This is a genomic window from Pseudovibrio sp. Ad37 (genome assembly GCF_001623075.1).
GTDB lineage: Bacteria > Pseudomonadota > Alphaproteobacteria > Rhizobiales > Stappiaceae > Pseudovibrio.
Genome location: NZ_LMCF01000215.1, coordinates 1 through 57,467 on the forward strand (window position 1 = coordinate 1; position 57,467 = coordinate 57,467).

At 50.5% G+C, this 57,467-nt stretch carries 58 protein-coding genes and 2 tRNA genes (1 of these 60 running past the window's edge); 26 read left to right on the top strand and 34 right to left on the bottom strand.

From position 1 onward, the window contains the following. Positions 1-73: 73 nt before the first annotated feature. Both PsAD37_RS22215 and PsAD37_RS22220 read right to left on the bottom strand, forming a co-directional pair. The gene (locus PsAD37_RS22215) at positions 74-268 is read right to left on the bottom strand and encodes an Arm DNA-binding domain-containing protein (RefSeq protein ID WP_063297960.1); all 195 of its coding nucleotides are present in this window, start codon (positions 266-268) and stop codon (positions 74-76) included. A 450-nt stretch (positions 269-718) separates the two neighbouring features. Beyond that, the gene (locus PsAD37_RS22220) at positions 719-1,366 is read right to left on the bottom strand and encodes a hypothetical protein (RefSeq protein ID WP_063297961.1); all 648 of its coding nucleotides are present in this window, start codon (positions 1,364-1,366) and stop codon (positions 719-721) included. A gap of 296 nt (positions 1,367-1,662) precedes the next feature. Between PsAD37_RS22220 and PsAD37_RS22225 the strand changes: the two genes are divergently transcribed. Beyond that, the gene (locus tag PsAD37_RS22225; protein ID WP_063297962.1) at positions 1,663-2,001 is read left to right on the top strand and encodes a hypothetical protein; all 339 of its coding nucleotides are present in this window, start codon (positions 1,663-1,665) and stop codon (positions 1,999-2,001) included. A 17-nt stretch (positions 2,002-2,018) separates the two neighbouring features. On the opposite strand, the gene PsAD37_RS22230 is transcribed toward PsAD37_RS22225, so the two are convergent. Continuing rightward, positions 2,019-2,288: a hypothetical protein gene (locus tag PsAD37_RS22230; RefSeq protein ID WP_153039847.1), complete on the bottom strand. Its 270-nt coding sequence runs from the start codon at positions 2,286-2,288 to the stop codon at positions 2,019-2,021. A gap of 147 nt (positions 2,289-2,435) precedes the next feature. Here PsAD37_RS22230 and PsAD37_RS27915 point away from each other — a divergent pair, with 147 nt between their 5' ends. Next, positions 2,436-2,714, top strand: coding sequence for a hypothetical protein (locus PsAD37_RS27915; protein ID WP_082827057.1), 279 nt, complete (start codon positions 2,436-2,438; stop codon positions 2,712-2,714). Between the two features lie 79 nt (positions 2,715-2,793). On the opposite strand, the gene PsAD37_RS22240 is transcribed toward PsAD37_RS27915, so the two are convergent. From PsAD37_RS22240 to PsAD37_RS22270, 6 genes are all read right to left on the bottom strand, one after another. After that, entirely contained in the window at positions 2,794-4,227 is a 1,434-nt protein-coding gene (locus tag PsAD37_RS22240) for a sodium-dependent transporter (RefSeq protein WP_208992020.1), read from the bottom strand. Between the two features lie 728 nt (positions 4,228-4,955). Then, positions 4,956-6,290, bottom strand: a complete 1,335-nt coding sequence (locus PsAD37_RS22250; protein ID WP_063297965.1) for a sodium-dependent transporter — start codon at positions 6,288-6,290, stop codon at positions 4,956-4,958. A 266-nt stretch (positions 6,291-6,556) separates the two neighbouring features. Further along, positions 6,557-6,934: a hypothetical protein gene (locus PsAD37_RS22255; protein ID WP_057462495.1), complete on the bottom strand. Its 378-nt coding sequence runs from the start codon at positions 6,932-6,934 to the stop codon at positions 6,557-6,559. A gap of 177 nt (positions 6,935-7,111) precedes the next feature. Then, entirely contained in the window at positions 7,112-8,101 is a 990-nt protein-coding gene (locus PsAD37_RS22260; protein ID WP_063297966.1) for a nitronate monooxygenase family protein, read from the bottom strand. 50 nt (positions 8,102-8,151) lie between these two features. Further along, positions 8,152-8,664, bottom strand: a complete 513-nt coding sequence (locus PsAD37_RS22265) for a helix-turn-helix domain-containing protein (protein WP_057462497.1) — start codon at positions 8,662-8,664, stop codon at positions 8,152-8,154. A gap of 435 nt (positions 8,665-9,099) precedes the next feature. Next, on the bottom strand, positions 9,100-9,777 hold the full coding sequence (locus tag PsAD37_RS22270; protein WP_063298048.1) for an OmpW family protein: 678 nt from the start codon (positions 9,775-9,777) through the stop codon (positions 9,100-9,102). Positions 9,778-10,241: 464 nt separating this feature from the next. On the opposite strand from PsAD37_RS22270, the gene PsAD37_RS22275 reads away from it, so the two are divergent. The 3 genes from PsAD37_RS22275 (at position 10,242) to PsAD37_RS22285 (ending at position 13,279) form a co-directional block, all read left to right on the top strand. Further along, entirely contained in the window at positions 10,242-11,384 is a 1,143-nt protein-coding gene (locus PsAD37_RS22275) for an anhydro-N-acetylmuramic acid kinase (RefSeq protein WP_063297967.1), read from the top strand. Between the two features lie 453 nt (positions 11,385-11,837). Further along, positions 11,838-12,614 carry an NAD kinase gene (locus PsAD37_RS22280; protein ID WP_063297968.1) on the top strand — a complete coding sequence of 259 codons (777 nt, stop codon included), beginning with the start codon at positions 11,838-11,840 and terminating at the stop codon, positions 12,612-12,614. A 149-nt stretch (positions 12,615-12,763) separates the two neighbouring features. Continuing rightward, complete coding sequence (locus PsAD37_RS22285; RefSeq protein WP_208992021.1) at positions 12,764-13,279, top strand: Hpt domain-containing protein; 516 nt, start codon at positions 12,764-12,766, stop codon at positions 13,277-13,279. Positions 13,280-13,300: 21 nt separating this feature from the next. On the opposite strand, the gene PsAD37_RS22290 is transcribed toward PsAD37_RS22285, so the two are convergent. Next, complete coding sequence (locus tag PsAD37_RS22290; RefSeq protein ID WP_063297970.1) at positions 13,301-14,440, bottom strand: DUF2336 domain-containing protein; 1,140 nt, start codon at positions 14,438-14,440, stop codon at positions 13,301-13,303. Between the two features lie 145 nt (positions 14,441-14,585). Further along, positions 14,586-15,548, bottom strand: coding sequence for a transglycosylase SLT domain-containing protein (locus PsAD37_RS22295; protein ID WP_063297971.1), 963 nt, complete (start codon positions 15,546-15,548; stop codon positions 14,586-14,588). A 184-nt stretch (positions 15,549-15,732) separates the two neighbouring features. Here PsAD37_RS22295 and PsAD37_RS22300 point away from each other — a divergent pair, with 184 nt between their 5' ends. Then, on the top strand, positions 15,733-16,419 hold the full coding sequence (locus PsAD37_RS22300) for a hypothetical protein (RefSeq protein WP_063297972.1): 687 nt from the start codon (positions 15,733-15,735) through the stop codon (positions 16,417-16,419). Between the two features lie 26 nt (positions 16,420-16,445). Here the strand turns inward: PsAD37_RS22300 and PsAD37_RS22305 are convergent, their stop codons facing one another. Together PsAD37_RS22305 and PsAD37_RS22310 are read right to left on the bottom strand one after the other, a co-directional pair. Continuing rightward, positions 16,446-17,057 carry a flavin reductase family protein gene (locus PsAD37_RS22305; protein WP_063297973.1) on the bottom strand — a complete coding sequence of 204 codons (612 nt, stop codon included), beginning with the start codon at positions 17,055-17,057 and terminating at the stop codon, positions 16,446-16,448. Between the two features lie 16 nt (positions 17,058-17,073). Then, complete coding sequence (locus tag PsAD37_RS22310) at positions 17,074-17,679, bottom strand: nitroreductase (RefSeq protein WP_063297974.1); 606 nt, start codon at positions 17,677-17,679, stop codon at positions 17,074-17,076. A 259-nt stretch (positions 17,680-17,938) separates the two neighbouring features. On the opposite strand from PsAD37_RS22310, the gene PsAD37_RS22315 reads away from it, so the two are divergent. After that, entirely contained in the window at positions 17,939-19,024 is a 1,086-nt protein-coding gene (locus PsAD37_RS22315; protein WP_063297975.1) for a hypothetical protein, read from the top strand. A gap of 116 nt (positions 19,025-19,140) precedes the next feature. Here PsAD37_RS22315 and PsAD37_RS29545 read toward each other — a convergent pair whose 3' ends face one another. The 3 genes from PsAD37_RS29545 to thrS form a co-directional block, all read right to left on the bottom strand. After that, entirely contained in the window at positions 19,141-19,635 is a 495-nt protein-coding gene (locus PsAD37_RS29545) for a 1-acyl-sn-glycerol-3-phosphate acyltransferase (protein ID WP_342633596.1), read from the bottom strand. A gap of 14 nt (positions 19,636-19,649) precedes the next feature. After that, on the bottom strand, positions 19,650-19,958 hold the full coding sequence (locus tag PsAD37_RS29550; RefSeq protein WP_342633597.1) for a GNAT family N-acetyltransferase: 309 nt from the start codon (positions 19,956-19,958) through the stop codon (positions 19,650-19,652). 154 nt (positions 19,959-20,112) lie between these two features. Continuing rightward, entirely contained in the window at positions 20,113-22,059 is a 1,947-nt protein-coding gene (gene thrS, locus PsAD37_RS22325; protein WP_063297976.1) for a threonine--tRNA ligase, read from the bottom strand. A 299-nt stretch (positions 22,060-22,358) separates the two neighbouring features. On the opposite strand from thrS, the gene PsAD37_RS22330 reads away from it, so the two are divergent. After that, entirely contained in the window at positions 22,359-23,699 is a 1,341-nt protein-coding gene (locus PsAD37_RS22330) for a glycosyltransferase family 1 protein (protein ID WP_208992022.1), read from the top strand. Here PsAD37_RS22330 and PsAD37_RS22335 read toward each other — a convergent pair. Together PsAD37_RS22335 and PsAD37_RS22340 are read right to left on the bottom strand one after the other, a co-directional pair. Continuing rightward, on the bottom strand, positions 23,696-24,118 hold the full coding sequence (locus PsAD37_RS22335; protein WP_063297978.1) for an ASCH domain-containing protein: 423 nt from the start codon (positions 24,116-24,118) through the stop codon (positions 23,696-23,698). The two genes, PsAD37_RS22330 and PsAD37_RS22335, sit on opposite strands and share 4 nt — an antisense overlap. Positions 24,119-24,157: 39 nt before the next feature. Further along, positions 24,158-24,242 (bottom strand) — tRNA-Tyr (locus PsAD37_RS22340). 350 nt (positions 24,243-24,592) lie between these two features. On the opposite strand from PsAD37_RS22340, the gene PsAD37_RS22345 reads away from it, so the two are divergent. Together PsAD37_RS22345 and PsAD37_RS22350 are read left to right on the top strand one after the other, a co-directional pair. After that, positions 24,593-24,892, top strand: a complete 300-nt coding sequence (locus tag PsAD37_RS22345) for a hypothetical protein (protein ID WP_063297979.1) — start codon at positions 24,593-24,595, stop codon at positions 24,890-24,892. A 48-nt stretch (positions 24,893-24,940) separates the two neighbouring features. After that, positions 24,941-25,495, top strand: coding sequence for a hypothetical protein (locus PsAD37_RS22350; protein ID WP_063292718.1), 555 nt, complete (start codon positions 24,941-24,943; stop codon positions 25,493-25,495). Between the two features lie 15 nt (positions 25,496-25,510). On the opposite strand, the gene yidD is transcribed toward PsAD37_RS22350, so the two are convergent. Together yidD and PsAD37_RS22355 are read right to left on the bottom strand one after the other, a co-directional pair. Next, positions 25,511-25,864 carry a membrane protein insertion efficiency factor YidD gene (gene yidD, locus PsAD37_RS27920; RefSeq protein ID WP_082827031.1) on the bottom strand — a complete coding sequence of 118 codons (354 nt, stop codon included), beginning with the start codon at positions 25,862-25,864 and terminating at the stop codon, positions 25,511-25,513. Positions 25,865-25,875: 11 nt separating this feature from the next. Beyond that, positions 25,876-26,310 (bottom strand): iron-sulfur cluster assembly scaffold protein, encoded by a 435-nt coding sequence (locus PsAD37_RS22355; RefSeq protein ID WP_063297980.1) that lies wholly within the window; start codon positions 26,308-26,310, stop codon positions 25,876-25,878. Positions 26,311-26,725: 415 nt separating this feature from the next. On the opposite strand from PsAD37_RS22355, the gene folE reads away from it, so the two are divergent. The 3 genes from folE to PsAD37_RS22370 all read left to right on the top strand — a co-directional run bounded on the left by folE (position 26,726) and on the right by PsAD37_RS22370 (position 28,975). Continuing rightward, positions 26,726-27,358 carry a GTP cyclohydrolase I FolE gene (gene folE, locus PsAD37_RS22360; protein ID WP_063297981.1) on the top strand — a complete coding sequence of 211 codons (633 nt, stop codon included), beginning with the start codon at positions 26,726-26,728 and terminating at the stop codon, positions 27,356-27,358. Between the two features lie 34 nt (positions 27,359-27,392). Then, complete coding sequence (hisI, locus tag PsAD37_RS22365) at positions 27,393-27,863, top strand: phosphoribosyl-AMP cyclohydrolase (RefSeq protein ID WP_063297982.1); 471 nt, start codon at positions 27,393-27,395, stop codon at positions 27,861-27,863. A gap of 98 nt (positions 27,864-27,961) precedes the next feature. Further along, positions 27,962-28,975: a patatin-like phospholipase family protein gene (locus PsAD37_RS22370; protein WP_063297983.1), complete on the top strand. Its 1,014-nt coding sequence runs from the start codon at positions 27,962-27,964 to the stop codon at positions 28,973-28,975. A 99-nt stretch (positions 28,976-29,074) separates the two neighbouring features. On the opposite strand, the gene PsAD37_RS22375 is transcribed toward PsAD37_RS22370, so the two are convergent. Next, positions 29,075-29,506, bottom strand: coding sequence for a CBS domain-containing protein (locus PsAD37_RS22375; protein WP_063297984.1), 432 nt, complete (start codon positions 29,504-29,506; stop codon positions 29,075-29,077). Positions 29,507-29,670: 164 nt separating this feature from the next. Next, positions 29,671-30,441 carry a rhomboid family intramembrane serine protease gene (locus PsAD37_RS22380; RefSeq protein WP_063297985.1) on the bottom strand — a complete coding sequence of 257 codons (771 nt, stop codon included), beginning with the start codon at positions 30,439-30,441 and terminating at the stop codon, positions 29,671-29,673. 427 nt (positions 30,442-30,868) lie between these two features. On the opposite strand from PsAD37_RS22380, the gene PsAD37_RS22385 reads away from it, so the two are divergent. The 3 genes from PsAD37_RS22385 (at position 30,869) to PsAD37_RS22395 (ending at position 33,327) form a co-directional block, all read left to right on the top strand. Next, positions 30,869-31,597 carry a PAS domain-containing protein gene (locus tag PsAD37_RS22385; RefSeq protein WP_208992023.1) on the top strand — a complete coding sequence of 243 codons (729 nt, stop codon included), beginning with the start codon at positions 30,869-30,871 and terminating at the stop codon, positions 31,595-31,597. Between the two features lie 105 nt (positions 31,598-31,702). Beyond that, a complete protein-coding gene (locus PsAD37_RS22390) occupies positions 31,703-32,338 on the top strand; it encodes a PilZ domain-containing protein (RefSeq protein ID WP_063297987.1) in 636 nt (211 codons plus the stop codon). A 368-nt stretch (positions 32,339-32,706) separates the two neighbouring features. Next, on the top strand, positions 32,707-33,327 hold the full coding sequence (locus PsAD37_RS22395) for a transglutaminase-like cysteine peptidase (RefSeq protein WP_063297988.1): 621 nt from the start codon (positions 32,707-32,709) through the stop codon (positions 33,325-33,327). A gap of 77 nt (positions 33,328-33,404) precedes the next feature. Here the strand turns inward: PsAD37_RS22395 and PsAD37_RS22400 are convergent, their stop codons facing one another. From PsAD37_RS22400 to PsAD37_RS22425, 6 genes are all read right to left on the bottom strand, one after another. After that, the gene (locus PsAD37_RS22400) at positions 33,405-33,932 is read right to left on the bottom strand and encodes a gamma carbonic anhydrase family protein (protein ID WP_063297989.1); all 528 of its coding nucleotides are present in this window, start codon (positions 33,930-33,932) and stop codon (positions 33,405-33,407) included. Between the two features lie 55 nt (positions 33,933-33,987). Continuing rightward, on the bottom strand, positions 33,988-34,302 hold the full coding sequence (locus PsAD37_RS22405) for a hypothetical protein (protein ID WP_063289534.1): 315 nt from the start codon (positions 34,300-34,302) through the stop codon (positions 33,988-33,990). A gap of 260 nt (positions 34,303-34,562) precedes the next feature. Next, the gene (locus PsAD37_RS22410; RefSeq protein WP_063289535.1) at positions 34,563-34,778 is read right to left on the bottom strand and encodes a DUF3126 family protein; all 216 of its coding nucleotides are present in this window, start codon (positions 34,776-34,778) and stop codon (positions 34,563-34,565) included. A gap of 82 nt (positions 34,779-34,860) precedes the next feature. After that, a complete protein-coding gene (cysE, locus tag PsAD37_RS22415) occupies positions 34,861-35,709 on the bottom strand; it encodes a serine O-acetyltransferase (RefSeq protein WP_063289536.1) in 849 nt (282 codons plus the stop codon). Between the two features lie 205 nt (positions 35,710-35,914). Beyond that, positions 35,915-36,787 (bottom strand): alpha/beta fold hydrolase, encoded by an 873-nt coding sequence (locus tag PsAD37_RS22420; protein ID WP_063297990.1) that lies wholly within the window; start codon positions 36,785-36,787, stop codon positions 35,915-35,917. After that, positions 36,784-37,536 (bottom strand): alpha/beta fold hydrolase, encoded by a 753-nt coding sequence (locus PsAD37_RS22425; RefSeq protein WP_063297991.1) that lies wholly within the window; start codon positions 37,534-37,536, stop codon positions 36,784-36,786. Before PsAD37_RS22425 ends, PsAD37_RS22420 begins: the two co-directional genes overlap by 4 nt. 290 nt (positions 37,537-37,826) lie before the next feature. Here PsAD37_RS22425 and PsAD37_RS22430 point away from each other — a divergent pair, with 290 nt between their 5' ends. The 4 genes from PsAD37_RS22430 to gpt all read left to right on the top strand — a co-directional run bounded on the left by PsAD37_RS22430 (position 37,827) and on the right by gpt (position 40,773). Then, a complete protein-coding gene (locus PsAD37_RS22430; RefSeq protein ID WP_063292823.1) occupies positions 37,827-38,072 on the top strand; it encodes a zinc-finger domain-containing protein in 246 nt (81 codons plus the stop codon). Positions 38,073-38,170: 98 nt separating this feature from the next. Then, the gene (locus PsAD37_RS22435; RefSeq protein ID WP_063297992.1) at positions 38,171-39,370 is read left to right on the top strand and encodes an FAD-dependent oxidoreductase; all 1,200 of its coding nucleotides are present in this window, start codon (positions 38,171-38,173) and stop codon (positions 39,368-39,370) included. Between the two features lie 148 nt (positions 39,371-39,518). Further along, on the top strand, positions 39,519-40,259 hold the full coding sequence (locus PsAD37_RS22440) for a competence/damage-inducible protein A (protein ID WP_063297993.1): 741 nt from the start codon (positions 39,519-39,521) through the stop codon (positions 40,257-40,259). Between the two features lie 10 nt (positions 40,260-40,269). Continuing rightward, positions 40,270-40,773 (top strand): xanthine phosphoribosyltransferase, encoded by a 504-nt coding sequence (gene gpt / locus PsAD37_RS22445; RefSeq protein ID WP_057462537.1) that lies wholly within the window; start codon positions 40,270-40,272, stop codon positions 40,771-40,773. A gap of 698 nt (positions 40,774-41,471) precedes the next feature. Here gpt and sfsA read toward each other — a convergent pair. The 3 genes from sfsA to PsAD37_RS22460 form a co-directional block, all read right to left on the bottom strand. Beyond that, on the bottom strand, positions 41,472-42,176 hold the full coding sequence (sfsA, locus tag PsAD37_RS22450) for a DNA/RNA nuclease SfsA (RefSeq protein WP_063297994.1): 705 nt from the start codon (positions 42,174-42,176) through the stop codon (positions 41,472-41,474). A gap of 23 nt (positions 42,177-42,199) precedes the next feature. After that, positions 42,200-43,651 carry a TrkH family potassium uptake protein gene (locus tag PsAD37_RS22455; protein WP_057462539.1) on the bottom strand — a complete coding sequence of 484 codons (1,452 nt, stop codon included), beginning with the start codon at positions 43,649-43,651 and terminating at the stop codon, positions 42,200-42,202. A 234-nt stretch (positions 43,652-43,885) separates the two neighbouring features. Continuing rightward, the gene (locus PsAD37_RS22460; protein WP_084403786.1) at positions 43,886-45,301 is read right to left on the bottom strand and encodes a TrkH family potassium uptake protein; all 1,416 of its coding nucleotides are present in this window, start codon (positions 45,299-45,301) and stop codon (positions 43,886-43,888) included. Between the two features lie 1,027 nt (positions 45,302-46,328). Between PsAD37_RS22460 and PsAD37_RS22465 the strand changes: the two genes are divergently transcribed. After that, positions 46,329-47,846: a DUF3360 family protein gene (locus PsAD37_RS22465; RefSeq protein WP_208992024.1), complete on the top strand. Its 1,518-nt coding sequence runs from the start codon at positions 46,329-46,331 to the stop codon at positions 47,844-47,846. A gap of 493 nt (positions 47,847-48,339) precedes the next feature. Continuing rightward, positions 48,340-50,118 carry an OFA family MFS transporter gene (locus tag PsAD37_RS22470; RefSeq protein WP_063297997.1) on the top strand — a complete coding sequence of 593 codons (1,779 nt, stop codon included), beginning with the start codon at positions 48,340-48,342 and terminating at the stop codon, positions 50,116-50,118. A 76-nt stretch (positions 50,119-50,194) separates the two neighbouring features. Here PsAD37_RS22470 and PsAD37_RS22475 read toward each other — a convergent pair whose 3' ends face one another. Beyond that, complete coding sequence (locus PsAD37_RS22475; protein ID WP_063297998.1) at positions 50,195-51,097, bottom strand: LysR family transcriptional regulator; 903 nt, start codon at positions 51,095-51,097, stop codon at positions 50,195-50,197. Between the two features lie 248 nt (positions 51,098-51,345). On the opposite strand from PsAD37_RS22475, the gene PsAD37_RS22480 reads away from it, so the two are divergent. After that, the gene (locus tag PsAD37_RS22480) at positions 51,346-52,089 is read left to right on the top strand and encodes a murein L,D-transpeptidase family protein (protein WP_084408058.1); all 744 of its coding nucleotides are present in this window, start codon (positions 51,346-51,348) and stop codon (positions 52,087-52,089) included. A gap of 19 nt (positions 52,090-52,108) precedes the next feature. On the opposite strand, the gene PsAD37_RS22485 is transcribed toward PsAD37_RS22480, so the two are convergent. After that, positions 52,109-52,193: transfer RNA gene (locus PsAD37_RS22485), tRNA-Leu, on the bottom strand. 377 nt (positions 52,194-52,570) lie between these two features. Here PsAD37_RS22485 and map point away from each other — a divergent pair. The 3 genes from map to PsAD37_RS22500 all read left to right on the top strand — a co-directional run bounded on the left by map (position 52,571) and on the right by PsAD37_RS22500 (position 56,748). After that, the gene (map, locus tag PsAD37_RS22490; RefSeq protein WP_063297999.1) at positions 52,571-53,416 is read left to right on the top strand and encodes a type I methionyl aminopeptidase; all 846 of its coding nucleotides are present in this window, start codon (positions 52,571-52,573) and stop codon (positions 53,414-53,416) included. Between the two features lie 22 nt (positions 53,417-53,438). Continuing rightward, a complete protein-coding gene (gene radC, locus PsAD37_RS22495; RefSeq protein WP_063298000.1) occupies positions 53,439-54,266 on the top strand; it encodes a DNA repair protein RadC in 828 nt (275 codons plus the stop codon). A gap of 193 nt (positions 54,267-54,459) precedes the next feature. Continuing rightward, positions 54,460-56,748: a bifunctional diguanylate cyclase/phosphodiesterase gene (locus PsAD37_RS22500; protein WP_208980701.1), complete on the top strand. Its 2,289-nt coding sequence runs from the start codon at positions 54,460-54,462 to the stop codon at positions 56,746-56,748. Positions 56,749-56,781: 33 nt separating this feature from the next. Here the strand turns inward: PsAD37_RS22500 and PsAD37_RS22505 are convergent, their stop codons facing one another. Next, a protein-coding gene (locus PsAD37_RS22505) for an ArgK protein (protein ID WP_063298050.1) crosses the window boundary here: on the bottom strand, positions 56,782-57,467 show its 3' portion. The gene runs 244 nt beyond the window's last position; the window shows 686 of its 930 coding nt (coding positions 245-930); its start codon lies off the right edge, out of view; it ends in the stop codon at positions 56,782-56,784.

A 57,467-nucleotide genomic window follows, 5' to 3' on the forward strand; every position in this document is an offset into this window, starting at 1 on the left:
CAACCCGTTCACGTAATTCTATCGGATATGGCTTGCCCATGTGCCCTCCAAAAACAAGGATGGCAACATTGAATCACAAAAAGTTAAAATGAGAAACCTGAATCAGATCTGGCGCAGCACGCTCTAGTGTGCGATATTGGACAATGAAGGTTTTATGCCCGGTTGGCGCCACCTGCAGCCCAAATCCTGAGAGCTTACCGTCCCAGACGAAGTACTTCTTCGCTGTTGGCTTGGCTGCATCGACCGTCCGTTTCGTGACATTGGGCATCAGACAAAACTCTCCCGCTGACGGCCCATGACAAGAGCCGCCCCACATGCGAAAATAGAAGTTAAAAGTATTCCCCGAATGCTGCTGTTTCTGACGGCCTGACAGCTTGTGACGACCTTTTGGGCTTCTCTAATGGCCCTGTGCAAAACACGGCCTCATCCCCTTACAGATCGCTTGCGCTATGCCTACCGTTTCTTGTCAGCATATTGTAAGCAAATGTACGAGTTTCGCAGCGAAATGCAAGGTAGGCAGGAGCAAATAATTTTCTACAACTCATTGAATCATAGTACTGAATCGTAGTAGAGTGTAAGTGGACGTGAGTTGAAAATTGCAACTTGCGATCAGGGGGGCGCCGGTTCGATCCCTGCTGCCGGCACCACTCTTCTTCTTGATTTATCAAGAGAATTTCAGAGCCTCACTCGAGAGGCTTTTTGCTTTTCTGAAATGAGCTCACCCCTCCTCATCCAGATCAATCGGATCGCTGTCAAACGATAGCCCAGGGACGAGCACGACAGAACCACCCTCTTCATTCCTTGCTGCCAGTGACAGATACAAGGTTCCCATGGATCCCACATCCATGATGGCGAAGAGGTAGGGGGTGTCGGGAGTTCCCATTCCGGTTGGGTGGTCCAGGCGACCTGTTGCGAGGCCAACCAGTGCGGCTCCCCATGCTTTTAGAGTTTCGCGATCGCCGGCAACTTTTTGGACCCAGTTCTCAATGGTCTCAGGCACATCACCGCCATTCGCGATCAGCGAGAGCCAGTCGATTGCAGGCACTTCACCCAGATCTCCAACATGGCCACCAAAACCGATAGCTGGAAAAAGAAGCGGATTCCATTTACTGAATTCCTCAGCAGCATTTTCAGCCTTATCACTGCTGCCTTTCTTCATGGCCTGCAATGCATCTTTTAGGCAACCGTTGAGATCTTTGCTGACGGTTTGTAGCTGCTTACGCAATTGAGCGATTGGGTCTTTCAACCAGTCTTTGTTGAGTTTGTATTCTACAGGGTCTTTCCCCTCGGGAAGAAGCAGCCCCACCAGAAGTCCAAACTCCAGAGTTGCAGCATCCAGCTCATCGGCTCCTATTATTTTTTTCATACCAAACTCCTCACGGTATTTGCGTTAAAACACTTGTGAGGAATGACGAGAGCCTGGCGACTGCGTGAATATCTGGACTTGTAGAACTCAGTAGATGGTTAAGGAATGAGAAACCCATCAGCAAGTTGGCCCCTGATGAAGCCGTTAAAATTCTCATAGAACTTTCGGGCAGGGTTTAGGCATCGACTTACCTCAACTCCAACGGACAACGCTCAATACCTCATTTTATGGCTATATGCTAATTACATATCGCCATAGGCACGACCGCATGCTCCCCCAGAACGAGGAGACCTGTAATGAGCTTAGAGAACCCAAACACTAGTGAAGATGTAAATGCGCTTGAAGGGATTATGAGCACCTATCATTCAGAAATCGCAGACAACACGATTTTGCTGGCAGAGCTGGCCAAACTGAAAGGTTTTCTGGAACACAGTGGCCAACATTCTCTCAAAGAGCGCGTACAGGTCTTTGACCATATTCTGGAAGAACTTCAGGAAAACTCCGGCGATCACCTTCGTATGACGGAAGAGAGCCCTCAACTGGATCACCACGAAGTAGAAGCCAACCGGCATCTGGATGAACAGGAAACCTTAAGAGACGCACTGAACAGGTTCGGCTCCCGCTACCTAAACTGACTTCCAACGCAAAGCACTCAAAAGCATCGCCAATTAAGGAGTGCTGCGTACGCCCCAGCACGTAGCACGGCAGTCTTGACGGCAAAGTCGGCAGCCTCTGTGCTTATGGCGATGTAAATATTCTCACTCCAGACCTTGGCACATCCAAGCTGGCACAGGGCAACTGCGGTCACACAGTCATCGCAGACTTTGAGAAGTTCGAAGGCGAATTGCCAGAAGTCAAAGTCTTCACCGCTCCAAAGAACGGATAAATCAGGAACCAAATCAACATCGAAAAGGGTTGCCACGCGCAGCCCTTTTTTTTGCACAATCCCAGCATTTTAGTCGATATTTAGGGCCGTCTATCAACTTTCAATAACTGCCATCACATAGCATTCAGGCTAGAAAACAAGAGTATGCTAGAACCATCTATGAAATAGTCTTGCGGGGAAATGATGACAGAAAAACAGCAGAATACATCGGCCCATACCAAGGAAAAAATGGCGCGGCGCTATGACGACGATCATGAGCACAAGCATGATAAAGATCGACAAGAGTATGAGCGCGGCCAGAAAAGCCATCCGGAAACCCAACATGGTGGAGATCCGGAGGGCCACAAACACCCACACAAGCATCGCCCTGGGAAAAGTCATTCGGACGACGGCCACCACCATGCAAAAATGCATGACCATAAAGAGCACACCAGAGAGCATCATAAGAAAGACGAGCATTGATCTCTGGCTATAGATTCTCACAAAAACACCCCGACCATTTCTGATCGGGGTGTTTTTTATTCTCAGATTGTCAGCTGTATCAGCTACCCAGCAGACCGTTCAGTATCTCCCAGGCACCGGCCAACGGAGCCATAAACCGCGTGGCCAAGGTCAAAAAATTCAACCAAACTAATACAACAAAGTAGTTCAGCCATCCACCAAGCATCACCCAGACAACCGCCAGCGGAGCGACGATCCGCATGATCCATGTGAAGGCGCCCATCCACTTGAAGGTCAAAGATCCGTCGTTGCTCAACTCTTTGCCCATCTTCTCAAGCACAACCCAACCAGCAAACAGCGAGGTCAGAATACCACCGATTGGCAGGGTGTAGTTGTCAACCGCATAGACCATCAGGTCGAAGAAGTTCATGTCGAACAGCTTGTACTCGCCCCAGACACCCAGAGCCAGTGAACATGGCACGCCGATCAGGAAGATCACAATGCCCACCACAATAGCAGACCACTTGCGCTCAATGCCGTATTCCTCTGCAAAGTAAGCCACCGGAATAGCCAACAAAGAGATGGAAGAGGTCAGGGCTGCAATCAGCAACATAGCGAAGAAGATGATCTGAAACAGATAACCACCAATCATCTCGCCAAACACAGCTGGCAGAGTGATGAAGGTGAGGCCCGGACCTGCACCTGGATCCATGCCGAAGGCAAATACAGCTGGCAGAACCAGCAGGCCACCCAGCACACCAACCAGCGCTGCTAGGAACACGACCCAGCAAGACGCATTCGGAATGTCTGCATCCTTATCCAGATAGGAACCGTAGGTGATCATCGCGCCCATACCCAGCGACAGACTGAAGAACGCCTGACCAAGAGCTGCACGTAGCATCTCGCCATTCACCTGAGACCAGTCAGGCACGAGGAAGAACTCAATACCTTCCCAGGCACCCGGCAGGGTCACACTGCGCACCACCAGAACCATCAGGAGGATGAACAGCAATGGCATCAGGACTTTAACGGAACGCTCAATACCCTGGGCCACACCTGCGATCACAATCCCCATGGTCAACACCATGAATGCACCATGATAGAAGATTGGCTCCCATACAGCAGAGACCAGACCACCAAACTGGGCTTCCAAAAGCTCAGGCTGTGCAGATTCAATGGTGCCAGCGATACTCTTCACCAGATACGCGATCGTCCAGCCGCCAACAACGGAGTAGAAGGATAGGATCAGGAACCCCGTGATCACCCCAATTACACCCGTAACTGACCACAAGCGGCCACCCAGCGCGCGGAACGCACCAACAGGGTTCATCTTCGCTGAACGACCAATGGCAATCTCTGCCATGATCAGCGCTGCGCCGATGGTTGCCATGATGACAAGATAGACCACCAGAAAGGCGCCACCGCCCTGTGTGCCTGCCAGGTATGGGAATTTCCAGATGTTACCAAGACCGACCGCAGACCCTGCGGCAGCCATAATGAAGCCGAAGCGGCTTCCCCATTGCTCACGTTTCATTTTTTGTTATTGCCAATCAACATGTGATGGTTTGTTTCAATCAAGCGCAAAAGCTTGAAATGAATTCGTTGTTCCAGCTCTTTTGATGAAATCTTTAGCCTTGTTGACCTGACAGATTGTCGCAGGTAATTTCCCTTACCTCAAAAAATATGCGTTTTTGACAGCTGCACTTAATGGGCGAATTCAAAATATAGTCACATACACCCATAATTCACCATCAAACAATGAAACTAACTATAAAATACATATATATTGGCTGATCCTACCACTTATTACGTTAACCACGCGACAGCAACGCAACTTCCTGCCACCACATCCAGCCCACAAGTTTTTTCGTCGCAGGCTCTGCTCACGCACCGCACCAACACAGTTCAGACACAAAAAAGCACCGCTCAAACGGTGCTTCTTTCTCTCGTTGGGACGGTGACAAGGCCTTATTCCTGAGGCCAACGTCCCCTTACACTGCGATACCTGGCCTGCTTTTCCTCGTCCAGACATACCATCTCACGCGGCAATCTGGCATTCATGGAATGCACCCAATAGCGCTTCAGCTGCCTCAACATAACCCTGTTCCTTATCAAGACCATCTCGGGTGAAGGGACTATGCCCAACAGGTACATTCTCCTCCCTCTTCCGGCCCAGATTAAGTCAAACTACGGATGACCATAAAACAGCATTAAAAAAGGCCACCAAAACTGGCGGCCTTTTCATTGTTTTTGAGTGAAGCTTTATGCTCCGAAGATGGAATGGACCATCACCCAGATGATCGCAAGCGGTGCAACCACACGGCACATCCACTTCCATGCTGTCAGATAGGCAAACGGACGTTCACCGTTATTGGTCACTTCCGCAGCAAACTTGTCATAGCTCACCCAACCAGCAACCAGACAGGTCGCAATCGCGCCAAGTGGCAGGAAGTAGTTGTCAGTGAGGTAGCCAAGGAATTCGAAGAAATTCAGCTCGAAGAATGTGATATCACCCCACACGCCCAGCGCCAGAGAACTTGGAACACCAAACAGGAAGATCACAATGCCAACCCAGATGGTGGCCGCCTTACGACCAACATTGAACTCTTCGCAAATGAACGCAACCACGACCTGCAGCAAGGAGATTGCTGAGGTGATCGCAGCCACAAACAGCAGCACGAAGAAACAAAGCTGAATAAACATGCCAAATGGCAGTTCAGCAAAGATCGCTGGCAGTGTGATGAAGGTCAATCCCGGGCCTGCAGCCGGATCCATGTTGAACGCGAACACAGCTGGCAAAATAAGGAAACCAGCCAGAACCGCGACCAGAAGATCAAGACCAACGACCCATAGCGATGCGTTTGGAATGCTCTCTTTGTTACCCAGATAAGAACCATAGGTGATCAAAGCACCCATACCCAGAGACAGCGTGAAGAACGCCTGCCCCAGAGCTGCGGCAACCATGTCCGCATTCAGATGAGACCAGTCAGGAACGAGGAAGTACTCAACACCTGCCATTGCCCCATCAAGGGTCAGAGACCGGATAACCAGCAAAGCCAGCAGAACAAACAAAAGAGGCATCATGATCTTCGATGCCTTTTCAATGCCGCCGGTAATACCGTTGATCACGATCAGCACGCCAATCGCCATAAAGGCTGCGTGATAAATGATCGGCTCAACCGCGTTTGACACAAGAGCATCAAAGTGTCCCTTAAACTCCGCATCGGAGTAACCGGAAAATGCACCAGTGATTGTCTTAACCACGTAGGCAATGGTCCAGCCACCAACAACGGAATAAAACGAGAGAATAAGAAACGCGGTCAAAACCGCCATGAGACCAAAAATTGACCAGCCTGCACCGCCAACACGTCTGAACGCGCTGAACGGATTGGCCTGAGCATGACGTCCCAGCGCAATCTCCGCGATCATCACGCACACGCCGATCGCGATCAAAAACGCAACATAGACAACGAGGAATGCCCCGCCGCCTTCCGCGCCAACCAAATATGGAAATTTCCAGATATTACCTAACCCAACCGCTGAACCTGCAGCAGCCAGAATGAAGCCGATACGACTTCCCCAATGCTCTCGTTGCATGTGACCTAAGCCATTCTTGTTGATTTTGCTTAAGTGTATTTTTGAAATCAACTTTCACAAGTTGCCCGATTCTAGCAATATAACGCTAGAGATACACCCCTTTTATGCAACAGAGTTTCTCATATATGACCATCAGGTGTCACGATACCTATAAAAGTGTAATACTGATTACTACGCGGCATTTGGTGAGATTAACTCAACAATATAAGTAGTATTGATTACTTTAGACATGCAGCAATCAATACTACCAGTGATATATCTTATACTCAATTACACTTAGCACAAGAGTTCGGCCAAAGTGTCGTATTGCAAAGAGACTGGATGTTGCTGACAATTGCATCCGCACCAACAGCTTTTGCACTCTGACAAGCACCGTTTGCATTGCCCACGGACAACTTGCCATTGGAGACAACGGACAGCGGAAAGCTCATGTTGGTGCGTTGATAAACCAGCGAGTTCTGACCGCACTTGATCATCGGCATTGGGCCGTCTGCATTGCTTCCATCCGCATACAGCACATCACCGCGATTACAGTACTGTGTCATGGGCGGAGTAACCTGGTTGGAACTCCCCTGAGCATAGCCTTCAGAGGCAACCATGAAAGGAACGGCCAATAGAAGGCCGAGACACAAAAAGTTACGCATTTTTCTTCCTTCTTGTTTGGTCCCACCCTTACAAAATCATGGCAGGACACTGATAAGGACGAAACATCCGCACAGATGTGAAAGAAAAGGCTGCTGAGCCAAACCCAGCAGCCTTGTAATATGTATCAATATCGAACTGGCTTGTGAGCTAACACGCAAACCAAACGCAAGACCTGCTTACTCAGCAGGCTCCAGTGCAGAAGCTTGCGCCGTCACCGCTTTGCAAGCCGCATCATACTCTGACGACAACCGTGCAACCAGATCGCCAGTGCTGCCAATGGTTTTCACTGCGCCAATGCCCTGACCGCAGCCCCAAATCTCTTTCCAGCTCTTCGGCTTACCCTTGTCAGCACTGTGAAAGTCCATGGTCTTCAGATCGCCTTCTGGCAGATTACTAGGATCCATACCTGCTTGCTCGATGGATGGCTTCAGATAGTTGCCATGCACACCGGTAAACAGGTTGGAATACACGATATCCTCTGCACCGCTATCAACGATCATCTGCTTATAGGCCTGCTGAGCATTTGCTTCCTCAGTCGCAATAAACGCAGACCCGATGTAAGCCAGATCAGCACCCATCACCTGCGATGCAAGAATAGACTTGCCAGTACTGATACTGCCTGAAAGCAGAAGCGGGCCATCATACCACTCACGGATTTCCTGAATAAGCGCAAACGGCGATGTTGTGCCTGCATGGCCACCAGCACCAGCAGCAACAGCAATCAGACCATCAGCACCCTTCTCAACCGCCTTATGCGCATGGGTGTTGGTAATGATGTCATGCAGCACGATGCCGCCGTAAGAATGAACCGCATCAAACACCTCTGGGCGCGCACCAAGAGAGGTAATCACGATTGGCACCTTGTACTTCACGCAAAGCTCAACATCATGCTGCAGACGATCATTGGAGCGATGCACAATCTGGTTTACAGCAAACGGAGCTGACGGTTTGTCAGGATTAGCCGCATCATAAGCTGCCAGCTCTTCTGTAATCTGGATCAGCCACTCTTCCAGCTTTTCCTGCGGGCGAGCATTAAGCGCTGGGAAGGAACCAACAATCCCTGCCTTACACTGTGCAATCACAAGGTCTGGATTGCTGATGATAAACAAAGGACTGCCAACAACTGGCAGGCGCAACTTATTCTTCAAAATATCCGGCAAAGCCATTTCAAACACACTCCCTTACAATTCAATCTGCTGCCTGTTTGATCACAACATCAGGCAGCATCACCTCTCCGGCGCTTCAATCTCTCCTGAATGTCCTGCATCATCTCGCCACTTTGGTCATCAACCAGCGCCAGAACATCCCGGGCACTCAATTCTCTGTAGTCTTGCGAAAGCACACGCACATCACGCACGGGCTCTCCGCTTTGTTTGTCCAGCAATTCCAGCCTCGGCCCACCTTCGCGGGCTTCCCAGCGCTCACTCCATTGGTGCAGCGCAATCATCACCGGGTAAAAGTCCATGCCCTTCTCGGTGAGAAGATAGACCGTTCCGCGCTTGTCCTGCTGGTCTTGCTCCTTACGCAGCAAACCCGCTTGCACCAGACGCCGCAAACGATCTGTCAGTACACTGGTGGAGATCTGCAAATGCCCCTGAAAGTCATCAAAGCGCTTGATGCCCTGAAACTGGCACCTCAGAATAAGCAGGATCCAGGGATCCCCCATCTGCTCGATCGCTTGAGCAACCGCGCAGTCAACACCTGCAAAGCTTCGTCGCGCTCCACTCATTCCCGGCTCCGGCACTTTCAATTTAACTTCGTTTAAAGAAGCTATTTCCAGTTTACCTAATGGGCAACCTAGCTCTTTGGCCTAGTCTTCAACCGAACCACTGAGTCTTTTTCAAAACCTCTGCACAGCACCAAAATCGCTCTGGGTTGCCGCATTCAGTAGGGTCTCAGCAAACAGCCAATCTGTGTGCGAGCATTTCGCCCCGCCACTTACTAACTTCGCTTAAGAGCTGGTTCATACAGACGGCACACTGGCGGAACTTCTCACAGAGGAAAACAACAATGCATTCACTCATTTCTTTGGTATTCGTGGCAAAGAAATGCAGGTGAATAACGCAAAGATCCTGGAAACAGCCTGAAGCATCAGGCAATTCCAAAACAAAAGGCTTGGGTGCTCACACATCCAAGCCTAACTTTTTAAGCCACCAAAACCCGCTTAGAAACGATAGGTGATACCAGCACCAACCAGCCAGGGATTCAGCTCAGCTGTGCCCTTCAGCTTGTTACTGCCAACTTTCACGTCAAAGTCTGGCTCAAGGAACAGCTTCTTGACGTCAAGGTTTACACCCCAGTTGTCATCAATCATGTAATCGAAACCAACCTGAAGCGCTGCACCAAATGTGTTTTCAATATCAAGATCATCAACATCGTTGGCATCTTGATTATAGAAAATCGTGTAGTTCACGCCCGCACCGATATAAGGCTTGAAAGCGCCAAAGTTGGTGAAATGATACTGCAAAGTCAAAGTTGGCGGCAGGATCCATGTGTCTCCGACATCGGTACCAGCAAGAGCACCATCACCATCTACGTTTGCCCACGTCGTTCCCAAAATAAGCTCAGCAGCAATATTTTCAGTGAAGTAATAGGTGATATCCAGTTCGGGCACCACTGTGTTGGAATAGGACAGATCAGACCCTGAGACACCGTTGACATGACCTTCATCCATAGGGATCACACCCAGAGCGCGCACACGGATCTGCCAAGGGCTCTTCTCAGATGCAGCCGCAGCAACGATATCTTCCTGTGGCACAGGCATATCTGCCGCCAGAACTTGACCAGCAGGCACCACCATCGCAGCAGTGACCATAAGGCCCATCACCCTTTTCAAACTCATCTCCACCTCCAGTTGCATAAGCGAGCTTTACACTTATCCAATTATTGAGAGTGGAGCACATGAGCATTGAGGTGCATCAAACCAGCATTGATAATATAAGTACTATTTATAATAGTAATTTTGCCGGATAAGAAATGTGAAATGTTGATTTCAAATAGACATTTCCTGCAAGAAAACTAGCACAATCGCCCGAACACAACAAGGCTAAGGAAACTCTCACCACTTCATTTCATTATAATAATTGATATGTAACCCGTACAACAATGCCTCCTATCATTACAATCACCAGCTGAAAACACACAGGCTTCCCTCACTCCAACGTTTGTCACTGCGCCCAGAACCCGCTATGAAGTGGAGACTTCGTGTAGGCAGATCCGTAAGGCACACACCTTCCTTGCAACATCTGGCTCTGACCGAAGTCTCTTCAGTTTTAAGTCTACCGGGTTTTGTGAGTGGGGGAATAAATGGCTGCGCAGTGGTGCATCGGTCTGATGACCGGAACGGTAATGGACGGCAACGTCGACATCGCCATGCTGAAAACCGATGGACAAACCATCGAAGAGTTCGGCCCTTACACACTGGCAAGTTATCCCCCTGAAACCAATCAGCTGATCGCCGAAGCCATGGCCGCCGCTCAGGACTGGAATTTCGCATCCGAGGAACCTGAAATTTTCTCACGAGCGGAGAAAGCACTCAGCGAGGGACAAGCCCACGCAATTTCACATTTCCTTTCAAAAAACTCCATTTCAACGCAAAATATTGCGTTAATCGGTTTTCACGGCCAAACCGTCCTGCACCGAGCCCCCAAAGGCGGCCAAAAAGGCGCAACCCGCCAACTCGGTGACGGCCAGTTCATCGCCGATATGCTCGATATTCCAGTGATTTACGACTTCAGAACGCAAGATATCGAAGCAGGTGGACAAGGCGCACCCCTCGCAGCCATCTACCATCAGGCCCTCTTAAGAAGTGCAGGTCTATCCGACAATCCAACGGACACAGCAATTCTGAACCTCGGCGGCGTCGCCAACATCTCGTGGTGGAACGGGCATAACACCCTGATTGCCTTCGACACAGGCCCGGCCAATGCGCCTATAAACGACTGGATCAGCTCCCATAATCGTGGCGACATGGACCGCGAAGGCCTTATCGCAGCCAGCGGACAAGTGGACGAAGACCGCCTCAAAACGCTGCTGGACCACCCTTACCTCACAGCCCCGTTCCCAAAATCTCTCGACCGCAACAGCTTCACAAAAGACATGGCAACCGGCCTTTCTCTGCAAGACGGCGCAGCAACACTCACTGCATTTTCAGCCAGCGCAGTCGGCAAAGGGTTGGACATGCTACCAAAACGCCCGGCCTGCCTGGTAGCATGCGGTGGAGGACGCAAAAACCCGCAGCTTCTGAAAGAGATCGAAGCACGGGCAAACGTAAAAATCATTCAGGCAGAGGAACTTGGCTGGCGCGGTGATGCAGTGGAGGCCGAATGCTTCGCCTTCCTCGCCGCCAGATGCGATCTCAATTTGCCGATCAGCTTTCCGGGAACCACAGGCGTTCCAACAGCTATGTCAGGTGGCACCAAGGCGCTTCCACACCAACACACCAGCTAAACAGCCGTACCAGAAGTAAAAAGGTGGGAGCCCTTGCCGCCGCGCAAGAGCTCCCACCGACCTCTTGTTTAAAGCTCAAAAGGTCTCAACTTCAAATATCTATAAGAAAAGGTAGGCAGTATATTCTGGTCGCAACATTGTAGATAATTGATATCTTGAAAGAATTTCAACTATCTGCAACACAATCAACATACTCGAAAGTTATTTTAACAAAAACCCCTCCAAACAACCAAAACAACAACTGTTGCAATTCAGTACCTTGATGTTTATTCGAACACAAACAAGTAGTATTGCACAAATACACAACACAATACTTATAGGGTCTATGTATTTTTTACAGTAAAAACGGGCAAGGCATGTGCTAATCCATTGGCAATCCCACGAGAAGCGACATAAAGGCAGTTTGAATTTTCCCAAAGTCATGCTACCTCCTTTTTGAGGGAGGAGCCGTCTTTGAAGAGAAGAACTATCAACCGCATTGCCTTTGCTTCCAGCGATACGCCAGAAGCACTTGCTGCACGCCAAGCTCTTGAAAAGATGTACGGATCTGCCTCGCAAGACGATGCGGACGTCATCGTCGCGCTCGGCGGCGACGGAGTTATGCTCTCTTATCTACATAAGTTTATGAACAAAGGCATGCCGATCTACGGCATGAATCGCGGTTCAGTCGGCTTTCTCATGAACGAGTACAAAACCGACGGTTTGATCGAACGCCTTGAAAAAGCAGAGATAACGCCTCTCCATCCACTCAACATTGAAGCTGTCGACAAAGACGGAAACGAGTTCACCGCCCGCGCAATCAATGAAGTGTCTTTCCTGCGCAAATCCCATCAGGCTGCGAAACTTCGCATCTCCGTTGATGGACGCGTCCGCATGGAAGAGCTGGCATGCGATGGTATCATTATCTCTACTCCCCAGGGCAGCACAGCTTATAACCTGTCAGCTCATGGCCCAATCCTGCCGATTGACGCTCCCCTGATGGCACTTACACCCATCAGTGCCTTCCGCCCAAGACGCTGGCGCGGTGCCCTGCTCTCCACGCAGAATACCGTTAAAATTGAAGTGCTTGAGGCAGATAAGCGCCCGGTCAACGCAGCAGCTGATCACCGTGAGTTCCGAAATGTTATCAGCACGACAATCTATCAGGATGCAACAGCTCAAAGCTGCATCATGTTTGATAATGAACACAGCTGGGACGAACGTATCCTCTCTGAGATGTTTAAGTACTAAGACACAACCTGTTGATGCTGTGGCCACAGCTAAATATGCTACAAGAAGCAACTTCGGATTGGAATTGCTCGTAAAATAGTTAGATATTATTTCGAATTCGAAATATAATCGTGCCTACAGCAATGCAGGCTCAGGAATTACGCAGGACAATGGCTTCTTTAACTGGTTCAGATAAATCTTCTCAGGAACGCATCCGCGTTCCAAACGACCTTTCCAAAAAAGTCCGGAAGATGTCGACCATTGAAGCTGCCAAATTCGATCCAGTCAAAGCAGCTGAAGAAGCCATCGAGAAACTTTCTGACAAGTTCGAAAGTTGGATGGGGTCGGAAGTTGATTGCCTGAAAGAAACCCATCAGGCAGCACAAAGCGCTGATTTTACAGAGGAAACCTACGACGCATTATTCCGCTGCGCCCACGACATCAAAGGCCAGGCGGAAACTCTGGGCTTCCCACTGATTGGCCGTGTTGCAAACAACCTGACACTGCTGCTCGTCGCAGCCAGAACACAAGAGAGTTTCCCGAAAGAGCTCATCTCTCAGCACGTAAGCGCAATCAATGCAATGATTTCTGAAGATGCTCGCGATGATACCAATCGGCTTGGTGTCGCGCTTGTGACAAGGCTGGAAGAAGCAAGCGCACCGCTCACGGAACTCGTCGACAGCTAATCAGGCAATAAGCTGAATACCTTAAGCAACGTCGCCCAGCATTTCAGCAACACGAGTACGTGCACTTGCGCGCGCCGCCTCATTGGAGAGGCGATGCAACAAGTCTTGCAGATCTCCCAGGTCCTCAATACCCAGCTCATCTTCCAGTGCAATCAGATCACCCGCAACAATACGTGACTTAGACCAATGGTCGATCTGCATGTTTTCGACCCGCTGCCAGCTGGCAATGCACTCCTGGAAAAGCGCATGCGTGCGATCAGGCAAGCCAGCAGCTGACAAGACACGGCGCAGCGAAGCACCAAATGGCGTCGCCAATGCGTCAAACACCTGATCCTCATCATAATCAGATAAGCGAGCCAACGAGCTTGTAAGCAGGTTAAAGCAACCGGTTACTGCTGAACGAAGCAAAAGAACGCTTGTCATCTGAGCGGAAACAACCAGATGTTCAACAAGCCCGTGCAGCTCTTTGTCAGAGGCACTCCAGGCCAGTGAAATCGTGGAACGATCCTGCGCATCAGCGACCAGTTGCTCGGGAGCACGCATATTCCTTGCACCAAGCACCTGCGGATGATCACCAAGACCTTCAGTGTAACGCCGCAGCATCATATGTCGGATTTGCAAGGGAACATCATCACGAGACATCAGAGCATCTTTCACGTCCCGGCTTTCACCAAACCGCGCAACAACACGCTCCATGCTATTGGGTGTGATCTCTGCTTTCTCATTTGCAAGCAAAGCAACACAGGCCTCTTCGCAAGCAACTTCACAGATAGCAGCAGACAAACCCACGGTAATTTCAGGCCGGCTGGCGACTGCAACACAACGCTGAGTGGAGCCTGTCGCAACAAGATCCACCAGCTCACCTTCTGGAATAGTCGTCACACCAGAAAGCAAAGGCAGCGCAACTTCATCTTCGTCCACGAGCAAAGCAGAAATGATGTGAGAAGGAACAATCTTTGCAGCGCCAAAGGCTTCTGCAAGGGCGATCCGAACCGTAACATCACGATCATCAAGCAGGAAGGTCAATGCCGCCTCTGCTTCGCTGTACTCAGAGCTTTCAAGTTCAGAGTACAAGAAAGCACGCACCAAAGCACCAGCCGCCTGTGCGCGACTTCCACTTGGCGCATACTGCACCCAATTCAGAAAACTCTTGATAATCATGGCACTCAGAAACCTGTATCCACCAACTATGGGTAGAAATAATTAATCATAATTCTTAAGGCTTCGTTCACCGCATCCGCAGTTTCTCGTAAAACTTGTTTTTTGAAAGATTAGAGCAGCAAGAAACACCTGTAAGTCACAGGTTCTAGACCTTCTTACTTAAGGACTTTCCACTTGCTTGGGACGGCGCAAGAAATTTGGTCAGGTCCAAAGGTGCACCAGATGGTCGCGCAACTGGTTTTGGCGCAACAAACTGTTGGCTAATTGATTCCTGAACCTCAACACCGGATCGCTTCGTCTCACTCACAGCTTTGGACGCAGTTAATGCTGCCGCTTCATCAGTCCGAAACAGGGACTGAAAAGGAGCCTCATCTTTATCAACCGTCGTCGCACGCCATGCTGTCAGAATACGACTTTCAACGCGATGGCTGTCAATCGGCTTAGTGATCGGCCCCTTACGCACACCAACTGCCAGACGGTCTGAACCAGCAATCGTTTCATTAAAGCGCCCAACCAGGCGGTCATGCACATCACTAACAGTCCGTGCCTGTCCATCCTTGTTGTAAAATACAGCCTTATTGGACCGCGCTTGCAGCGGAAACAGGTCCGCAGCCGGGTGCTCTGGTCGGTCCTGAGCAGCATTCAAAAGCCGTAGACTACCATTCACCCCAAGAAAATGCGCAAGATACAGTTCACCAGCAGACGGATCCCGCCCCAGATTTGAGGAAAGCCCGGAGGCGTTATCTTTCGCCAAAGCACCGGCAACAAGCGAAGAGATATCAGGGTCATAACGCAGATCCAGAAGCTGTTGCTTCAGGTGGTTGTTATCGACGCGGTATTTGCCATTTGCATCAACACGAATGTGCTGCGCATAGTCTTGCAAACCCAATTCTTCGCCATTTTTCTTCAGCGTCTCAAGCCAGGTGGACTCGATGAATTGAAAAAGCCCTGAGGCAGAGGAGGTTTTAGCTTTGGCGTTCGGGTCAAAGGAAGATTCACGGGCAGCCGCTTGCAGCAGAAAGTCAAAAGACGTACCTGTTTTGGAACTGGCCTTTTGAAAAGCCGATTCAATACGCCCTGCAATGGAAGGATCGCCTGCAACCTTCACGAGAATCTGCCCCCTATGATACTATTAGTTAATATCCCTTAATATTAGTTAACAAATAGTTAAATTTTAATTTTACCCTACTGAACTCACTGAGTTATTTGAGTTAAAACAGATTTTTCGCCTATCCTGTTCTCTACGAATTATGCATTACAATTCAATTTCTGATTGGATTCGGAGAAAAGCAATGAACTGCCTGCTGAGCGCGATGGCTTCAACATTCGATAAGACGGAAGAGCTGAAAGCTCTGAGGAATGTATCATTCGCCATCCTGGCAGAAAAGCCCGTCAGCGAGTTCGAGCCTTATGGCCCGCCAAACACTCTGGCAGAGCTGGGCAAACACCACGATCTCTACCTCATGCTGAACGAACCATCAGAGAGCACGATCCTCTCAACGCTCAAGCCCTATGCTCATGTGAAGCCAAGAGGCGTCATTCCAACCTTCATCAAGTCTCGGGCCGATATTGAACGTTTGCACGCAATACTTTCAGTCTTTGAGGCCGAACACGCATTGCAGGATTGCATAATGAAGATCATTCCTGAACTTGGCAGATATCCTGTGGCGTTTCACAACCTCATGAACCTCTCCGACACCAGTCCGCGCCTAACCGCGCTGACATGGAATGAAGAGGCGCTGAAAGAGGCACTGGATGCAAAACAGTCCAGAGATCAAAACAGAAGTTTGCTACCACCATTTCAATATGCACAAACACAATGCCTGTTTGCTGCAAAATCGGCTCATCTGATTGCTCTGGATACGGCACCAATCGCAGCACTCGAGGATCTGGAAAAATCAGTAGCACTCGGCTTTACCGGCATGAACGCAAACACGACTGAAGACGCACAACAGATACAACAGGTATTTTCGAGATAAGAAAAGGGGCGCCTAAGCGCCCGCCATCATGCTTTTTCTGGAAGAACTGGCCGGTCCATCTGAAATACAGAATCAACCACCGAGTAATCCATATAACCCAACCGGGCCAAGGGCTTCATTTTCGCCACATTGAGCATGCCGTTTTCGAGCACACTCTCGTCGATATGCACACCAACAACCTGACCCAGTATAAGCCAGCTGTTGGTCTCATTTCCGTCAATATCGACCAGACGCTGCACATTGACCAGCTTACATTCCAACGCAGTTTTTGCTTCTAAAACACGTGGAGCCTTGATCAATTTGGATGGCTCTGCCGTTAAACCGGAAAGCTCGAACTCATCAACATCAGAACCAACCATTGCAGAGGACAGGTTCATCGCATCTGCGAGTTCCAACGTGGCTTGGTTGCAGACAAACTCGCCAGTTTCTTCAATGTTGCGAACAGAGTCTTTGTAACCGCTGGAACCAATCACAACCATCGGCGGTGTATCACACACCGCATTGAAGAAGCTGTACGGAGCCAAATTGCGCACACCGTCTTTAGAGACGGTAGAAACCCAGCCAATCGGACGAGGCACAACAACAGCCTTGAATGGATTGTGGGGCAATCCATGCGGCTTATTCGCTTCATAAAACATATACTTACCTCAACTCCTACGCATCAACACCGGAAAGAGAACTTTCAAAATATTCAGTCAATCGGGCAACATCAGGCCGAGGGCGCTCACTCGGAACAATGCTAGCGCTTCCGATATGAATGAAGCCTGCAAACCGCTCCCCATCACGAGCGCCAAGATAGGCAGCTGCCTCATCATCAAAAGCATACCACTCAGAGAGCCACTGGCCTGCAAAACCCATTGAAAAGCAGGCATTGAGGAGCGAAACACAAACCGCCCCAACAGCAAGCTCCTGCTCCCAGACCGGAACTTTATGTTCCCGGTTTGGAGAAGACAAAACGCCAATAACCAACGGCGCACGCTTGAATCGCTCCAGCTCCATTGCCTTGGTGTTCTCACCAAGGGAGCCCTGACGTTTTTCTGCAATTTCAGCAAGCTTTAGACCGATAGGATCAGCCTGTGAATTGTCATAGATAATATACCGCCAAGGAGAAATTTTTCCGTGATCTGGAACACGGCAGGCCATTTCAAGAAGCTCTGAAATTTGTGCTTGATTGGGACCAGGATGCACGAGCGTTGCAGCGAGATGGGAGCGACGAGTTTTGAGAAAACTCTTCAGTTCTGGAAGGTCTTTAGTTTCCACGGTCTCGATTCTTTTCAGGATTTCAACGATTAAAGCTACGCAATAGTCCTATACAGAATATCAACTGTGTCAATTAAAGGATGGTCTTGCCCCATTCTTGCCACATTGACTACCAATCCCCAACCCACTTAGTAAAAATTTATAAAACACTTCCAAATCACAGTTTGTCACTGTAATCTGATTTCACTCGATCGGGTGTCGGTTTTGTATTTACTGTCGCACACGGGTAACACTTTCTGAAGTAGTAGCGAGAGCACACGTGAAGTTAGAGCGGATATCGACGTTCAGCAAAGCGCTACAACGCGCAGCAACCGCCACAGCATTTTGTGCTGGATTGGCCTTGCTTGGAAACGCCGCTCAGGCTGCAGGTCCTATTCCTGTTTCCAAACCTGCTTTGCCATTCTCTAAAGAAGTGCTGGACTTGGGCGCAAAGCCAGACAAGACCATCGCACCTCCTATCAGCTATGATCCGCTCAGCGGTTATCAGGGACAATCCCTTGCACCAACAATGGGTACGAGCTTTTTGCCGTATGCTCCCCCATCTGTAGGCGCAGAGCAGGCACCTGTCGGCGCACAGCCTGTCCTTTATCTGGTAGCAAAGCTGGCTGAGGGAACACCAAACCTCACACGCGGCTTGAAATGGCGTGTCTACTCTTCAAAAGAAAATGATGACGGATCTTTGACTATGGTTGCGTCCTCTCAAGATCAGGACGCAGAATTCCGCCTCGATCCGGGTACTTACCTCGTTCACACCTCTTTTGGCAAAGTCACTGCAACCACTCGCTATGAACTTAAAAGCGGTGTGAAGACAGGAACAATCATCCTGAATGCAGGTGGCATTCGTCTGGACGCTGCTCTGGGTAATGATCAACAGATGCCACGCAAAGATGTGCGCTTTAACATCTACGATATGACTTACGACACCACGGGCAACCGCGGTCTCATTGCATCTGGCATCAAGCCGGGCGAGCTGGTTCCAGTGAGCGCAGGCACCTACCATATTGAAAGCCGCTACGGCGATGTCAACGCTGTCGTACGCGCAGATATTCACGTTCAGGCAGGCAAGCTGACCGAAGCAACCCTTTACCATCAGGCAGGCAACATCACGCTGAAACTGGTAAGCGTCAAGAACAAAACATCTTTGGCCAACACGTCTTGGACGATCCTCTCTCCAGGCGGCGACACCGTTGCAAGCGGCAATGGCGCATTCCTTGACCTCACCCTAGCAGCCGGAACCTATACGGTTATGGCGCGCAACAATGGTGAGATGTATCGCGAAGAGTTCACGGTCAATCCAAGCGTAAACAATGTGGAAGTGGAAGTGCTTGCAGAAAACCCTCTGTAAGGCTTGCACAAGATTAAGAATGACCAAGGCGCCTCACTCGGCGCCTTTTTTATTGGTTTACGCACACGTTAAGGAGGAGGCCCTACGGGAGAAAAAAGGTTTCCGCCCTTGGCGTCTCAACACAATCCCGCAAACTCATAACAGTTTGCCTGAAGTTCATCCATCATTTCTCTCTGGCTCTCGCATCCCTCTAAAACCTCAAAGGAAATAGGAGAGCCAATCCGCGCAAGAATGGTTTGTCCCAGAATGCTCTTAAATTCGCGGATGAGAAGCGACAATCGTAAACTCAGGGAAAAGCGACTGACCATGTGGAACAATGCCGAGTTCTGCCCCTCAAAATAAACTGGCAACACCGTTGCTCGCGCATTTCGAATGAGCTTGGCACTTAACGTCTTCCAAGGAAGCTCCTCAGCCCTGCCAAACGGCTTAGCAGCTGTAGCAACTCCACCTCCTGGAAAGATCACAATCACCAGCCCTTCCCGTAGCAGTCTAAGGGCTTCCTGCCGTGTTTTCAAGTTGGTCCGCAAGGCTTCTTCGGTTTCTTCAAAATCTACCGGTAAGGCAAAATGCCTGATCTCAGGCACCTTCACCAGCTCGTTATTGATCAGCACGCGATAAGGACGGTTCAGCTGCTCAGCAAGTGAAAGGATCGCAATGCCACTGCAATACCGTAGGGATGGTTTGCAATCAGCACCAAAGGCTTTCCATCTAGATCAGAGGGCGGCCAGTCGTGTCCAGAACATTCCACACACAGGTCAATCTGATCCAGCAGATCTCGCCAAAGCGCTCGATCAGAAACTGAGAAGCCTGTTCGCCAGCCCTCATAAAGGTTCAGCAGCGCTCGTCTGCCAGAAAGACCTTCAATGCCGCGAATAAGCCACCGCTTCAATAAAGGATGATTATTATTGGCATAGCTCAAATCGGCGTAGTTCACGACATCCTCACTTCACATAACTCATTTTCATCTGAGCGGGTTTTGTAAGCTTTCGCAAACTTACGTGAAGTTTAGGCGACAGTGAGGCCAAAAAGAAAAAGGCTGGCAACAGAAACCTGCAGCCAGCCTTCAAAATTTCACTCAGTCGAAAAGATCAGGAAGCCTGCTCTTTCAGGTCTGGAGCTGCTGCTTCATCAGTAAGGCTTGCCACCGCCTCATCCAATGTCATTGATGTTTGATTACGCGAACCAAGACGACGGATGCTCACTGTCTTCTCTTCTGCTTCACGCTTACCAACTGCAATAATCACTGGGATCTTGGCATGAGAATGCTCACGAACTTTGTAGTTGATCTTCTCATTACGAAGATCCAGCTCACCGCGCAAACCAGCTTTTTTCAGCGCCGCATGCACTTCTTTTGCATAATCATCTGCATCAGAGGTGATTGCTGCCACAACGAAGTGCTGAGGTGTCAGCCACAACGGGAAATGACCAGCAAAGTTCTCAATGAGGATGCCGAGGAAGCGTTCCAAAGAACCACAGATCGCGCGGTGAATCATCACCGGCTGCTTCTTCTCGCCATCGCTATCGACATAGAACGCACCAAAGCGCTCTGGCAAGGTGAAATCGACCTGAGTGGTACCGCACTGCCATTCACGACCAATAGCATCACGCAAAGTGTACTCAAACTTAGGACCGTAGAACGCACCCTCGCCTTCAAGAATGCCTGTCTTGATCTTGCCGCCAGAGTTCGCTTCGATCTCCTTCAGCACTTCTCCCATCACAGCTTCAGCGTGATCCCAGACTTCATCAGAACCAACACGCTTTTCAGGACGGGTTGAGAGCTTCACAACAATCTCTTCAAACCCGAAGTCCTTGTAGACGGACATAATCAGATCGTTGATCTTGTGGCATTCCGCAGCCATCTGTTCTTCAGTACAGAACACATGCGCATCATCCTGCGTAAACGCGCGAACGCGCATCAGACCATGCAACGCACCGGATGGCTCATAGCGGGAAACCGCACCGAATTCAGCCATACGCAGTGGCAGATCACGATAGGACTTCAGGCCGTGCTTGAAGATCTGGACGTGACCAGGACAGTTCATCGGCTTAATTGCAAAGACGCGGTGGTCTTCGGTCTCAGTCGCAAACATGTTCTCACGGTACCATTCCCAATGACCGGAAGTCTCCCAGAGCGACTTATCCAGAATCTGAGGTGCATTCACTTCCTGATAATCATCAGCAAGACGGCGACGCATGTAGTTGGTCAGGTTCTGGAACAGCTGCCAGCCCTTGTGATGCCAGAAGACAACACCCGGACCTTCCTCCTGGAAGTGGTACAGATCCATTTCGCGGCCAAGTTTACGGTGGTCGCGCTTTTCAGCTTCCTCAAGCATATGGAGGTAAGCTTTCAGGTCTTTCTCATTGGACCATGCAGTACCATAGATGCGGGTCAGCATTTCATTGTTGGAATCGCCGCGCCAGTAAGCACCAGCAACAGTCATCAACTTGAATGCCTGACCGACCTGGCCAGTGGATGCCATATGCGGACCACGGCAAAGATCCAGCCAGTCACCCTGCTTATAGATCTTAACAGTCTGATCTTCAGGAATCGCATCAACAAGCTCAACCTTGTAATCTTCACCCTTGGAAGCAAAGTATTCCTTCGCTTCGTCGCGGCTCCAGATTTCCTTGGTAAACTTCGCATTGCGCTGAATGATCTGCTGCATCTTCTTTTCGATTTTTGGCAGATCTTCAGGTGTGAATGGCGTTTCACGCTTAAAGTCGTAATAAAAACCGTTCTCGATAACAGGGCCGATTGTAACCTGTGTATCAGGCCACAGCTCCTGCACAGCTTCTGCCATCACGTGCGCCGCATCGTGGCGGATCAATTCCAGCGCACGAGGGTCATCGCGAGTAACAAATTCAATCGCAGCACTTGCTGGAATAGGATCAGAAAGATCGCGCAGCTCACCGTCAATCGCGACGGCAACAGCTTTCTTCAAGAGAGATTTAGAAATGCTCCCCGCAACGTCAGCTCCGGTGGAACCAGCGTCATATTCGCGAACGGAATTGTCAGGGAAAGTCAATTGCAGCATATCAAGTCTCCAGCTCACTCCTGCAAACAAGGCAGGTAAGCGGTTTGGTGTTAATCATGGATTGCCTGAATAAACAATTCTTGAAGACGCGTCCAGATGATTTTAAGCGCACCCAACTCTGTTTTCCTCGGGAGAGATCACCTAATCGACAGGTTACACACCTTGAATTACCACTGGTTAGCAAGGGTTTAGCTAGCCTTCCCCCTCCCCACTCCTCATACTGTTTGCAACAACAGGATTCGCAAACTCCATCACAAGGAATGCATGACGCACACTCTACCAGCAACCAGGAGCTGAGCATGACGACGCCAAAGCCAAAGCTCTACTTTGATTTGACCACCTTGAGGCAGAACCGCTCTACCTCATTACAGGCGAATGGCGTCACCAGAACACTCTATGAAACAGCCAGACGCTTTTATAAGGATGACCTTGAAGTCACCTTCATCTGCCATGACGCCCGAACAAACGAATATGTGAGTGTGCAAGCCGATCCTCTGTTTAAAGATGATGACCTTAACCCTGCATATCTGCCCGACTTGCTGGGCGCTCCTGTAAAAACATTCCATCTTGAAAAATACAGGAACCGCAAAATCAAAGGACTATTTCACAGGTTGCGGCATACATTGCGCTCACATGCGGATGAAACCATCGGAGCTTATGATGGAGAAGCGCTTGGAGATCCACTCTCCGACATTGATGCTCCTTTCCTTTCATTAGGAAACCTGGAAGAAGCCCGGCGTTTGACTGAATATGTGAAGAGCCGCGCACCATATGTACCAGTCTATGTCATGATCCATGACATATCTCCTTTGCGTCTCAACGACCCTGAAGAAGACCTCGGCGCAAAACTTTGGCTGGAACATCTAAGGCGAACTGTCACTACAAGACCGCACGTTCTGGCAAACTCTGAGTATACGAGAAGCGATCTGCTGAAATTCCTGGCAGAGCAGAAACTCCCATCCCCTCAGAGCACAAGCGTGGTACATTTGGCTCATGAATTTCAGGAAACAGAGCCGATCTACCCGCTCAGACAACGCCCGGAGAATGGTTTTTTTTTGCTGTTAGGTGACATTAGATACCGAAAAAATGCGAAGCTGGTTTTTGACGCTTACTTGCACATTCTGGAGCACAACGAAGATACCCCGCTGCCACAGCTCATATGCGCAGGCGCAATTCCAAATGGCGCCTTTGCAAGCCTCAACAAAGATCAGCAATATACGGCTATTGGCAAGTACGTGACGATTGTCCAATCGCCCTCGCAAGCCGAGCTCACCGCCCTTTACAAAGAAGCAATTGCGTTGGTGTATCCGAGCTTGTTTGAAGGATACGGCCTGCCCGTCGGCGAAGCTCTTTGGATGGGGACACCTGTGCTTGCCTCAAATGCGACCTCTATTCCAGAAGTTGGTGGTGATCATTGCCGATATTTCGACCCGCACAACGCTGAGGAACTGGCCGCCCTGATCCAATCAACATTAAAAACCAAGGACGCTTTACGCGCAGAACTCCCCTTAAGGGCTGAGCTCCGGCAATGGCAGAATGTTAAAGAGGATATCTGGCAGGCTATTCAAAGCCACAGCACATCACCGGACAAGCGATCATCCGGCTCAGAGAGCATCCCACAAAAACTGGAAGAGACTTAATTCGGCTTAGCTTGATCGCGTTCGAAGATCTTTACCAGCTGGAAATACTCACAAACCAACTTCATATCTTGAGCAAAGACACCGTTCCGCTCAAAATATTCACGATGCGCGTCCTGCCAAAATTCAAGGCTAAGATCGCCTTCACCTTCCAGCACAGCCCAAATTTCATCAATCTCGTCGAACTGGCGCACATCAACAGTAACCATCTCAATGACGCAAGCGGCTTGCCCCTTACCATCAAGAATAACGAACTGATCACCCGGCTGAGGAAGCGGCTCCCCTTCTTTCTCATAGGAAAGCAGATCGCCACAGGTAGCCGTCTTTGTTCCATTCAGAACAAGCTCAAGCAAGCTGTCAGCAAGGTCAGGGCTGTCGCCAAAAGCATAACTTGGGAGGTCTTCAAAACCTTCAATAGACATGCATCTCTACCGTAACAAACTGATTTTATGAAAGAAAGATGGTGGAGGAGGTTGGATTCGAACCAACGTAGGCATAGCCAGCGGATTTACAGTCCGCCCCCTTTAGCCACTCGGGCACTCCTCCGTCGCATTGGCCAAGTTGGCCGCGCCGTGTGAGGACGGGTTATCTTCATTTGAGCCCCTCTTGTCAACGCTCCTTTGAAATTTGGGTTAGGAAAACATAGGAAAAAACGTTTTTGGCCCTCAATCTGTGAACAACACGCCTCTAGGCAGCTCTCACATAGGCATAATCACGTATTCCGCACACAAAAATTTCATGAATTTCAACACCGGCAGATAGCTTTTCATTAAGCCAAGAACCCGGAACCACTGCAAGTTGCTGGACGCAACTCTACATTAAGCCATTATCTTCAAACGAAATTATGAGTTTCTGTATTGGAGTGCACACCACACTGATCATCCAAAGGTATTCAAATGAGCAGGCACTGGCTTTTCACATATCTTGTCGTCATGGGGTTTGCGCTCACGTCTGGAGCGCGTCCTGCTCACGCTCAGATATCTATTGAACCCTCTCTTGGAACCTCTGGAACTGTCGAACCAGAACCAGATAATGCAGAAGAAGACCCATCCATGATGAGCGGTATGCCGGAATACCAAATGAGCAATCCGCACGACATGCCGGCACCATCCGAACCGACGACTGATCCAACCGCTACTGACAATGAGCAAAGCGAGAATGACAAAGGAAGTTTTTGGTCGCAGTTCTTTCAGTAGCCTTTGAACTCAATCAAACAGCGGCAAGAATGAAAACAGGATAACCCAATGAAACCCTTAGCAATCCTGAGCGCAAGCGCAGTCTTGTTCATTCATTCATCTGGTCTGGTCGCAGTTGCACAGGTTACGGGAGATGGCCCGCCCGTCCCAACCAGCAAAAGCCTCCAAAGCGACATCCACACACTCGCAGAAACTGGAAGTGGCGCTTCCGCTGCAAAAGCCGCCGAGCAATGGTTAGGGAAATCATTGAATTTCGCCTGGACTATTACAAAGGAAGGCGCAGAGGCAATTGAAGAGAAGTTCACGACCTTCATCTGCAACAGTGAAGCACTCGCCTGGAACACCACCTCCAAACTTGGCAAGAGCAAAGGATCTGCAACCTATACCGTGCAGCAGATCACACCGGAAATTACTCAAATCTCTTGGAAGGATAATCCGCAGGAATCCAATCTCGGGTGGGTTTGGACATTAGATGCTGCCAGCGGAAAAGCATACGGTGTTGTTATCAACTCACAGCCCTATGAAAACCTCTCCATTGAAGGAGAGTTCGCGGTTTTGCCAGTCCTCACTGAAGAAGAGAAAAACGAGTTCACCTGCCCTTAGCAACAGGAACGGTTTCTAGTCCGGCAGATCAAAGCGCGTCTTGGGGTCAATATGGTGTCCAGTCCAGTGCCCATAGCGCCAGGGCAGATACCATCTGGAATGCTCGGGCAGACTTGCAGGCACAGGATCATACCCGCTGGCTCCATATGGGTTACAACGGATGATCCGTGATAACCCAATCCAACCACCACGCCAAAAGCCGAAACGCACCATCGCCTCAGCTGTATAATGTGAGCAGGAAGGCTGATAACGGCACGCACGCCCGAGTATCAACGACAAACTGTGTTGGTAAATCCAAATAAGCCCGATCCCAACCCGCGCCATCAGGCTGGCAGGCCTCACTTTGGGGAGCGGTTCGGGCTTACACATTTCAGTTGGCCTTAAACAACGGTAGCTTCAACATCATCAAGCGCTTTCACCAGGGCTTCAAACGCAAGCATGGTGGACGCATGACGCGCTTTATAATCGCGCACCGGTTCAAGGAAGGACAGATCAGCAAAACGACCATTCGGCGGTGGTCCACTTTCCTTCAACATCGCATGGAGCTGCGCATAAGCCTCCCGAATTTCAGAGGGTGAAGCCCCAATAACATGTTGGCCTAATATAGAGGCTGATGCTTGCCCAAGCGCGCACGCTTTCACGTCCTGCGCAAATGAGGTTATTAGACCATCGGCTACACAAACCTCAACGCTCACCGTCGAACCACAAAGCCGCGAGTGTGCTTTTGCCTGAGCTTGCGGGGCATCGAGATGTCCCAACAAAGGGATATTCCCTGCAAACTCAAGGATCTTAGTATTGTAAATGTCGTCCAACATGCAAAACTCTGGCTACTATTCTGACACTCGCTTTATAACTTAAAGCGACCTTGGATCACTCAGTAGTAAGGGAAGACCCTTTCCTAACCAAGACATCTATCTTATATAGGTGGTGCTGCCGAGACCTTGCTAGAGGTCAAAAGCGGAATATCGCAATCTAGCACACATTACCTAGAAGAAACCATAGGTGCCAATTTATTGGCTGTCTAAACGGGTTGTCGTAGTTTATACCCTGCGCCATACTCGCATCTCCTAAGGTAAGCTATAGATTTGCGTATGACAATGGGAAGAGCCTGACTGAAAACAGGCCGACAAAAATAGTTGTTGCGCAGGAACCTATGGCGGGTTCAGTGTTTTTTTAAGAGAAGTATGTCTTAAATTACACTCATCGACTGCGTATTGTTGGAGACATAATATGGACGCTGTTTTGAGACCGGTTACAGAGACCGATCCCACGGCTACAGAAGACAACAAGCTCCCCAACCGCCCTAGCCGGGCTGAAGCTGAGGCTGCTGCACGCGTACTTCTTCAATGGATCGGTGATGACACCGAACGTGAAGGACTGCTGGATACACCAAAACGCGTGGTAAAAGCCTACGAAGATCTCTTCTCTGGATACAAAGAAGATCCTCGCGAGCACTTGGAACGAACCTTCGAAGAAGTCGGCGGGTACAATGATATTGTGCTGCTGAAAGATATCTCTTTCACTTCTTTCTGTGAGCATCATGTGCTGCCGTTCACCGGAAAAGCGCATATCGCTTATTATCCAGATCATGCTGTGGTCGGCCTGTCCAAGATCGCACGTGTTGTAGAAATTTACGCACGTCGCCTTCAGACACAGGAACATCTGACCGTTCAGATCGCAACGGCATTGGAAAAGTATCTGGCTCCACGTGGCGTCGCCGTCATGATTGAGGCAGAACACCAGTGCATGTCCATGCGTGGCATTCAAAAACAGGGTGTATCAACCCTCACCAACCGGTTCTCCGGTGTTTTTGAAGATAACGCATCTGAGCAGGTACGCTTTATGACAATGGTCCGTTCGTAAGCTCGGGCCATTCATCACAAAATTCGAGCATTTCATGTCGACGAATATTAAAGCCGACGGCTTCGCGCCGCGTGCTGACAAGAAAACAATTGAGCTGGGCGATGAGCTCTGCCCAAAATTTGATGATAACGGCCTGATCGCAGCTGCAGTCACAGATTTCGAGAGCGGTGAGCTACTCATGGTGGGCTATATGAACACTGAGAGCCTGCGTCGCACCATTGAAACTGGCGAGGCTTGGTACTGGAGTCGCTCCAGACAGGAATACTGGAATAAGGGCGGCACCTCTGGCCAGGTACAGGAAGTCATTGAAATCCGGACAGATTGCGATCAGGACGCCATATGGCTGCGTGTCAAAGTTCATGGAAATGGAGCAACATGCCACGTTGGCTATCGTTCCTGTTTCTTCCGCAAAGTGAACTCAAATGACACAGATGATGTTTGGCTGGAGAAGACGGAAGTCGCTCCGGTATATGACCCCCAAGAAGTTTACGGGAAAAAACAGTAGGTTTCGCTGTGCCCCGATTCAGTCTTTTTATAGGTTTAAATAGCATAGTTACCCCAAGGTAATTTTGATTATTCAACCGTTGAAAGACAGTCGGGGAGATAGCAGTGCTGCAAAATCTACCTCTGTGGCCAAACAGCAAACAGTCTGTAGAAGAAGAACCTGAGACACCACCCACCACACCTGAGCCAGAGATCACACCAGGTATCGGATTGGCTCTGGGCGGTGGTGCGGCTCGTGGTTGGGCGCATATTGGCGTACTCAAAGCCCTTTCAGAAGCAGGCATTCAGCCGGACTTTATAGCTGGCACGTCCATTGGCGCTGTTGTCGGCGGCTGTTATCTCTGTGGCAAGCTGGACCGACTCGAAGAGTGGGTTGTGTCGCTTTCTCGCCGCCGGGTCTTCAGCATGGTCGACCTTTCCTTCGGCGGTTCCGGCCTTATCTCAGGCAAAAAAGTCCTTTCCTTGTTCGAAGACCATTTCGGTGGAATCATGATCGAGGATCTGGATCGACCATTTGCAGCCGTTGCGACGGAGCTGGGCACGGGACACGAAATCTGGTTGAAGAAGGGTCCACTCACACAAGCTATGCGGTGTTCCACCTCCCTCCCCGGCGTGTTCGAGCCGGTCGCATATGGTGGCCGCTGGCTGGTGGATGGCGCGTTGGTCAATCCAATCCCGGTTTCCGTCTGCCGTGCGATGGGCGCACGAGCTGTGATCGCGGTCAACCTCAACTCCGACACATTCGGTCGAGGCTCTACGGTTGTCCATGAACTGCCCCCAATCCCGAAAGATATGATTCCAGAGATTGATAGCAAGTTACAGAAAGATCCGGGCGGGGCAATCAAACGAGTGCTGCGACGCCAAATATTCGGCGGGAAGCCAAAAGGATTGCCGGGCATCTCCGGCGTAATGATGGACAGCTACAACATCATTCAGGATAGAATTGGACGCTCACGTCTTGCAGGTGATCCACCAGACAACATTCTGACACTACGCCTTTCACACCTGGGTCTGTTCGACTTCCATCGTGGTGAAGAGGCAATTCGCGTCGGGTATGAAACCACTTGCCGTGCGCTTCCAGAACTCCATCAACTGGCAGAAGTACAGCCTTGACGCAGTGCTCTGAACACCGATGCCAACAACAATGATTTGATGGGAACTAGCTAGGATTGGAACTGCTGTGCCCTAAAAGCACAGCAGCTAAAGCACAGATCATACGGCCTGAATGTAACTCCGCATGTCGTCCGCTTCACGCTCAACCTGAGCGATACGGAACTTCACGATATCACCGATTGAGACCAATCCGATAAGCTTACCGTCTTCCACGACTGGCATATGCCGGAACCGCCCTTCAGTCATACGCGCCATGACACCGTTCACGGAATCCATCTCGTTACAGACGGCAACCTCTTTGGTCATGTAATCGCTGACAGGCTGTGCAAGCGCGTCAGTACCTTCCATCGAAATTGCCTGAACCACATCACGCTCCGACACGATCCCAACAATCACACCCGGCTTATCACACAACACAATTGCACCTACGCGGCGACCACAAAGGCTTGCGCAAATCTCGCTTAAACTACGTGTACTCGGCTCCGTAAAAACGTCTCGCCCTTTGCCGTTCAATATGGCAGCAACTGTCATGGCGACCTCCTCGTTTGTTTATGTCATCCTTCTTTCTCAGAGAAAAAAGAGGAAGAGAACAAATCTAACCCTACGGCATCATGACACAAAAAAACAATGCTTGCCTAGTCACCAACTTAGGTGCTGTTAACATATGTAGTTAGCTAACTATTAAACCCCTCACTTCAACGCGGTTTAATCGGATCCAATAGTGGGAATAGGATCAAACCAGCGACAAATCCACCTACGTGAGCTTGCCAAGCAATACTAACGCCCTCACCCGCAATTGGCGCAGACCACATACCAAACAGGAAGTTCAAGCCAAACCAAACCAGAATAAAGGTAAGGACACGGCGATCGCTCAACGCCTCCATCAAAGGTCGAGCAGGCACAGAATAGGCTGCATTATCATGCCGCCGAAACGAGCTCATCGGACCACCAGCTTCAAAGATAAAGCGTAAGGAAGCTGCCATCTGTCCTGAGACCGCCGCCGAGGCACCGATCACTGGGATACTCTGCCCCCAGTTTGTAGCAAGGTGAGCTCCTGCGCCAGCAACAGCGCAAACAGCCGAGAGCAGCAGAAAACGGGTCGCACCAAAACGTCGTGCAACAGCACTCCCGAACACTGCCATCCAAAGCACATTGAAACCTACATGCTGCACGCTACCATGCAAAAACCCGTAGGTCAGAAAACTCCAGATCGCCGACACGGTTTCTCCTGGCCAAGAATATTCAGCCATAAAACCACTAAGATATCGGACAGGCCAGAACGCAAACAAAAGCAGCGTCTGCAAATCTGCATTGGGCGTCAACACATAGGCACGAACCAGATGTATCCCAATAAAGATCAGAGACAGCCCAACAACCACGGTTGGCAGATTGAACATCGGCTCCCGCGCTGGTCTCTGAAGGTCGGGGCCGTGAGGTGCCAGATGGTCTTCATTGGATTGGTTCATTTTATTACAGATCCAAAATTATTGTCCCATTTTGAACTAAGACAACTTGGCACACTTCGCAAGGCTTGCCGCAAAATGTGAGGATCAAATGAAAACAATAAACCGCCAGCACTCCCCCAAGCGCTGACGGTTTATCGGAGCTTCTCCCCGTTAGGCGTTTGATTTCCCGACTTTTTATCAACACACGAAATGCTGAAAACTAAGGTTTACCGCCAACAATAGCTCAATTCTTAGGGCCTCAAGGGTTCAGGCGAGGCAACTGCAACCAAGATTATACAAGCCGCCCAACAGCACAACTTAAACTCTTTGTTAAAGTTAATATTTTATTAAATTTTTATGATATTTCTAACTTGGCACGCTCCATGCTTATTCCCCACCATAGACCAGCGGATAGTTAAAGTTGTCCATAAAAAGGACACTGACCCCAATGGGAAAACCCAATAAGCGGACTGGGGAAGGCGGGAATATGAAGCACGGCGCATCACGGATACTCTTCGAATACTGGGACGAAATTCGGGCTGAGCGACCAGCTCCCGACCGTGGCGATATTCAACCTTCCGCAATCAAAAGTGTTTTGGGTGATACGTTCATTCTGGAACTGGCACAGCAGAACAATTTTAGGTTCCGTCTTGCAGGGACACGATTGTGTTCCCTGTTCTGCCGTGAACTGAAAGGCCGTAGTTTTCTTGACGGTTGGGATGAGAAAGACCAGCAAGCCGTCACAGCCATGCTCTCCGCCATAACACAGGATGGCGCTGCAGCCGTGATCAGCTTCACGGGCACAACTGAAATGGGCCAGTCAGTAGATCTGGAACTCCTGCTCCTACCGATCCGCGTTCAGGGTGAAGGTTGTACGCGTATTCTTGGCTGTATGGCACCACTCAAGCGTCCATTCTGGCTCGGTGTTCAGGCAATCTCCAAGCAAAAAGTCAACAGCCTGAGGTTGATCTGGCCAGATGAAGACGCACCTCTCTTCAGTGACGAAAATGACTGCGTCCCACATTTTGGAACCCCAACGCATCGCGCTGTTAGCTCAATGGAACCAAGAGTTAGCCGTGGAACTCACTTGCAACGATCAGCAGTACCAAAAGCTGTCGAAATTCCAAACAGCCGACAGGTAGGACACCTGCGAGTTGTTGATGGAGGCAAAATATAAACCTGTAGTCCGCACCACAGTTACCATTCTGTTAACCTTGTTTTCCTAGGGTGTCACCCAAGTTTCTTACTAGTCAATAATTGCGTATTCGGGATTCCTAGGAAAATGGCAGGGCGCATAGCGACCAACAGAATTGCTGCACTAGCAGCAAAGGCACCTGACAGACGCCGTTTTTCTCGCGTTGAAATCAACGTGCTGGGCCGCTTCATGCTGGAAAACCGGCGTGAGTATCCCTGCCAGGTCGTCAATATGTCTCCTGGTGGCGCCGCCTTTATCTCTCCGGTAATGGGTGAAGTTGGCGAGCGCGTGGTCGCTTATCTTGATCACATTGGTCGCGTTGAAGGAAAGATCGTCCGCGAGATTGATGGCGGCTTTGCAATGACGCTCAATGCCAGTGCACGTAAGCGCGACAAGCTGGCTTCCGTCCTGACTTGGCTGGCAAACAAAGACGAGCTTAATCTGCCAGAAGATCGCAGATTTGACCGCTTCACTCCAAAGAACCCGATTACGAAGATCATTTTGCCGGACGGCAGAGAATACGCCTGCCGCATTGTGGATGTCTCTCTCTCTGGCGCAGCACTCAAGACAGATGTACGCCCAGCACTTGGAACACCAATCACGCTTGGTAAGATGCGTGCACGGATCATTCGCCACTTTGAAGAAGGTGTCGCAGTCGAATTCGCCACCGTCCAGAATAAGGAACTGCTGGAGCACCATATCTCCAACGCTGAAAAGCGCTAAGCTCAGCCAGACCGATTCCCGTCTTATCAACGGTTAAGCCTCAGCTTTTCGATAAATTTATAAAAAAATATTCGCAGTGAGAATTACATGCAACAGACACAGCTTCGCATCTCAGCTCTCTAATTAACTGTAATTAAACCATAAAACTTTCGTTAGGTCTCATCAGAAACTCCAGATTCCTGCGGAGTCTTAGAGTGATTACAATTTGAATTAATATTGATTCTCATTTTCTGAAACATTAATTTAATTAATATTCAATCTTGACTTAAATACTGATTAATTTTGACTAAATACTGACTTTAAAGATTATAACCAAATAAAAGTGCGCGAAGGAAAGTAGAGCCTGCCATGATTGGAGGGCGCTACTTGTGTTTGAGTATAAGCTGTTCGCGAAAAGTGTTTTGGGAGTCGCATTGGGCGGGCTAATCAGCCTGTCTCACGCTCATGCCGAGCAAGTTCCAGGACGCTTTATGCCGGTTATCGGACAAGCCAGTGCCCCCGTTGGTCATATTGAATTTTGTCAAAACTACCCGCAACAGTGCCGCTACGGTACCAACACGCCGTTGGTTGTCCGCTTGACCAAAGAGCGCTGGCAGGAATTGCTGGATGTAAACGCCTCAATCAACACACAAGTTCGCCCGCTAACAGACGAGCAACTGTTCGGAGTGCCTGAATACTGGACATACCCGCAAGGTGCTGGTGATTGCGAAGAGTACGTTCTGGAAAAACAGCGGCAACTCATTGCTTTGGGCTGGCCGCCAAGCTCCCTGCTCATAACGGTCGTGAAAGACCTGAGTAACGGCGGGCACGCTGTCTTAAGCGTGCGCACTGATCAGGGAGATCTCATTCTCGACAATCAGATCTCTTCAATCTTGCCTTGGTATTCAACCCCATACCGCTATGTGAAACGCCAGTCCGCTCGCCATGCTTCTGCCTGGTCTGCTATTTCGGATAAACGCGTCACCACCGTTGCAAGTATTCCAGAATAAAGCTGCCAAGGTCTTGGCAAACAACAAAGCCGCGGAAAATGCCGCGGCTTGTTTTGTTTTCAAAAATCGTGATGGCTTCAGAGTTCAACCAGCTGCTCTTTAAAGCGCTGTGCATTCATCACGTAGCCATCTGCTGAGCGGATAAGCATGGCCTGTGCTTCATCATCCAACTCACGAACCACCTTCCCCGGCATTCCCACAACCAGAGAACCATCTGGAATAACCTTGCCTTCAGGAACCAGTGCATTGGCGCCGATAATACAGCCCTTACCAATTTTAGCACCGTTCAGGATTGTCGCGCCCATTCCAATAAGCGAGCCTTCCCCCACAGTGCATCCATGCAAAATCGCCTTGTGACCAACCGTACAGTTTGCCCCAACAATCAGCGGATACCCCAAATCTGTATGAAGAACCGATCCGTCTTGAATGTTGGACCGCGCACCAATATGGATAAGCTCATTGTCACCGCGCAAAACAGCGCCAAACCAAATATTCGCTTCTTCATCCAGCTGCACATGCCCAATCAGACTTGCACATGGCGCGACCCAGTAGTTTCCATTTTCAGGAACATTAGGGCTTCTGTCTCCAAGCTTATAAAAAGGCACAAGGTTCTCCTAGATTGCACAAATCAAATCCCGCGCAATCTAGCATATGGCTTGCTCAAAGTGCCAAGAGAAAACTCAAAACAAACGTACCGGAAAGAATGCTCCACATAGCGGTGAGCCCTCCCGCGGCGGCCAGCATCTTGGGGCTAAATGACTCCCGATAATAACCCTGGATCGCATTGCGCATAAATATAAAAGGACCAGCAACAAGCCATAACCCGACGACAATAAGCCAGGACAACGGCCCTTTCATCTCAGCAAAAAATCGCGGGGGCTCCCCAGTCACCAAGTGATAGAAGCTACCCAGAATTCCTGCAGTCACAAAACCAGAAGCCGCTATAAACGCGGCCAACAACAAATCGCCCAGCATGCACTTCCCCCATTCTCAGCTGGCTCAATCCAGCTCAAACGCGTTACTGTGCAGTTGAAAGCAATTCCTATGCCGCGTGCTATCCTCGAGTTAACCTCCTGTTAATATTTACATATGAAATCCGCATAGGAAATTAAGGCAGGAGAACAAACTCCATCCCGTTTCAATTCAGGACGCCCACAGCCTTCAAGAGTCTCATTTTGATGCAAAAAGGGCCCCAAAACGGAGCCCTTCAAATCAATCAGATTTTGCGTGAAGCCTTAGAGGCCTTCCACGTCAATATCAAGGATAGCCATCTGGAAGTTCCAGCTCAGTTCGCCATCTTCCTCGTCGCGGAAGATAACGCCAAGAAACTCATCCTTGATATAAACTTCTGCGGAATCATCTTTACGAGGACGCGCACGCACTTCAAGTTCTGGCGACTTGAAAGTATTGCGCATGTAGGTTTGCACCTTACGAATTTCATCAGGCTTCACAGCCGTCTCCTTACCAATTTCACTTCAAACTTGGGGCACAAACTATACAAGTTTATCGTCCTGCCAACCCTAGGAAACTAGCTTATCCTTGTTTGTTTTGCGAGGAAAGTCCTTGACCTTGACCGATCATTTGATCCATGGCACGAGCCGGCTGGTCGCAACCAGCTTCACCCACAACCTTGGCAGGAACACCCGCCACAGTCGTGCACGGATCAACGTCTTTAAGAACCACAGATCCTGCTGCAACACGTGAGCAATGGCCAATTTCCAGATTGCCTAGAACTTTAGCACCTGCACCAATCAGCACGCCCTGACGGATCTTCGGATGACGGTCGCCAGAGACCTTGCCCGTACCACCAAGTGTCACACCTTGCAGAATAGAGACATCGTCTTCAATCACAGCAGTTCCGCCAACCACAATGCCGGTACCGTGGTCAAAGAAAACGCCACGCCCGATTGGAACCTGAGGATGAATATCCATCTGGAACACTTCAGAGCAACGGCTTTGCAGGTAAAGCGCAAAATCCTCTCGCCCCTGCTTCCACAACCAGTTGGCTAACCGGTGTGTCTGCAGCGCATGGAACCCTTTGAAATAAAGCAAAGGTTCCAGGAATCGGTCACAGGCAGGATCACGATCAAAAACAGCACCCAAATCAACACGGAAGGCCTGAACAATATCAGGAGCCTGATCCAGTACATCCAGATAAGTCTGGCGGATAAGAGAAGAAGAGACAACCACATGGCCTAGCCGGTCAGCCACACGATGAACAATCGCTTCCTCTAGAGAAGAGTGGTTCAGCACTGTCTCGTAAACAAAAGACGCAAGTGCTGGCTCAGAGCTGGCCATCGCCTGGGCTTCGGCTTTCACGCGATCCCAAACAGGATCATGCGATGCGAACTCCTTGGGGCTACTTGAAGAAAATTGCACCATGAAAGAGCGTTCCTTTATGGATAGGACCTATTCAACCTTACATAGGTGCAGACTGTCTCGATCCAAGCCCCACCCACTCACTATGAATTATCCGCCTATAGTACATCACGCAGTATTGCCATTAGAGAAAGCGCGTACCAAACCTGCATAGGTAATTAGAAAGTGAGCCTACATTTCTTTCAAAAACCAGAAACTGGTTCTAATTTTAAGCTGCCGCTTGGTACTCTTTTAAAAATGGCATGATCGCAGCAGTGAAAATATCATTCACATCGCCTGCCACCATATGACCAGCTTCTTTCACATCTGTGAATTGTGCATGGGGAACCAATGCGAGAAATTCATCTACATGGCTCTGTTTCACAAGCTCTGATGCCGCTCCACGAACAAGCATACTCGGCACTTTGAGATTAGCCGCCGCCTCCAACAGCTCACTCTGCACCTTGTCTTTCAAATCAGCACGATCAGCGTGATGCATGATAAAGCGAGGGTCCCAGTGCCAGCGATAGCGGCCATTTTCCCGTAAACGCAGGTTTTTCGAAAGGCCATCTAATGTCTTAGGGCGCTTTCGATGCGGAAGATAAGAGGCAATCATATCCGCCGCTTCTTCAACGCTGCCAAACCCGTCCTCGACCTTTTCAGCCATAAACGACAGGATCTTACTCACTCCGCCTTCATCTAGGCGCGGGGTTACGTCAACCAGAATAACGCCAGCCAACACACCTGGACGCAAAGCACCCTCAGCCAGAATAGACGCAAGACCACCTAATGAGGCACCGATCGCAATTGGCTTGAAACCGGTTTCCTCATAGATTTGCGAAGCAGCTGCAGCAACATCTGCGCCGAAGTCAGAAAAGAAGTACTTCTCCCCTTCAACCCACGCACTGTCACCGTGCCCACGCATATCAAGACAGAACGCCTGCATACCTGCATTGGCGATCATCTCAGCAGTCTTGCCCCACGAATGTCTCGTCTGCCCGCCACCATGCATCATCATCACCGGCTGGCCTTTTGAGCCGAACCGGTCTGCAACAATGCGGTTACCATCGGCTCCGATAAATTCGTGGGTGCCTCTATTCATGAAAATTGCTCCAAAAACTCTAATGTGCCTTTTTTAAAAATCTTGTCGCCAACAGCGGTCATATGGTCCCGGTTGGTAATCTCCAAATAACTTGCATTCGGCATAAGATCAGCAAGCGCCTTTGGATCACCGGCCACGTCATCGTTTGTACCAACAGCAACAAGTGTCGGCGCCGTAATCTTAGATACCATATCCTCAGAAATAGGCTTCCGGGCTGACTGCATACACGCAGCAAGCGCACGCCGGTCTGATTTGGTCTGCTCTGCAAAGGCTCTGAAGGCACGACCGGTCCGGTCTTTCACATCAGAGATCTTGTCGGCTAACAGCCCTTCAATGATTGGCTCAGGATTACCAACACCAGAAATCAACCCATACCCCATCCCGCCAAGCGACAGCGAGCGCACCCGGTCCGGTGCTTGCAGCGCACAAAACGCAGAAATGCGGGTGCCCATGGAATAGCCAAGCAAATCCGCCTTATCGATATAGAGATGATCCAGCAGTTTCAGCGCATCTTCGGCCATAACCGGAGCGCCATAATCCTCTGCATTGTAGTACTTGTAGCTTTCACCATGACCACGATTATCAATCGCAATCACACGGCGGCCATCCTTCACCAACAAATCAACCCAGCCAGGATACACCCAGTTGACGAACTTGTTGGATGCGAATCCGTGGATCAGCAGGATCGGGTCGCCCTCTCCTTCATCAAGATAAGCGATAGGGTGATCATTATTATTGAATATTGGCATATTACCTAACGTTTACGTAAAGGAAAACTATGGGGTCATGGGAGGGTAAATGTAAGGGTGGAGAAAGAAAAGGCCAAAGAACTATCAATTTGGACTAGTCCATCAACTATTCACAGAGGCTGAGACAACACCAGTTCCGCGGTAAAACCTCGGTCCTAGGTGAAAAAACGCAGTACAGTTGTGGACCGCATCGATCTCGAGGCAATCAATCAGCGAGAAAAACTGTCTTTTTAACCAGAACCAATTTAATGTCGGCGGCAAATTTTTGTTCCATGGAGCTTGGCGAAAAAATGGCCGGTAAAGTCGTACCCCACTTTCACAACACCAATGGCGTTGACGCCATTAAAATCGGCGCCAAAGAATTTATGTGCATTGGCGCACGCCCCCCACAGGACCACCCACACGTATTCCTCGACATGGGTGCTGATGACAACATAATCTGCCCATACTGCTCAACGCTTTACCACTACGATGCTGCACTCGGTTCTGCAGAATCTAATCCGGCTGACTGCGCCTGGGCACCTGATGCGGCCTAACAACCGTGTCATCTGATCGATAAAACGAATAAACCGTAATCACATTGCTTTGCCTAATACCGATAACCTCAGGCAAAGCACGGCAGGCAAGCTGCGTAATGATACCAAAAAATATTGCTATCGCAGGAGCCGGGATCGCCGGACTTACAGCTGCGTTATACCTTGCCCGTAAGGGCCATAGTGTTTTCCTGTTCGACGCTGCCCCAGAGCTTTCCGAAGTCGGCGCGGGAATTCAGCTATCTCCCAATGCAATGAGATGCTTGCAGGCTCTTGGCTTAGGCCCTGCACTCATGTCCAGAGCCGTCTCTCCGGCCAGCGTCAATATACGCTCCGGCCAGGATGGGTCTCAACTTGCAACCGTTCCGCTTGGCCGCATTGCTGAAGACCGCTATGGCGCGCCATACTATGTGATCCACCGGGCAGATCTGCAACAGCTGTTATTGGAAGCTGTCCAGAACACACCGGAAGTCACTCTGCGGCTGGATACTAAGGTAGAATCCGCCGAAATCAACGGTAACACTGTCACGCTCAAGGGAGCGGCTTTCTCAGAAGCTCTTGCAGGTATACCGGATCAGTTTGACCTGCTTATCGGCGCCGACGGTGTCCGTTCAAGCATCCGCCAGACCACATTGGGTGGCGCACCTGCCAAACACACCGGTTTCGTAGCCTACAGAGCAACAGCAGAGCCGCCGTTCAATCTGGAACCTCTCCTAAGCACCTCGGGCCTGTGGCTCGCTCGTGACGCTCATCTGGTTCAGTATCCAGTAAAGAATGGCAAGCTGCTCAACATCGTCGCCATCACGAGGGAAGACTGGGAAGAAGACAGCTGGTCCCATCCGGTTGGCAGTGATCATGTCCGCAAGCACTTTCGCAACTGGGCTCCAGAGGCCTTGCGTCTGGTCTACCTGCCGGAAACATGGACCCGATGGTCATTGTGCGAGGTCGACACCCGCCCTGCATGGACACAGGGCCCTGTGACACTTATCGGCGACGCCGCCCACGCGATCCTGCCATTTTCAGCTCAAGGCGCTGCAATGGCAATCGAAGATGCTGCAGTCCTGTCCAAAATGGTCGACAAACACGGCGCAACACCGCAGGCCCTGCAAGCCTATGAGACTGCCCGCCGTCCACGCATTGAGAAAATGAGCAAGCTCGTTAAGTGGAATGACTGGGTCTACCATATGGGCTTCCCTCTTCGTATTGCACGAGATCTCGTCATGCGGTCCAACACCCCAAGTCAGCTTCTTGATCGGTTTAACTGGATCTATGAATGGACGCCGGAAGACCATACCGACTAAAAACTGATACATGTTCCCGAAAAGTGGGTCCGGTTTTCGGGTAAGAATGCGCATAAGAATAAGCAGCTATAGCTTGGCGCGTGAATGCAGATGAACGCGGCACGCTTTGGCTGTCAAAGCCACCCATATTTCAGGAATACAGAAAGCCATGACCAATAAGATCATCACAGCGGGATATGTCGTTATTGGCGATGAAATCCTGTCTGGCCGCACCAAAGATAAAAACATCGGCTTTCTGGCAAGCTATCTCACGGATATCGGCATCGACCTGTCTGAAGTGCGTGTCGTGCCTGACGTGGAAGAAAAGATCGTCGAAGCCGTCAACGCTCTACGCGCAGAATACACCTACGTGTTCACATCCGGCGGGATCGGCCCGACACACGATGACATCACAGCAGATGCCATCGCAAAGGCTTTCGGTGTCTCAATTGATCTGGACCCACGCGCTTACAAGCTTCTGGAAGATCACTACGGCGCTGAGAACTTTACCCCTGCCCGCAAGCGCATGGCCCGTCTTCCTGAGGGAGCCGACCTGATTGAAAACAAGGTGTCCATCGCACCCGGTTTCAGAATGGAAAACGTGCACGTCATGGCAGGCGTACCAGCCATCATGCAATCCATGGTCGATGCCATCGCACCAACGCTGAAAACCAGTCAAAAGATGCTTTCTGTGACTATTGAAGCCACTCTTCCTGAGAGTCGCATTGCCACAGACCTAGGGGAAATCCAGAAAAACTTCCCCGAAACCTCAATTGGCTCCTATCCGCAGTCAAAAGATGGAGTATTTTCCACACAGGTTGTTGTGCGATCTAGGTCAAATGATGTACTGGAACAGGCCAGTGAAGCCGTCCGAGCAGCCGTAGAAGCTGCAAAGACAAAATTTCTTTGAAAGAAGACACATGGATAATCAGCAGCAATCCAAAGCATTCCCGGTCTCTTGGGACCAATTCCACCGCGATTGCCGTGCCCTCTCTTGGCGCCTCGCCGACAAAGGCGAATTTACAGCGATTGTAGCCATCACACGTGGTGGTCTTGTTCCAGCTGGCATTATTGCGCGCGAATTGGGTGTTCGCACCATCGAAACAGTTTGCATTGCATCTTACCACGACTACGACGATCAGGGCGAGTTGAAGGTCATCAAGCCAATCGACCCGAAAGTGGTCGGCTCTGAAGGCGGTGAAGGCATTCTCATCATCGACGATCTGGTCGACACCGGTAAGACTGCAAAAGTTGTTCGCGAAATGCTGCCAAAAGCACACTTTGCAACCGTCTACGCCAAGCCAATGGGCCGCGATCTGGCTGATACCATTGTGACTGAAGTCTCTCAGGATACCTGGGTGTACTTCCCATGGGATCTGGGCATGCAGTTCCAGCCGCCAATCTCTAAAGATACCGCAGGCTAATCAGCCCGCCGGAATTCTGCATAAGAGTTTCAAAAGCCTCGGCCTCACCGCCGGGGCTTTTTCCGTTCATAAGCCGGTAATGATTCAACCTTCACGAATGCATTTTGGCAGCACTAGACGAAGCGATGAATAACATCGGACTAGCGGCTATCTTAGACAATCTTATCCCCCTTGCTCAAATGTGCCCTCATACTAACTCTATGCCCACGTGACGGGCTGCTGGCGGACCGTCCGTCAGCGTGTCGTGGGCTGGGTGGGGCTTTTGAGAGAGGTAACGCATCTTTCAAAGGTCCGGTGGAACCGATTTTCAGACGTGACTGCATGGTCTGAGAGGAAGGGCCCAAGCTTGAGGGGCATCACGCAGTGGCATTTACTGGTCAGAGCAATAAATGTCAGGGACAGCGGACCTGTTTAGGCCGGGAAACTTGCCAAAGCAAAGCTGTTGTCTTTCCAGGAAACTGGCTATCGTGTCTTTCAGGATAAGAGGCGATGTTGTCCATATCAAAATGCCCGGGCAAGGCGCGTAGCCAATGCCAAAGACTCATTTCTAACAAGTAGCGCAGGCGTTGCCTGCCGCCTTGCTCATCCCGACCTTCGGGAACTCTGGTCCAACACTGCATAGGAGGCTATGCGGTGCTTATCGTGCAGGTGTACACGCATCATCAGATACCATGCTATTCGTTAGGCTCTCGCTTGCCTTAACACCGCACCTCGATGACCCGATCAGCAATGATCTCATCAGTATCCAGCCGGCATCCAATCGCGTAGACTTCAACACCTGCCTTTACAGCCGCATCAAAAGCCTCACCATATTTCGGGTCAATATCACGGGCCAAAACAAGCGCATCGCAATCATCACGCTGGATCAGAAACACCATAGCAGAACGATGGCCTTCCCGGACCATATCAGCAAGCTCATCCAGATGCTTTGCCCCACGCACGGTGACAGCATCAGGAAACTCTGCGACACCATTTTCGCGGGCCAGCGTAACGTTCTTCACCTCAACATAGGTGCGCTTGTCGCCCTCACCTTCCAGCAGAATATCGATACGGGAGTTCTTGCCGTACTTCACTTCACGGCGCAGCTTCTCATAACCGACAAGCTCAGGAATACGCCCTGCTTCAATCGCCTCTTCGACCAGGCCATTCGGACGGCTGGTATTGATACCCACCATCGCACCGTCAATCTCGAGCATTTCCCAGGAGTATTTCAACTTGCGTTTCGGATCATTATTAGGCGTCAACCAGACCTTAATGCCCGGATCTTTCAAGCCCATCATGGAGCCCGAGTTGGCACAGTGCGCTGTGATTTCAGCACCGCCATCATCGAGGGTAACATCAGCCAGAAACCGTTTGTAACGCTTAATCAGCCGGCCAGTGACCAGCGGTACATCAAATCGCATAGCGACCTTCCAAATTACTCAGATTATTTGGACCAGAAATCAGGATCCAGAAGAATAAGAACCGTGAACAGTTCCAGACGCCCCAGCAACATCGCGGCGCACAAGATCCATTTCACCGGATCAGGCAGCGCCGCAAAGTTGCCAGATGGCCCGATCATGGTGCCAAGGCCCGGGCCAACGTTACCAACGGATGTCGCGGCGGCAGACACAGCGGTCACCAGATCCAGATGGAACAGGGACAGGATCAACGTCAGAATACCAACTGTACCGATGTAAACCACAAGGAACGCAAGAACGGAGAACGTCAGTTCTGGTGTCAGGTGCGTGTTACCATAGCTCACAGAGATCACGCGGTTAGGCCGCACCATCCGCCGCATATGCGCAATCACGGTTCCGAAGAACACAAGAAAACGGAAGACCTTGATGCCGCCCGTTGTCGAGCCTGTACAGCCACCAACAAACTTGAGCAGGAACGCAAGACCGATCACCGGAGCTCCCCAAGCGGTGTAATCCCCCATGGCATAGCCAGTACCCGTCACCACAGAAATCACGTTAAACGCGGATTGCAGGATCGCACTACCAAAACTATCTGCATTGCCAGAAGTGCCGAGATAAATCGTCAGAGCAAGAGAAATCAAACCCACAAGCCACAGAAACGCACGTACCTGCGGATCCCGCCACAGCAACATCGGCTGACCGCGTAGCCCCTGAATGATCAACACGAACGGCAGCGCGCCCACAATCATGAAAACAACTGCAATCCAGCCAGTCACCGGATTGGTGAAGTACCCAAAGGAATTGTCATGCGTAGAGTAACCACCCGTCGCAATTGTTGTGAGACCATGGTTGAACGCATCAAACATCGTCATGCCGGAGAACCAGTAAAGCACAATGCAAAGACTGGTCAGAAGCAGATACGTCAAACTGATCAGGCGGATCAATTCAATGGAACGGCTGACAATCTTTTCGCTTTGATCGGAGCTTTCTGTCTGAAACAGCTGCATTCCACCAATGCGCAGAAACGGTAAAAGCACGATCGCCATAACAACGATGCCAACACCGCCCATCCACTGCATCAACGAACGCCACACAAGCAGCCCCGGCGGAAGTGAATCAAGACCCGTCAGCACAGTAGAGCCGGTGGTGGTGAATCCCGACACTGCCTCAAACGCAGCATCGACATACGCAATACCCAGCCACAAAAACGGCAGAGCTCCAAACGCGGGCAACGAGACCCAGCATAAAGTTGTCAGGATAAAGGTCTGGCGCGTATCCAACCCGTCACGCAGCGCACCACCCATGGCCACGATAAGCAACATGCCAACCAGACCGGTAATTAACGCTGAAATAATAAAGGCTTGCCAGTCAGCATTACGCGACACAACATCCACAAATGCAGGGACGAGCATGGCAGCAGCGAGGCCGACATAAAGGTACCCAAGCACACTTAAAACCGGTCGTATGGAAACCAACATCAATCCGCCGATATAAAATCCAATTTAACCCGCCCGCTAGTCACATGTTGTCCCTTAACGGACGAGATTGGAACGGTATGCTCTCAAACATTTATGAAGCATTGGTTTTAGGCCACTTAGTGATATCTGGCAATTGAATTAATCGGGCAACTACCTATTCACACAACAAGAATGAAACCGAACAGCCCAAACATGCTCAATGCACGAAATCCCTAGTCTTTCAGGGACGTAGCGTCAACGCCAGAATTGAGGGTTAAACAACACCAGCACCGTAAAAAGTTCCAATCTCCCCAGCAACATTGCCGCAGAAAGCACAATCTTCGCACTATTGGGGATGTCGGCAAAGTTTCCGATAGGGCCAACAACATCACCAAGTCCTGGGCCGACATTAGAAACCGCAGTCGTCGCTGCGCTCATAGCAGTCACTAGATCCAGACCAAGTCCACCAAGAATGACAGTAATCAGCCCCACAGTGGCCATATAGACCACTAAAAACGCAAGAACCGAAAACGCCAGTTCAGGTGTGATCTTTGTATCGCCATACCGGACAGGAACCACCTGATCAGGCCGGATCATCTTATTCATGTACGCACGAACAGTGCCAAAGAACACGATAAACCGGAAAATCTTGATGCCACCACTGGTCGAGCCTGTACAGCCACCAATAAACGTCAGCATCAGGAAGAAGCCCATCATCGGCGGGCCCCACGCCGTGTAATCACCAAGTCCATAGCCCGTTGTGGTGATGATTGAAATCACCACAAACAGCGCTTCAACCACAGCACGGCCAAACGTGAACTTGTTCTCAATACCGAGATACAGAGCAGTCAAACTGGAGAGGACAATGATAAGTAAAATAAAGACCCGCGCCTGAGGGTCCTGCAGAAGTGCTTTCGGATTCTTGGTCAAGGATTTGATCAGTACAACGAACGGCAAACCCGAAGCCAGCATAAAGACCACAGCCACCCATTCCGCGGCTGTACTCTCAAAATATGCAAAGGATGCATCGTGGGTGGAAAATCCACCAGAGGACAACGTCGTCATTGCATGGTTCACCGCATCAAACAACGACATGCCAGAAAACACATAAAGGATCATGCAGGTCAGCGTCAGCATGATGTAGACGCCACCAATCAAGCGCGTCAGATCCGTCGCACGGGCAACAATCTTCTCTCCGCGATCAGAACTTTCTGTCCGAAACAGCTGCATCCCGCCAATACGCAACAAAGGCATGAGCAAGATCGCCATAACGATGATGCCTACACCGCCGATCCACTGGGTCAATGAACGCCAGAACAACAAACCCGGAGGCATTCCATCCAGACCAATCAGAACCGTGGAACCTGTGGTCGTAAACCCAGACACGCTCTCAAAAAAAGCGTTCTCGAAACCGATCCCAAGGCTGAGAAAGGGCAGAGCGCCACAGACTGGCATCACAATCCAGGACGCTGTTGTCAACAAAAACGCCTGACGAATGGTGAGATGCTCAAGTTTGTAATTAGCAGTAGAAACAGCAAGCAGCAGGCCAAGCAAACCAACAAACAGAGAAGAGAGTGCAAACGCAATCCAGTCGGGATTGCTGAAGTAAATGTCCAGCAATGCAGGCGCCAGCATCAAAATGGCCAGCCCAACCAGAAAATATCCAAGCACCCGTAATACGGGACCCACCAGTGCCATAATATCTCTCATTTCAAGATGGGCTTCGCCTCTGGCGAGTGCACCAACACGCTTTAATCTCAAATCCTACAGAAACTCGGTTAAACTTCTCAGCAAACAGACATAACAAATCGGTCCGATGATTTTTGAGGTTACTGGGAAGTGAAAATTTGAAGGCTCATGACGAGCCCGCAGATAAGTTCGGCAGGATGGATCGCCTATCTACGCCAAAAGTAGAGGTCAGCCAAGTTTTTTCTTATCCGGAATGTTCTCACTTCGGCAAAGTGCTTAGCCATCGCGGTACAATTTCACCGAGCGTATAGCCAACTTTGTGTCTGCAAAGTCCAACTTAAATTCGGAAAAACACTTGTATTACAAGTTCCCACAGCGCTGCGACAATACTACCTATAAGTCATTCTACCGCGACAGGATGTGATCCTCAGATCACGTTTTTCATTAGCCTTAACACCCGTTCAAAGTGAATTAATTTCATTATACTGTTGTTTTAAATAAGACATTGCAACCTGAAATTTTACAGCACCTAAAAACAAGTCAAATCAACAAAATCAATTAGGTAGATCATATTGTCGCAGTTTTTCGCCTTATAGATTTCATCAATGACGCGATAGACTCATACGATTTTATTTAAGCTGCGTCCTTCTGCAAGTTCTCGCTGAACACCGTAAGCTTCCCTACGTCATTTTAGGTAGGGGCCTTTCGGAACTGAAGAACAGGGGAAGGGTATTCATGGTCTGAATTTGTGGTTTGCACGGTCTCTTGAAAAGACCTTGGAACCCGGAAGGAAAGTTACAGCGAGTTTGAAGCCGCTGACGCAGTTGCACTTTAACATCTCCCATTAAGCTGCAACTCAAAACCCGAAAATCCTGACGGTTCCAACTTCTCCCAGCAAACCAGAAATCAAGGCCATGACGTGAGATGCCTTCATCAGCTTCGCTCACCAAGCAAGCACCATGAAGCCACACTCTCCTTTCTCCCGTCAGTTTTATGGAGAATGGCTGTTATGCTTCAGCAGACAGACAAGCACGAAGAATCCTATAGCGAGGCACACAAGCCTGCGAGTGAGTTCGAACAACGGTCTGATTATCTGGACCACGAACTCCAGATCATGAAACCACGTCGTTGGAGTCTCAACCTGCCGGGCCGCGACTTCCGTTTTGAAATAGAAGATTTTGTTCCGGCAATTGCAGGAACAATCGGCATCTCTGTGATGTACTCTGCGGTTATGACTGCATGGGCAACTGGCCTCACAGCAAAATGGCCACACGTCAATCTTGGTGCAGAATGGATCATTGAAGTGGTCCGCGTTGAGATGCTCATCCCTGCCCTGCTCTTCTGCATCATCGGGTCTGGTTTCCTCAACCCACGCGCAAACCTTGCAGGCAACCATGGTCCAATGATCCCACTCATTGGCTCTATTGCTCTTGCAGGCGCGCACCCTCTAGCACTAGCAGCACTCGTCTGTGTCTTCGGCTTGCTCCTCAGCTACTTTAAAGGCGGCTCTCGTCTGGTAAACCTGACAAGCCAGGGCGTTGCTGGCGGCTTGCTCGTGTTCCTTGGCTTCATGGGGGCAAAGGGGCAAATCACATCCCTCTTCAGCTGGGCTGGCGGTCTGCAGGCCAAGCATGACCTTGCTTACAGCCTCTCTTACGTCGCTCTGGCAATCTTTGCAGTCAACATCGTGCTCTACGCCTTCCTCGCCAAGGTCGGTAAGCGCTGGCTCGCAATTCCAGCTTGCTCCGTCGTCGCGGTTGTTCTGGCTCTCGCACTCGGCGCAGGTGTTGACCTTCAGTTCACCACAGCTCCTGGTCTGCCAAACATGAACCCATGGTACTGGTGGGGGTCTACTGAGACTGGCTGGCAGCTTGGCATCCCTAGCTTCAACCACTTCGTTGCATCTCTGCCTTGGGCAATTCTGGCAGTTGCAATGTGGTCCCCGGATTTCCTCGGCCACCGTATCTTCCAGGAACTCAACTACCCAAAGAACACTGATAAAGTTCTGATGGATGTTGATGACACCATGACCGGCTGCTCCCTGCGTCAGTTCACCGGTACATTCTTCGGCGGTGGTAACATCACATCTTCCTGGGGCACATATATGATCCCGGCAGCGATCGCAAAGCGTCCGATCCCTGCTGGCGCAATCCTGCTTGGCGCACTGTGCATCGTTATCGCAACCATCGGCTACCCAATGGACGTAGCAGTATGGCAGCCAGTGATGTCCTGTGCTCTTCTGGTTGGCGTGTTCTTACCACTTCTGGAAGCTGGCCTGCAGATGGTGAAATCCAGCAACGACACCAATTCCGCTGGTATCTGTATATTCGCAGCCATCGTGACCAACCCTGTTCTGGCATGGGCAATCACCATGTTCCTCGACAACAATGGTCTCATTGGTGACAAGGAACGTGCGGAACGCCTGAGCTTTGCAGACCGCATCATCATTCCAGCAGGTGCAGTGATCATCTGTACTCTGGCAATGGCTGCAGTTGGCATGCTTCCAGGTATTCCAGCTCTCCTGTAAGCTGAACCGCACCACATTCCAAAAAGCGCATCGCCCAGCGGTGCGCTTTTTTCGTTTCTGCAAGCACTGCGACAATACGCACCTGAGTAAAACTTGACGTCAGTAACACACAGTACGGATGACAAACTCACACCCATCTGGCATATTCGTAAGCACCAAGCAGCGCTACTCATCTGATATTTCAAAATAAATCAGAGCGTGCAAAATTTTTCAATGCACCAGCCTCTGCTTTCGACCTTTCTCTTCCCTCCACAAACCCGCGCTGTAATAGATTACATCTATAACGCGATAGACGCTGGCGATTTCAACTCACCATGTGTTAGATGCAGACTCAACGTATGGATGCAGGCTTCCTCCCTCTCGCCTGCCTCCTAGGCGCATTCCCGAAATGGGGCTCGATTTTCGGAAAACAGAATGTAGTCGCAACAAAAGATCGAGGCAGTTTGCCGGGCGAGGCAATGCAAACTGCTTTGATTGCTCTAGGGGTTTGCTGATGTTTAAAATACCAAGCTTTATGCTGAAAGACGCGATCGTAGCCAAGCCGGGCTTCAATCGTTGGCTCGTTCCACCGACTTCCATTGCAATTCACCTCTGCATCGGTTCTGCCTATGCATGGAGTATCTACAATCCGGCACTTGTCAGAGAAATCGGCGGCATAGCACCAGCAGCTGAAGATTGGTCTCTCAGCTCTGTGGTCTGGATCTTCTCAGTCGCAATTCTATTTCTTGGCCTGTCTGCCGCTGTTGCAGGCAAATGGCTTGAGAAAGTTGGTCCACGCTGCGTTGGCACAACAGCTGCCTTCTGCTGGGGCGGTGGTTACATCATCGGCTCAATTGGCATCATGACGCACCAGCTCTGGCTGCTGTATCTGGGGTACGGTGTCATTGGTGGCTGTGGCCTCGGTCTTGGGTATGTTTCACCTGTCTCTACCCTGATCCGCTGGTATCCTGACCGCCGAGGTCTGGCAACCGGTATGGCCATTATGGGTTTTGGCGGCGGTGCAATCATCGCAGTTCCACTGAAAAGCTGGCTTCTGAACCTTTACGCCAAAGCGCCTGACTATCTTGGCCCACTCGCTGACGTGCAAACAACCGTAGAAAACGGCGTACGCTACGTACAGGTTGCAAGCCAAAAGCTGGAAGCCATCGTCGTAAGCGCATCTCAAGCAGAAGCAGCCTTTGACAGTGCCCAAGCAGGCGTATACCTCGCAGGCACAGGCAACACCGGCGCAGCATCAACCTTCCTCACACTGGGTATCGTCTACTTCTTCGTGATGATCCTGGCATCTTTCGCCTACCGCATTCCTGCACCAGGCTGGAAACCAGAAGGTTGGGAACCACCACAAGAAGATCCAGTCAAACAGGGTCTAATCACTCGCAACCACGTGCACATCGATACAGCTCTGCGTACACCGCAGTTCTACCAGCTCTGGATCGTGCTTTGCTTCAACGTGACAGCTGGGATCGGTGTGATCTCCGTTTCCAAAACCATGATCTACGAGATCTTCGGCAACAGCATGCCAACCATCGTGGATGGAGCCTTCACCGCAACCTACGTCTTGATGATCTCTGTCTTCAACGCCATGGGCCGCCTTGGTTGGTCCACTCTTTCTGACTATATTGGCCGCAAGAACACCTACACTGTATTCTTCGTGCTGGGCTCTTTTCTATACCTCTCCATTCCGTTCATCGCAGCTGAAGCAGGTGCTAGCCCCTCCGTGATGTGGCTGGTGATGTTCTACGCAGCCACCATGACCATCTTCACCATGTATGGCGGTGGCTTCGCTACAATTCCCGCCTATCTGGCAGATATCTTCGGCACCAAATTCGTCGGCGGTATCCATGGTCGCCTGCTCACCGCATGGTCTGCAGCAGGTGTAGCTGGTCCGTTCCTCATCACATTCCTGCGCGAACGGTCTGTAAACACCAAAATCCATGAGCTTGCAGAAAAGGTTGATCCAGCCGTATTCCTTCAGACCTTCGGTGAAGGCAAGGAGAAACTGGCTGAGCTCATCGCAGCAAAATCCATCTCTGTCTCAAGACTGATGGAAGTGGCTCCGGAAGGCACAGTTGATCCAACTCCGAGCCTCTACAACAACACAATGTATGTGATGGCTGGTTTGCTCGTCGCGGCACTCGTCTCCAACCTTCTCATGAAGCCAGTCCACCCGAAGTATCATATGGCTGAGGACGCACTGGGCGAAGGAGAAGCCACAACAACAAAACCGGCGGCATCTGGCAAACAAACATCTGCACCAATGCCTGCTGAATAAAAAGCAAACCCAAACAACTAAGCCCGCGAACATCGCGGGCTTTTTTTATGAGCAACTCGAAAGCAATGCTACTTTGCTAATCAGTCTGCTCTGGTATCAGCGGCTTCTTATACTGAGCGGCGCAATCTGCTAGGGATGTGATAATCGCAGGCTCCAGCTCACGCTTTGTCATCACCATACCAATACTGTGCGAAACAACTGGCTTAATCAGGGGTACGGAAACAATCCCTGCCCTAAGCGACAAGGCAGAAAACTCCGGCAAAATCGCGCAATACCCCGCACGGATAAACCCGCCAAGCGACGGGATTGTCTCTGCCTCGATCTCGGGGTCCAACTCAACACCGAGGAAGCGAAGCGTGCTATCTACCATCAACCGATTTTGCAAGTTCGGCGAAAGCGCCACCATCGCCCCGGCATTCACAGCCGTCTCCCATTCCACTGCGTCTATCCCTTGCAGGCGATGCCCCGCAGGCATGAACAGACGATAGTCTTCCTCATAAAGTGTGAAGCTGCTGTGCTTCTTTGCATCGCTGAATTGAGTGTACGTAATGCCCGCATCGATCTGATAATCCTCCAGAGCCTTATGGATTTCGTCATGGCTCATCAATTGGATCGTCGCATGTGCATGCGGGTGGCTCTTCTTCAAATCCAGAATAAGGGAGGCTGTCGCAACATCGGCAGACGGAATAACGCCGATATTGACTTTGCCAAACACCTCAGCACTCTTGCCCGCAACCTCGTTCCGCAAACTGTTGCAGTCCGCAAGCACCTTCTTCGCCCAGACAAGAATGCGCTCCCCTTCCACCGTAAGTCCATGAAACTTCTTGCCGCGCTCAATAATGGGAACGCCCAGCTCAATCTCCAACTGGCGAATTCGGCCCGACAACGTTGGCTGCGTCACATTACAAGCCGCGGCAGCACGCGTAAAATGCCGCTCTTGAGCCAGTGTAACGAGGTATTGTAACTGCCGAATATCCAAGGACGATCACCCTTCACACAACGCTTGATAGAAACGCCCTATAACACAATAGAGCAATCAGATCAGAATGGGCACGGACACTAGCATCTGTTTTCTCAAAGAAAAGCAAAACAAATACGCTGCGTACTTACGCCACAGGAATATCAGAGTGACCTTTTCACAGGGTTTCCAGTGCGAACCATGACTTGGCCACATTGCCTCTCTTATCTGCCACTCTCAGTTTCCAGTGATTTGCAATCGGACCTTCCATGGCAAAAATCATTTCGCGTCCACTCCTTTGGGCATTCGGCACAGCCTTTTTCGTTATGCTGGCAGTCTTCGCCACGTACTTACTCTTGCCCTATGATCTGCCCGGCTCCGCAAACCTCACAAAAGTTAAAGATGAGCGCCTGCCAGCCCTGCGCGCAGATCTGACCTTCAAAGGAATGACCTTGGGAAACCCCGTTTTCCTGCGTGTCTTTAAAGAAGAAAGCCGGCTGGAAGCATGGATCCGGTCTGGCAAAACCTATCAACCCTACAAATCATGGGAGATTTGCAAATACTCTGGTGATCTGGGGCCAAAGCTGAAAGAAGGTGACGGTCAGTCTCCTGAGGGCTTTTACAATGTGTCAGCTAGACAATTGAACCCGAACAGCAGATATCACCTCTCCTTCAATCTCGGTTTCCCGAACGCCTTTGACCAGTCACTGGACCGCACCGGTTCCTACCTGATGGTCCACGGCAACTGCCTCTCCATCGGCTGCTACGCCATGACCAACCAACATATCGAGGAAATTTACCTGCTCGTGGAAGCTGCCCTTCAGAACGGGCAAGGCACTGTCCCAGTCCACATCTTCCCCTTTGAGATGACAGAGGAAAACCTCAGCAAGCACGCCAACTCAAACTGGCTGAACTTCTGGCGCAACCTCAAACAGGGCTACGACCTCTTCGAAGAAAACCGCATACCACCAGCAGTCTCCGCTCAAGAAGGCGAATACCAGTTTACTATCTAAGTTTTTTGGGAAAGTAATTTGGTGCGGACGGCGGGACTCGAACCCGCAAGCCCAAGGGCGGCAGATTTTAAGTCTGCTGTGTATACCAATTCCACCACGACCGCTTGCAGGCACCTGAGTACACGAGCAAACCACTTTCGTGCAAGTGCCTCTTTTCCGTTATCCAAGAAGTTCCTGTGGCTTATCCCGGATTAAGCACCTCAAAAAATCGATAGACTCCCAATAGGAACCACGGAATACAACGGCTTCACAAAATGCGTGCGCAGTTAAGGATCTGACCTTCTTTTTTCTCTACACCTTTCAAAAATACCCGATATAAGTGGGGAAACACCAGATTACTCCCTAGAATGCCCCTAAAAAAATAGGAGAAGCTTCTACGGAGAAGCAGGGCTTGCGATCAAGCATAACGGCATTTTACAGTTCCTCATGATGTAATCTGCGTTCGTCCCTGCGCGAAACGGAACAAGGAAAAAACGGGAAAATGATCGACTACGTAGACGCTGCCAACGCGCCCCTGAAAAATACCGGCCAGATCAAGATCTACAGCCAGGAAGATTTTGAAGGTATGCGCAAAGCAAGCCAGATGACTGCACAGTGCCTCGACGCACTTGTGCCGCTGGTGCAACCGGGCGTCACAACGCAGGAAATTGACGACTTCGTTTTCAAGTTTGGTAAAGAGCGCGGCGGCGTTCCGGCAACACTGAACTATCGTGGCTTCAGCAAGTCCTGCTGCACGTCCATCAACCGCGTCATCTGTCACGGTATCCCTGATTCAAAAAAGAAGCTGAAAGAAGGTGACATCGTCAACATCGACGTCACCTACATCGTTGATGGCTGGCACGGCGACAGTTCCCGCATGTATCCCGTTGGCAAACTCAAGCCTGCAGCCAAGCGCCTCATCGAAGTCACTCACGAATCTTTGATGCGTGCTTTGGAAGCTGCTAAGCCGGGCAACACCACAGGTGATATTGGTCATGCGATCCAGGAATACGTAGAATCAGAGCGCTGTTCCGTTGTCCGTGATTTTTGCGGTCACGGCGTAGGCAAACTGTTCCACGACATGCCGAACATTTTGCATTACGGCCAGAAAGGTTCTGGTATCGAGCTCAAGCCGGGCATGATTTTCACAATTGAACCAATGGTAAATCTGGGACGACCAGATGTGAAAGTGCTGAAAGACGGCTGGACGGCTGAAACCAAAGACAAATCCCTGTCTGCTCAGTTTGAACATTCCATCGGCATCACCTCTACAGGCTGTGAAGTTTTTACAGAGTCACCAGCAGGCCTGTTCAACCCAATGGAACCGGAAGCCGGAGCCGCTGCTTAGCCGCACCAAGTAAGGAGGGGGAATGAAACAAACCAGTTTCGGGTTTCATGAGGTAACTCCCTCTCCTCAGGAGCAGGCACCCACCGTGCCTGCACTCCAGAGCCATATCCCTCTGGACGAACCGGCAACTCTCCCGGTTCCGCCCTCTGCTAAACAGAGTAAATCCCCTAAGCCAGCCGCCAAACACTATCACGGTCATCGTGCACGCTTGCGTGAACGGTTTGAGGAAACCGGCCTGGACGGCCTCCAGTCCTATGAATTGCTAGAGATGCTCCTCTTCTCCTCCATCAAACAGGGCGACACCAAACCACTGGCAAAAGCGCTGCTGGCTCAGTTCGGCTCCTTCGCGCAAGTTCTTGCAGCTCCAAGACAACGGCTGGAAGAGGTTCCCGGTTGTGGGCCACGCACAGCAAGTTTTATCAAAGAAATGCAGGCCGCATCCATTCTCTACGCTAAAGCACAGGTTGTAGAGCGCGACCCCCTCTCCTCCTGGAGCAAAGTTCTGGAATACGTTCGCGCAGCTATGGCGCACAACGACAAAGAAGAATTCCGCATCCTGTTTCTGGACAAAAAGAACCGCCTCATCGCAGATGAAGTCCAGCAGACCGGAACAGTTGACCACACGCCCGTTTATCCGCGCGAAGTTACAAAACGGGCATTGGAATTGTCAGCCTGCGCGGTCATTCTAGTCCACAACCACCCTTCTGGCGACCCAACACCATCCCGTCAAGATATTGAAATGACGACGAAAATCTCAAACACACTGGAACCACTAGGGATAGTGCTGCACGATCACATCATCATAGCCGGCTCAGGTCACGTCAGTTTCAGAGGCCTTCAACTCATCTAAGCTATCCCCAGCAGCAGAACTCCATTCACATAAATTTCCCAAGTGATCGATAAAACACGTCGGTTGTACAGGCTCACTCAAGCAAAATCTCCGAACATAAGCATGGGCAAGTGCGTTTGCGCATACAATCAAGAGTTTTAAAGGCAGCATGAGTAAATTGCCGATGGCGGGACAACCGAGTTCGAAAACTCCCATGACTTCAGCAGTGTTGGGCAGTACTTTCGGCAATACGATTACACGAGGCAAGAAAATCGGAGCCCGCATGATGGCTCTGTTGATCCTGTGTGTTGTAGCTGCAGCTTTGGCTGTTGGGTATCTGGCGTTCTACTGGTCAACCCAGCGTGCGCTCGACTTTGAGGTCGATAAAGAAGTTCGCCTCGTACAGAGCAACCTCAAAGTGTTCCGCAATGGGCTCGCAAATGAAGCAGAGCGCATCGCCATCTCAAACAAGGCATACGCTTCTGTTCTTTCAGAAGAAACCAACATCCTGCTGGATGAGGATCTGACACCGACCCCAAGCACACGGGGTGATCGCGATATCTTCGTCATCCTCAACAAGGATATGAAACCGCTTTACACCTACCGCCGCGATCTGCCATGGCACAGCGAAGTCTTTGAAGATCAGCTTCGCGGCCAGCTTGATGCCACACTGTCTGAGCTGGAAACACGGGCCAACACGAAGCAAACCCAGTTCCGTGTGCCAGAACCACTGCGCAGCCACGCCCCTCTGGCATTGAGCTTGCGCGATGTTGTTCTGGTTGATGGTGCAATCGGCCTCGCCACAGTTGCTGCAATCACTCCGTCAACAGCACCGCCAAAAGGTATGCCAACAGTTGCCGGTTATCTGCTTTGGGTACGATCACTGGACATCCGGTCCATCAGATCCTTTGAAGAATCAACTGGCTTGTCGGAAATGTTCATCACCACGAACAAACCAAAAGCCGACTTCCAGCGCGTATCCCTGCCATTGCTCCGCCGCAATGGTGAGATCATCGCCAACCTGAGCTGGAAAACCACCGCAGCCTCTGGCGCGATCTACACCAACTCATCACCGTATTTTCTGGGAACCATCATCGCTATCTTGCTGATGACGATTCTCATTCTGCTCCGCTACATCAAGATGACAGACCGCATCTTGCAAAATGAAGCAGATGCGACACATGCAGCACTCCATGACGCCTTGTGCGGGCTGCCCAACAGAACATGGTTCGAGATTTTTGCAGCTGACGTGCTGCGACGCGACCGACAAAAACAGCGTATTACTGGCATTGTATTTCTGGATCTGGACCATTTCAAACAGATCAACGACAGCTTGGGCCACTCCATCGGCGATGAAGTCATCAAACTCGTCGCCGAGCGCCTGAAAGTGTCGATCAACATGGAAGACCGGGTCGCGCGCGTCAGTGGAGATGAGTTCCTCATCGTACTGGCGCACCGCACCAGCATGGATGAGATCATCGAAACCTGCATGTACATCGAGAAGATGCTCTCGGATGCCTTCAAGGTTGAGAAACACAAGATCCTGACTACAGCCAGCATGGGCGTCGCGCTATCTCCTGAGCATGGACACGATCTGACAGCGCTTTTGCGCCGAGCAGATATTGCACTCTATCAGGCAAAGAAACTGGGCCGTGGCCGTTATGTGCTCTTTGAAAAGGAGATGGAGGACACTCTTCAGATCTCCCGCGAAATCGAAGAGGATATCAAACGCGCGCTCAATGCCAACGAATTCCAGAACTACTACCAGCCTATCATGGACAACACCGGCAAGAACATTCTGGCAGCCGAGGCCCTTATTCGCTGGAACCATCCGAAAAAAGGTCTTTTGCCACCAGCTGCATTTTTGCCGGTAGCTGAAGAATCCATGCTCATCAATCGCATTGGTGAGTGGGTGCTGGAGAACGCGATCAAGGATGGCTCAACGCTGAATGACGTCACCATGTGCGTGAACGTCTCTCCAACCCAGTTGCGGCATCCGGAATTCCCTGAGCTGGTCAACACATTGCTGGAAAAGTACCAGCTGGAACCTAACCGTCTGGAACTGGAAGTTACCGAAGACGTTCTCATCAACTACTCAGAAACAGTGGTTGAAGTCATCGAGCGCCTTCGTAATCTCGGCGTAAAAATTGCGCTGGATGATTTTGGAACTGGCTTCTCATCTCTCAGCTACCTGCGCCGCGATCTGTTCGACAAAATCAAGATCGATCGTTCCTTCATCAATGGTGCCGTGACTGATGCCAAAGCCAGAGAAATTTTGGCAAGCTCAATCACTCTTGGGCTTCGTCTTGGCATGGATGTGTGTGTTGAAGGCGTGGAAGAAGAAGAGCAGAAAGAACTGCTGCTCACCATGGATTGCCCAATGATGCAGGGTTATCTGTTCTCCCGCCCAATCCCACTTGGCAAGTTCCGTCTATGGCGTGATGACAGGGATGAAGAAGTGGAACAGAAGCCACGCAAAATCAGAGTGGGCGCAGCAGAATAATCTGCGCCCTTCGCGATCGGCTGTCATCTCAAACTAGTTTTCAGAAAAACTCTTCCAGAACGCAGCAAATGTCTCGCTGGTTTCCTGCTTGAAAGCAAAAGGCCGCTTGGCCGCTTCCTCCCAGCGCACACCGGAATTTTTCAGCACAGCAACACCCTGTTGCCCAAACTGCATCTTAAGCTGGTCAACAAGCCAGGCCTTCACCTGATCACGGCGTTGAACCGCAAGACCACCATTATCGTGCAGCACAGAGTGATGTCTGTCGCTGGCCTCAATCAGCTCACTAAGGCCTCTGTTGTCCATTGCACTCAGCATCAACACAGGAACCTTCCAGTCCCCTCGCTTCGCACTCAAGCTCATAGCACCTTCCACATCCGCACGAGCACGGCTGGCAACGTCCCCCATATCAGCCTTGGTCACGCAGATAATGTCCGGCAGCTCCATGATGCCCGCCTTCATGAATTGAAGACTGTCACCAGATCCCGGCTGAATACAAAGCACGCAGGTATCAGCCACAAGAGCCACATCTGCCTCAGATTGGCCAATACCAACACTCTCCACGATCACACGGTCCATCACAGCCCGCATCACGATCACCGCAGCAATTGCATGCTCGGAGAGCCCGCCAAGCCGGTCTCGCGCCGCCATGGAACGCACAAAAATCTTCTGATCTTCCGGATCTGTTGAAAGTCGTGTCCGGTCACCCAGCAACGATCCAC

Excerpts from the sequence above, each read along its gene's own strand:
- PsAD37_RS22215 (WP_063297960.1), bottom strand. The coding sequence starts at position 268 with ATGCCCAATGTCACGAAACGGACGGTCGATGCAGCCAAGCCAACAGCG.
- PsAD37_RS22220 (WP_063297961.1), bottom strand. The coding sequence starts at position 1,366 with ATGAAAAAAATAATAGGAGCCGATGAGCTGGATGCTGCAACTCTGGAG.
- PsAD37_RS22225 (WP_063297962.1), top strand. The coding sequence starts at position 1,663 with ATGAGCTTAGAGAACCCAAACACTAGTGAAGATGTAAATGCGCTTGAA.
- PsAD37_RS27915 (WP_082827057.1), top strand. The coding sequence starts at position 2,436 with ATGACAGAAAAACAGCAGAATACATCGGCCCATACCAAGGAAAAAATG.
- PsAD37_RS22240 (WP_208992020.1), bottom strand. The coding sequence starts at position 4,227 with ATGAAACGTGAGCAATGGGGAAGCCGCTTCGGCTTCATTATGGCTGCC.
- PsAD37_RS22250 (WP_063297965.1), bottom strand. The coding sequence starts at position 6,290 with ATGCAACGAGAGCATTGGGGAAGTCGTATCGGCTTCATTCTGGCTGCT.
- PsAD37_RS22255 (WP_057462495.1), bottom strand. The coding sequence starts at position 6,934 with ATGCGTAACTTTTTGTGTCTCGGCCTTCTATTGGCCGTTCCTTTCATG.
- PsAD37_RS22260 (WP_063297966.1), bottom strand. The coding sequence starts at position 8,101 with ATGGCTTTGCCGGATATTTTGAAGAATAAGTTGCGCCTGCCAGTTGTT.
- PsAD37_RS22265 (WP_057462497.1), bottom strand. The coding sequence starts at position 8,664 with ATGAGTGGAGCGCGACGAAGCTTTGCAGGTGTTGACTGCGCGGTTGCT.
- PsAD37_RS22270 (WP_063298048.1), bottom strand. The coding sequence starts at position 9,777 with ATGAGTTTGAAAAGGGTGATGGGCCTTATGGTCACTGCTGCGATGGTG.
- PsAD37_RS22275 (WP_063297967.1), top strand. The coding sequence starts at position 10,242 with ATGGCTGCGCAGTGGTGCATCGGTCTGATGACCGGAACGGTAATGGAC.
- PsAD37_RS22285 (WP_208992021.1), top strand. The coding sequence starts at position 12,764 with ATGGCTTCTTTAACTGGTTCAGATAAATCTTCTCAGGAACGCATCCGC.
- PsAD37_RS22290 (WP_063297970.1), bottom strand. The coding sequence starts at position 14,440 with ATGATTATCAAGAGTTTTCTGAATTGGGTGCAGTATGCGCCAAGTGGA.
- PsAD37_RS22300 (WP_063297972.1), top strand. The coding sequence starts at position 15,733 with ATGAACTGCCTGCTGAGCGCGATGGCTTCAACATTCGATAAGACGGAA.
- PsAD37_RS22305 (WP_063297973.1), bottom strand. The coding sequence starts at position 17,057 with ATGTTTTATGAAGCGAATAAGCCGCATGGATTGCCCCACAATCCATTC.
- thrS (WP_063297976.1), bottom strand. The coding sequence starts at position 22,059 with ATGCTGCAATTGACTTTCCCTGACAATTCCGTTCGCGAATATGACGCT.
- PsAD37_RS22330 (WP_208992022.1), top strand. The coding sequence starts at position 22,359 with ATGACGACGCCAAAGCCAAAGCTCTACTTTGATTTGACCACCTTGAGG.
- PsAD37_RS22335 (WP_063297978.1), bottom strand. The coding sequence starts at position 24,118 with ATGTCTATTGAAGGTTTTGAAGACCTCCCAAGTTATGCTTTTGGCGAC.
- PsAD37_RS22345 (WP_063297979.1), top strand. The coding sequence starts at position 24,593 with ATGAGCAGGCACTGGCTTTTCACATATCTTGTCGTCATGGGGTTTGCG.
- PsAD37_RS22350 (WP_063292718.1), top strand. The coding sequence starts at position 24,941 with ATGAAACCCTTAGCAATCCTGAGCGCAAGCGCAGTCTTGTTCATTCAT.
- yidD (WP_082827031.1), bottom strand. The coding sequence starts at position 25,864 with ATGTGTAAGCCCGAACCGCTCCCCAAAGTGAGGCCTGCCAGCCTGATG.
- PsAD37_RS22355 (WP_063297980.1), bottom strand. The coding sequence starts at position 26,310 with ATGTTGGACGACATTTACAATACTAAGATCCTTGAGTTTGCAGGGAAT.
- folE (WP_063297981.1), top strand. The coding sequence starts at position 26,726 with ATGGACGCTGTTTTGAGACCGGTTACAGAGACCGATCCCACGGCTACA.
- hisI (WP_063297982.1), top strand. The coding sequence starts at position 27,393 with ATGTCGACGAATATTAAAGCCGACGGCTTCGCGCCGCGTGCTGACAAG.
- PsAD37_RS22375 (WP_063297984.1), bottom strand. The coding sequence starts at position 29,506 with ATGACAGTTGCTGCCATATTGAACGGCAAAGGGCGAGACGTTTTTACG.
- PsAD37_RS22380 (WP_063297985.1), bottom strand. The coding sequence starts at position 30,441 with ATGAACCAATCCAATGAAGACCATCTGGCACCTCACGGCCCCGACCTT.
- PsAD37_RS22385 (WP_208992023.1), top strand. The coding sequence starts at position 30,869 with ATGGGAAAACCCAATAAGCGGACTGGGGAAGGCGGGAATATGAAGCAC.
- PsAD37_RS22390 (WP_063297987.1), top strand. The coding sequence starts at position 31,703 with ATGGCAGGGCGCATAGCGACCAACAGAATTGCTGCACTAGCAGCAAAG.
- PsAD37_RS22405 (WP_063289534.1), bottom strand. The coding sequence starts at position 34,302 with ATGCTGGGCGATTTGTTGTTGGCCGCGTTTATAGCGGCTTCTGGTTTT.
- cysE (WP_063289536.1), bottom strand. The coding sequence starts at position 35,709 with ATGGTGCAATTTTCTTCAAGTAGCCCCAAGGAGTTCGCATCGCATGAT.
- PsAD37_RS22420 (WP_063297990.1), bottom strand. The coding sequence starts at position 36,787 with ATGAATAGAGGCACCCACGAATTTATCGGAGCCGATGGTAACCGCATT.
- PsAD37_RS22425 (WP_063297991.1), bottom strand. The coding sequence starts at position 37,536 with ATGCCAATATTCAATAATAATGATCACCCTATCGCTTATCTTGATGAA.
- PsAD37_RS22430 (WP_063292823.1), top strand. The coding sequence starts at position 37,827 with ATGGCCGGTAAAGTCGTACCCCACTTTCACAACACCAATGGCGTTGAC.
- PsAD37_RS22435 (WP_063297992.1), top strand. The coding sequence starts at position 38,171 with ATGATACCAAAAAATATTGCTATCGCAGGAGCCGGGATCGCCGGACTT.
- PsAD37_RS22440 (WP_063297993.1), top strand. The coding sequence starts at position 39,519 with ATGACCAATAAGATCATCACAGCGGGATATGTCGTTATTGGCGATGAA.
- gpt (WP_057462537.1), top strand. The coding sequence starts at position 40,270 with ATGGATAATCAGCAGCAATCCAAAGCATTCCCGGTCTCTTGGGACCAA.
- sfsA (WP_063297994.1), bottom strand. The coding sequence starts at position 42,176 with ATGCGATTTGATGTACCGCTGGTCACTGGCCGGCTGATTAAGCGTTAC.
- PsAD37_RS22455 (WP_057462539.1), bottom strand. The coding sequence starts at position 43,651 with ATGTTGGTTTCCATACGACCGGTTTTAAGTGTGCTTGGGTACCTTTAT.
- PsAD37_RS22465 (WP_208992024.1), top strand. The coding sequence starts at position 46,329 with ATGCTTCAGCAGACAGACAAGCACGAAGAATCCTATAGCGAGGCACAC.
- PsAD37_RS22470 (WP_063297997.1), top strand. The coding sequence starts at position 48,340 with ATGTTTAAAATACCAAGCTTTATGCTGAAAGACGCGATCGTAGCCAAG.
- PsAD37_RS22480 (WP_084408058.1), top strand. The coding sequence starts at position 51,346 with ATGGCAAAAATCATTTCGCGTCCACTCCTTTGGGCATTCGGCACAGCC.
- map (WP_063297999.1), top strand. The coding sequence starts at position 52,571 with ATGATCGACTACGTAGACGCTGCCAACGCGCCCCTGAAAAATACCGGC.
- radC (WP_063298000.1), top strand. The coding sequence starts at position 53,439 with ATGAAACAAACCAGTTTCGGGTTTCATGAGGTAACTCCCTCTCCTCAG.
- PsAD37_RS22500 (WP_208980701.1), top strand. The coding sequence starts at position 54,460 with ATGACTTCAGCAGTGTTGGGCAGTACTTTCGGCAATACGATTACACGA.